General features: G+C 68.4%; 41 protein-coding genes and 2 pseudogenes. 15 read left to right on the forward strand and 28 right to left on the reverse strand.

Going from position 1 to position 44,978, the window contains the following annotated elements; genetic code table 11:
- Positions 1-393: 393 nt before the first annotated feature.
- From J8I35_RS31680 to J8I35_RS31690, 4 genes and pseudogenes are all read right to left on the reverse strand, one after another.
- Positions 394-948 carry a carboxymuconolactone decarboxylase family protein gene (locus J8I35_RS31680; RefSeq protein WP_209928917.1) on the reverse strand — a complete coding sequence of 185 codons (555 nt, stop codon included), beginning with the start codon at positions 946-948 and terminating at the stop codon, positions 394-396.
- 25 nt (positions 949-973) lie between these two features.
- Positions 974-2,308 carry an aspartate aminotransferase family protein gene (locus J8I35_RS31685; RefSeq protein ID WP_209928919.1) on the reverse strand — a complete coding sequence of 445 codons (1,335 nt, stop codon included), beginning with the start codon at positions 2,306-2,308 and terminating at the stop codon, positions 974-976.
- Positions 2,309-2,353: 45 nt separating this feature from the next.
- A pseudogene (locus J8I35_RS34750) lies at positions 2,354-2,569 on the reverse strand (hypothetical protein); the annotation flags it as partial.
- Between the two features lie 155 nt (positions 2,570-2,724).
- On the reverse strand, positions 2,725-6,264 hold the full coding sequence (locus J8I35_RS31690) for an ABC transporter ATP-binding protein (RefSeq protein ID WP_209928921.1): 3,540 nt from the start codon (positions 6,262-6,264) through the stop codon (positions 2,725-2,727).
- A gap of 119 nt (positions 6,265-6,383) precedes the next feature.
- On the opposite strand from J8I35_RS31690, the gene J8I35_RS31695 reads away from it, so the two are divergent.
- Positions 6,384-7,331, forward strand: coding sequence for a LysR family transcriptional regulator (locus J8I35_RS31695; RefSeq protein ID WP_209928927.1), 948 nt, complete (start codon positions 6,384-6,386; stop codon positions 7,329-7,331).
- A 48-nt stretch (positions 7,332-7,379) separates the two neighbouring features.
- Here the strand turns inward: J8I35_RS31695 and J8I35_RS31700 are convergent, their stop codons facing one another.
- Positions 7,380-7,751 carry an MAPEG family protein gene (locus tag J8I35_RS31700; protein ID WP_050013776.1) on the reverse strand — a complete coding sequence of 124 codons (372 nt, stop codon included), beginning with the start codon at positions 7,749-7,751 and terminating at the stop codon, positions 7,380-7,382.
- A 313-nt stretch (positions 7,752-8,064) separates the two neighbouring features.
- Here J8I35_RS31700 and alr point away from each other — a divergent pair, with 313 nt between their 5' ends.
- A complete protein-coding gene (alr, locus tag J8I35_RS31705; RefSeq protein ID WP_209928929.1) occupies positions 8,065-9,186 on the forward strand; it encodes an alanine racemase in 1,122 nt (373 codons plus the stop codon).
- 188 nt (positions 9,187-9,374) lie between these two features.
- On the opposite strand, the gene J8I35_RS31710 is transcribed toward alr, so the two are convergent.
- Together J8I35_RS31710 and J8I35_RS31715 are read right to left on the reverse strand one after the other, a co-directional pair.
- A complete protein-coding gene (locus J8I35_RS31710; protein WP_209928931.1) occupies positions 9,375-10,169 on the reverse strand; it encodes an enoyl-CoA hydratase in 795 nt (264 codons plus the stop codon).
- Positions 10,170-10,357: 188 nt separating this feature from the next.
- A complete protein-coding gene (locus tag J8I35_RS31715; RefSeq protein WP_209928933.1) occupies positions 10,358-11,785 on the reverse strand; it encodes an MFS transporter in 1,428 nt (475 codons plus the stop codon).
- Between the two features lie 137 nt (positions 11,786-11,922).
- Between J8I35_RS31715 and J8I35_RS31720 the strand changes: the two genes are divergently transcribed.
- Entirely contained in the window at positions 11,923-12,801 is an 879-nt protein-coding gene (locus tag J8I35_RS31720) for a LysR family transcriptional regulator (RefSeq protein WP_175974997.1), read from the forward strand.
- A 22-nt stretch (positions 12,802-12,823) separates the two neighbouring features.
- Here J8I35_RS31720 and J8I35_RS31725 read toward each other — a convergent pair whose 3' ends face one another.
- The 6 genes from J8I35_RS31725 to J8I35_RS31750 form a co-directional block, all read right to left on the reverse strand.
- Complete coding sequence (locus J8I35_RS31725; protein WP_209928935.1) at positions 12,824-13,282, reverse strand: DUF3592 domain-containing protein; 459 nt, start codon at positions 13,280-13,282, stop codon at positions 12,824-12,826.
- A 145-nt stretch (positions 13,283-13,427) separates the two neighbouring features.
- Complete coding sequence (locus J8I35_RS31730; RefSeq protein WP_006486240.1) at positions 13,428-13,793, reverse strand: response regulator; 366 nt, start codon at positions 13,791-13,793, stop codon at positions 13,428-13,430.
- A gap of 37 nt (positions 13,794-13,830) precedes the next feature.
- Positions 13,831-14,790: a chemotaxis protein CheX gene (locus J8I35_RS31735; protein WP_209928938.1), complete on the reverse strand. Its 960-nt coding sequence runs from the start codon at positions 14,788-14,790 to the stop codon at positions 13,831-13,833.
- Positions 14,791-14,812: 22 nt separating this feature from the next.
- Complete coding sequence (locus J8I35_RS31740; protein ID WP_050013768.1) at positions 14,813-15,394, reverse strand: hypothetical protein; 582 nt, start codon at positions 15,392-15,394, stop codon at positions 14,813-14,815.
- Positions 15,391-16,119 carry a methyl-accepting chemotaxis protein gene (locus J8I35_RS34895; protein WP_209928970.1) on the reverse strand — a complete coding sequence of 243 codons (729 nt, stop codon included), beginning with the start codon at positions 16,117-16,119 and terminating at the stop codon, positions 15,391-15,393. The genes J8I35_RS31740 and J8I35_RS34895 overlap by 4 nt, the downstream gene beginning before the upstream one ends.
- Positions 16,120-16,141: 22 nt before the next feature.
- Positions 16,142-18,529 (reverse strand): MCP four helix bundle domain-containing protein, encoded by a 2,388-nt coding sequence (locus J8I35_RS31750; protein ID WP_124554086.1) that lies wholly within the window; start codon positions 18,527-18,529, stop codon positions 16,142-16,144.
- Here J8I35_RS31750 and J8I35_RS31755 point away from each other — a divergent pair.
- A complete protein-coding gene (locus J8I35_RS31755) occupies positions 18,528-18,869 on the forward strand; it encodes a hypothetical protein (RefSeq protein ID WP_209928940.1) in 342 nt (113 codons plus the stop codon). The two genes, J8I35_RS31750 and J8I35_RS31755, sit on opposite strands and share 2 nt — an antisense overlap.
- Positions 18,870-18,925: 56 nt before the next feature.
- On the opposite strand, the pseudogene J8I35_RS31760 reads toward J8I35_RS31755, so the two are convergent.
- Positions 18,926-19,087 (reverse strand): annotated as a pseudogene (locus J8I35_RS31760) (type II toxin-antitoxin system VapC family toxin); the annotation flags it as partial.
- A 147-nt stretch (positions 19,088-19,234) separates the two neighbouring features.
- Between J8I35_RS31760 and J8I35_RS31765 the strand changes: the two are divergent.
- Complete coding sequence (locus tag J8I35_RS31765; RefSeq protein ID WP_124593776.1) at positions 19,235-19,918, forward strand: phospholipase; 684 nt, start codon at positions 19,235-19,237, stop codon at positions 19,916-19,918.
- 84 nt (positions 19,919-20,002) lie between these two features.
- Here J8I35_RS31765 and J8I35_RS31770 read toward each other — a convergent pair whose 3' ends face one another.
- Positions 20,003-21,508: an amino acid permease gene (locus tag J8I35_RS31770; RefSeq protein WP_050013765.1), complete on the reverse strand. Its 1,506-nt coding sequence runs from the start codon at positions 21,506-21,508 to the stop codon at positions 20,003-20,005.
- A gap of 77 nt (positions 21,509-21,585) precedes the next feature.
- Positions 21,586-22,992, reverse strand: a complete 1,407-nt coding sequence (aspA, locus tag J8I35_RS31775; protein ID WP_050013764.1) for an aspartate ammonia-lyase — start codon at positions 22,990-22,992, stop codon at positions 21,586-21,588.
- A 142-nt stretch (positions 22,993-23,134) separates the two neighbouring features.
- Here aspA and J8I35_RS31780 point away from each other — a divergent pair, with 142 nt between their 5' ends.
- Complete coding sequence (locus tag J8I35_RS31780; RefSeq protein WP_209928942.1) at positions 23,135-24,109, forward strand: LysR family transcriptional regulator; 975 nt, start codon at positions 23,135-23,137, stop codon at positions 24,107-24,109.
- Positions 24,110-24,169: 60 nt separating this feature from the next.
- On the opposite strand, the gene J8I35_RS31785 is transcribed toward J8I35_RS31780, so the two are convergent.
- The 5 genes from J8I35_RS31785 to J8I35_RS31805 all read right to left on the reverse strand — a co-directional run bounded on the left by J8I35_RS31785 (position 24,170) and on the right by J8I35_RS31805 (position 28,694).
- Positions 24,170-25,231, reverse strand: a complete 1,062-nt coding sequence (locus J8I35_RS31785; RefSeq protein WP_209928949.1) for an asparaginase — start codon at positions 25,229-25,231, stop codon at positions 24,170-24,172.
- Positions 25,232-25,545: 314 nt separating this feature from the next.
- Positions 25,546-25,995, reverse strand: a complete 450-nt coding sequence (locus J8I35_RS31790; protein ID WP_209928951.1) for a DUF4279 domain-containing protein — start codon at positions 25,993-25,995, stop codon at positions 25,546-25,548.
- Positions 25,996-26,015: 20 nt separating this feature from the next.
- Positions 26,016-27,038: a DUF2891 domain-containing protein gene (locus J8I35_RS31795; RefSeq protein ID WP_050013760.1), complete on the reverse strand. Its 1,023-nt coding sequence runs from the start codon at positions 27,036-27,038 to the stop codon at positions 26,016-26,018.
- 19 nt (positions 27,039-27,057) lie between these two features.
- The gene (locus J8I35_RS31800; RefSeq protein ID WP_209928953.1) at positions 27,058-28,008 is read right to left on the reverse strand and encodes a DUF979 domain-containing protein; all 951 of its coding nucleotides are present in this window, start codon (positions 28,006-28,008) and stop codon (positions 27,058-27,060) included.
- Positions 28,005-28,694: a DUF969 domain-containing protein gene (locus tag J8I35_RS31805; protein WP_209928955.1), complete on the reverse strand. Its 690-nt coding sequence runs from the start codon at positions 28,692-28,694 to the stop codon at positions 28,005-28,007. The genes J8I35_RS31800 and J8I35_RS31805 overlap by 4 nt, the downstream gene beginning before the upstream one ends.
- 271 nt (positions 28,695-28,965) lie before the next feature.
- Here J8I35_RS31805 and J8I35_RS31810 point away from each other — a divergent pair, with 271 nt between their 5' ends.
- Positions 28,966-29,190 carry a hypothetical protein gene (locus J8I35_RS31810; protein ID WP_034179850.1) on the forward strand — a complete coding sequence of 75 codons (225 nt, stop codon included), beginning with the start codon at positions 28,966-28,968 and terminating at the stop codon, positions 29,188-29,190.
- Between the two features lie 19 nt (positions 29,191-29,209).
- On the opposite strand, the gene J8I35_RS31815 is transcribed toward J8I35_RS31810, so the two are convergent.
- Positions 29,210-29,638: a hypothetical protein gene (locus J8I35_RS31815; protein ID WP_124651123.1), complete on the reverse strand. Its 429-nt coding sequence runs from the start codon at positions 29,636-29,638 to the stop codon at positions 29,210-29,212.
- A gap of 314 nt (positions 29,639-29,952) precedes the next feature.
- Between J8I35_RS31815 and J8I35_RS31820 the strand changes: the two genes are divergently transcribed.
- Positions 29,953-30,957 carry a chemotaxis response regulator protein-glutamate methylesterase gene (locus J8I35_RS31820; protein ID WP_050013755.1) on the forward strand — a complete coding sequence of 335 codons (1,005 nt, stop codon included), beginning with the start codon at positions 29,953-29,955 and terminating at the stop codon, positions 30,955-30,957.
- Positions 30,958-31,024: 67 nt separating this feature from the next.
- Positions 31,025-32,086 carry a diguanylate cyclase gene (locus tag J8I35_RS31825; RefSeq protein WP_050013754.1) on the forward strand — a complete coding sequence of 354 codons (1,062 nt, stop codon included), beginning with the start codon at positions 31,025-31,027 and terminating at the stop codon, positions 32,084-32,086.
- 5 nt (positions 32,087-32,091) lie between these two features.
- Here J8I35_RS31825 and J8I35_RS31830 read toward each other — a convergent pair whose 3' ends face one another.
- The gene (locus J8I35_RS31830; protein WP_124630461.1) at positions 32,092-34,341 is read right to left on the reverse strand and encodes an EAL domain-containing protein; all 2,250 of its coding nucleotides are present in this window, start codon (positions 34,339-34,341) and stop codon (positions 32,092-32,094) included.
- A 490-nt stretch (positions 34,342-34,831) separates the two neighbouring features.
- Between J8I35_RS31830 and J8I35_RS31835 the strand changes: the two genes are divergently transcribed.
- Positions 34,832-35,554 carry a haloacid dehalogenase type II gene (locus tag J8I35_RS31835; RefSeq protein WP_050013752.1) on the forward strand — a complete coding sequence of 241 codons (723 nt, stop codon included), beginning with the start codon at positions 34,832-34,834 and terminating at the stop codon, positions 35,552-35,554.
- A gap of 57 nt (positions 35,555-35,611) precedes the next feature.
- Here the strand turns inward: J8I35_RS31835 and J8I35_RS31840 are convergent, their stop codons facing one another.
- Together J8I35_RS31840 and J8I35_RS31845 are read right to left on the reverse strand one after the other, a co-directional pair.
- The gene (locus J8I35_RS31840; protein ID WP_089489250.1) at positions 35,612-36,403 is read right to left on the reverse strand and encodes a uracil permease; all 792 of its coding nucleotides are present in this window, start codon (positions 36,401-36,403) and stop codon (positions 35,612-35,614) included.
- Between the two features lie 93 nt (positions 36,404-36,496).
- On the reverse strand, positions 36,497-37,456 hold the full coding sequence (locus J8I35_RS31845) for a LysR family transcriptional regulator (protein ID WP_209928957.1): 960 nt from the start codon (positions 37,454-37,456) through the stop codon (positions 36,497-36,499).
- Between the two features lie 156 nt (positions 37,457-37,612).
- Here J8I35_RS31845 and J8I35_RS31850 point away from each other — a divergent pair, with 156 nt between their 5' ends.
- From J8I35_RS31850 to mmsB, 3 genes are all read left to right on the forward strand, one after another.
- Entirely contained in the window at positions 37,613-38,932 is a 1,320-nt protein-coding gene (locus tag J8I35_RS31850) for an MFS transporter (protein ID WP_209928959.1), read from the forward strand.
- A 116-nt stretch (positions 38,933-39,048) separates the two neighbouring features.
- Positions 39,049-40,575: a CoA-acylating methylmalonate-semialdehyde dehydrogenase gene (locus J8I35_RS31855; protein WP_209928964.1), complete on the forward strand. Its 1,527-nt coding sequence runs from the start codon at positions 39,049-39,051 to the stop codon at positions 40,573-40,575.
- 23 nt (positions 40,576-40,598) lie between these two features.
- A complete protein-coding gene (mmsB, locus tag J8I35_RS31860) occupies positions 40,599-41,489 on the forward strand; it encodes a 3-hydroxyisobutyrate dehydrogenase (RefSeq protein ID WP_209928966.1) in 891 nt (296 codons plus the stop codon).
- A 115-nt stretch (positions 41,490-41,604) separates the two neighbouring features.
- Here the strand turns inward: mmsB and J8I35_RS31865 are convergent, their stop codons facing one another.
- Positions 41,605-41,937: a hypothetical protein gene (locus tag J8I35_RS31865; protein ID WP_050013746.1), complete on the reverse strand. Its 333-nt coding sequence runs from the start codon at positions 41,935-41,937 to the stop codon at positions 41,605-41,607.
- Positions 41,938-42,446: 509 nt separating this feature from the next.
- On the opposite strand from J8I35_RS31865, the gene J8I35_RS31870 reads away from it, so the two are divergent.
- Positions 42,447-43,208, forward strand: a complete 762-nt coding sequence (locus tag J8I35_RS31870; RefSeq protein WP_050013745.1) for a DUF4397 domain-containing protein — start codon at positions 42,447-42,449, stop codon at positions 43,206-43,208.
- Positions 43,209-43,316: 108 nt separating this feature from the next.
- Here J8I35_RS31870 and J8I35_RS31875 read toward each other — a convergent pair whose 3' ends face one another.
- Both J8I35_RS31875 and J8I35_RS31880 read right to left on the reverse strand, forming a co-directional pair.
- Positions 43,317-43,871, reverse strand: coding sequence for a DUF3005 domain-containing protein (locus tag J8I35_RS31875; RefSeq protein ID WP_050013744.1), 555 nt, complete (start codon positions 43,869-43,871; stop codon positions 43,317-43,319).
- Between the two features lie 200 nt (positions 43,872-44,071).
- Positions 44,072-44,320, reverse strand: coding sequence for a hypothetical protein (locus J8I35_RS31880; protein WP_175974961.1), 249 nt, complete (start codon positions 44,318-44,320; stop codon positions 44,072-44,074).
- A gap of 252 nt (positions 44,321-44,572) precedes the next feature.
- Here J8I35_RS31880 and J8I35_RS31885 point away from each other — a divergent pair, with 252 nt between their 5' ends.
- Entirely contained in the window at positions 44,573-44,890 is a 318-nt protein-coding gene (locus J8I35_RS31885; RefSeq protein ID WP_348522294.1) for a cytosine permease, read from the forward strand.
- Positions 44,891-44,978 lie beyond the last annotated feature (88 nt).

Below are 44,978 nucleotides of genomic sequence, written 5' to 3' on the forward strand. Positions count from 1 at the left end.
AGTTCACCGCACGGCTCTGCTTGTTGAGCAGTCCGTTGAGCGACTTCACGCGGTAGCGGTAGACAAGGATCATGCCGATGATCCTAACCCGTGGAAGAAGCTGCCTGTCAACAGCACGCCCTTCCTTCCCACCATCAATGGCGGGGTTTCTCGGAGCAAATTCTGATGAACACGATCAACAGGACCCAGCGCATCGATATTTCCCCCGTAGCTCTTTCGAAGAAATTCTAGAGACGGGGAAAATTTCCTGCTCTGACGGTGCAGTCGTGCGGTGTACGTCTTACAACGCGGCGAGACAGCCGACCGATCCGTGCCGAAACGCCCGCGTATACGGGCTTTTCCGGCAATCTGCATGCATGCGCGGCGGGCTGCCGACGCACGCACCCGCGGCGATTATTCCGGAAACGGCAAATCAGTTTGTCCGTCTGCGCGCATACCGAACGTGTTGAGCGTCATCGCGACGAGCGCGTAATAGCCGAGCAGCGCGACGAGATTCACCACGGTCTCGTGGCCGAAGCGCGCCTGCGCACGCGCGAACGTCGCATCGCTCACGCGCTTCGTGTCGTACAGCTCGGTGGCAAACGCATGGATCAGCTCGTCGTCGTCCGATTCGAATGCGGGCGCGACGCCCAGCCGGATCGCGTCGGCCGTCGCGGCCGGCACGCCGGCCTCGAGCGCGATCGGATGATGGATGTGCCACTCGGCCTGCGAGCGCCAGCGCGCGGCCGTCACCAGAATCGCGAGCTCCGACAGCCGCAGCGGCAGCCCCGTGCGATAGCGGCAGAACGCGCCGAGCTTCTGCGCGTGCTGGGCCAGTTCGGGGCTCGCGATCCAGCCGAGGAACGGCCCGTTCAGGTTGCCGCGCGGGCCGCTGAGAATATCGGCGAGCACGGCCTTCTGTTCGTCGGTGGCCGACGCGGGATCGAAAGGAGGCAGTCTGTCTGTCATGGTGAGGAATCGGTGAGGTCGGGGTTCACGCGCCGGCCGACGCGAGCGCCGCGCCGATCGCGCCGGACAGCCGCTCGACGATCGTGTCGATCTGCTGCGCGGTACAGACGAACGGCGGCGCGATCAGGATGTGATCGCCGTGCACGCCGTCGATCGTGCCACCCATCGGATACACCATCAACCCGCGCTGCATCGCTTCGCGCTTGACCGCCGCATGCAGCTTCAGCGCGGGGTCGAACGTCGCCTTGGTGTCGCGATCGCGCACGAGTTCGACGCCGACGAACAACCCGCGGCCGCGCACGTCGCCGACATGCGGATGCGCGCCGTAGTGCTCGCGCAACGACGCACGCAACTGCTCGCCGCGCGCCTTCACGTTGTCGAGCAACTTCTCTTCCGTAATCACGCGCTGCACTTCGAGCGCGGCCGCGCAGGCGGTCGCGTGTCCGAGGTACGTGTGACCATGCTGGAAGAAGCCGGAGCCGTCGACGATCGTGCGATAGATGCGGTCGCTGACGAGCGTCGCCCCGATCGGCTGGTAGCCCGCGCCGAGCCCTTTTGCGATCGTCAGCAGATCGGGCGCGACACCGTCTTCGTCGCACGCATACAGGTAACCCGTGCGCCCCATCCCCGACATGATCTCGTCGAGGATCAGCAGCACGCCGTACTTGTCGCACACCGCGCGAATCTTCTTCAGGTACGTGCGCACCGGCGGCACCGCGCCGGCCGTCGCGCCGACCACCGTTTCCGCGACGAACGCCGCGACGTTTTCCGCGCCGAGTTCGACGATCTTCCGTTCGAGCTCGTCGGCGAGGCGCTGCGCGTACGCTTCGTCGGTTTCACCGGCCTGCTGGTCGCGGTACGCATAGCACGGGCTCACGTGGTGCGCTTCGATCAGCAGCGGCAGGAACGGCTCGCGCCGCCATGCGTTGCCGCCGATCGCGAGCGCACCGAGCGTATTGCCGTGATAGCTCTGGCGCCGGGCGATGAAATGACGGCGCTGCGGCTCGCCCTTCTCGACGAAATACTGGCGCGCGAGCTTCAGCGCGGCCTCGATCGCCTCGGAGCCGCCCGATACGAAATATACGTGGTCGAGCCCGGCCGGCGCGGCGTCGACGAGCCGGTCGGCCAGTTCCTCGGCCACTTCCGTCGTGAAGAACGACGTATGCGCGTAGGGCAATTGCTGCGCCTGCCGCTTGATCGCGTCGATCACGCGCTGGTTGCTGTGACCGAGACACGATACGGCCGCGCCGCCGCACGCGTCGATATAGCGTTTGCCGGTCGAATCGATGATCTCGATGCCGTCGCCTGCGACGGCAACGGGCAAGGTGGCGCGCGGGGCGCGATGGAAAACGGTCGTCATGCGTGGCCTCATGGATCAGGATGTGTGCGGCGCGTGCCCGGACGGCCATCCGACGCCAGCCGCGATCCCGTCCAGTTCCGCGACGAGACCGCGGTATGCGGCGAGCGCAGCCTGCCGCAGCGCATCGACGAACGGACGGCCGCGCCGGCGGCGCACGGCCTGCCATGCGTCGCTCTACTGCATGTACGCGTCGCATACCGGGCGGGCGAGCTCGCCCAGGCGCACGCGGATGTCGTGCAATAGGATCAATTCGGCCGCCATGCAGCGTGCGCCCGATTGGCCGGCCCCGTCAAACGATGTCGGGACGCACGCGGCCAGACGTTCGCAACGCACGATGACGAATTAGACAATGACGCAACATATGTTGTCAATAGCCCGCGATCGACAACACCGGATGCGGCCGGCACACCGCGCGGTCACGCCGCGACCCCGCTCGCCTGATGCGACACGAGCCGCGCATACGCGCCCTGCCGCGCCATCAGCTCCCCGTGGCGGCCGGCCTCGATCACCGCGCCCTGCTCGATCACGAGGATCAGGTCGGCATGGCGCACGGTCGACAGGCGGTGCGCGATGATGATCGACGTGCGTTGCGTCATCAGGTCCTCCAGCGCCGCGCGGATCTGCTGTTCGCTGATCGTGTCGAGGTGCGACGTCGCCTCGTCGAGGATCAGCACCGGCGCATCCTTCAGGAACGCGCGCGCGATCGCCACGCGCTGACGCTGGCCGCCCGACAACTGCACGCCGCGCTCGCCGACGCGCGTCGCGAGCCCGTCCGGCAGCCGCGCGACGAAGTCGCCGAGCGCCGCGTGGTCGATCGCGCGCCGCACGTCCGCGTCGGACGCGTCGCTCGCCGCGAGCCGGATGTTCGCTTCGAGCGTGTCGTTGAACAGGTAGGTATCCTGCGCAACGAGCGCGATGTGCTGCCGCAGATCGTCGAGCCGCAGGTCGCGCAGGTCGACGCCGCCGAGCGTCACGCGGCCCTGCTGCGGATCCCAGAAGCGCAGCAGCAGACTCGCGATCGTCGACTTGCCGGCGCCCGATGCGCCGACCAGCGCGACCGTGCTGCCGGCCGGCACCTCGAAGCTCACGCGGTCGATCGCGGGCACGCTGCGCCCCGGATACGTGAACGACGCCGCGTCGAACCGCACCGCCGAATTGCCCGGCATCGCGTGCGTGCCGTCCGTCACCGTCACGGGCTCCTTCTCCAGCGCGCGCAAGCGGCGCGTCGACGCGATCGTGTCGGCAAGCTGGCGCGCGACCTGGCCGATCTCGGCCACCGGCATGAACGCGGCCCCCGCGACCAGCACCAGCAGCGGCAACGACTCGCGCGGAAACCCGCCGCGAGCGCACCACCACGCACCGAGCGCCGCGACGGCCAGTCCGCCGAGCCCGCTCGCAACTTCCAGCGTGGCGCTTTGCATCGACAGATCGTCGAGCAGCTTCGCGCGCTGCCGGCGGTACGCATCGACTTCGGCGACGAACGCCGCGCGCCGGCGCGCAATCGCCTGGAACGCGGTGAGTTCCGCGAGCCCCTGGATCGTTTCGGTCAGATGCGCGCCAAGCTGGCCGAGCGCGTCGCGCGCGCCGGTGCCGAGCCGGTCGACGTCGCGCCGGGCCAGCACGGGCGCGAGCCCGGCCCACAGCAGGAACGGCAGCAGCACCAGCGCGAGCGGCCACGCGACCGACGCGAGCAACACCAGCACCCCGGCCGGCACGAGCACCGCGACGAACGCGGGTGCGAGCGTATGCGCGTAGAAATACTCGACGGTCTCGACGTCCTGCGTCGCGAGCGCCACGAGATCGCCGGAGCGGCGGCGCAGCAGCCCGGCCGGCGCGAGCCGTTCGAGCGTCGCGAACAGCGCGATGCGCATTTCCGCGAGCAGCCGGTACGCCATGTCGTGTGCGAGCCACGATTCGAGCCAGTGCAGCACGGCCGCGACCGGCGCGATCACGAGCAGCGCGGCCACCAGCCCGGTGCCGACATGGCCGGTCGGCACCGCGCCGACCACCCATGCGCCGATCACACCCACACCGATGAACGCGAGCACGCGGCCGATCCCGAACAGCACGGTGAGCACGACCTTGCCCTTCCACGGACGCACGAAGCGCAGCAGCGTCTGCAACGTCTCCGGCCAGCCGATCGTCGCCGCGTCGTCGTTCAGCGGCCGCACTTGCGGGGCCGACGACGCGCGCGCGGTCGCGCCGGCCACCGCCGCCGCGCCGACGGTTTCGGCGACCGCTTCCAGCTGCGGCCCCATCAGCCGTCGATACGGGCCGTCGCGCGCGATCAGCGCCGCATGCGTCCCTTCGTCGACGACCTGCCCCTGGTCGAGCACCAGGATGCGATCGGCGCCGATCACGCTGGACAGCCGGTGCGCGAGCACGAGCGTCGTCCGCCCGCGCGTGAGCCGGTCGAGCGCCTGCTGGATCAGTGCTTCGTTCTCCGCATCGACCGACGACAGCGCCTCGTCGAGCAACAGGATCGGCGCGTCGCGCAGCAGCGCGCGGGCAATCGCGATCCGCTGGCGCTGGCCGCCCGACAGCATCAGCCCGCGTTCGCCGATGCGCGTCGCATAGCCGTCGGGCAGCGACGAGATGAAATCGTGCGCGTTGGCCGCGCGCGCGGCGGCGATCATGTCCGCGTCGCTCGCGTCCGGGCGGCCGAGCCGCAGGTTGTCGGCGACGCTGCCGTCGAACAGCGTCGCATCCTGCGCGACGACCGCGATCATCTCGCGCACCTGGTCGGCATCGAGCGTGCGCACGTCGTGGCCGCCGATCCGGACCGCACCGCCCTGCGCGTCGTGCTGGCGCAGCAGCAGCCGCACGATGGTCGACTTGCCGGCCCCGCTCGGCCCGACGATCGCGACCGTCTCGCCCTCGCGCACCGTGAAGCTCAACGCCGCATGCGCGTCCGCGCGGCGCCCCGGATACGCGAAGCTGACGTCGTCGAACACGATCTCCGGCCGCAGGCCCGCTACGCGCGGCGCGTCGACGGAACGCGCATGACCGCCCGCGTCGAGCAGCGCATGGACCGCATTCGCCGCCGACTGGCCGATCATCCCCTGATGCAGCACCGCGCGCAGGTCGCGCAGCGGCCGGAAGATCTCGCTGCCGGCCATCAGCACGATCAGCAGCGCTTCGAGGCTCATGTCGCCGTGCTGCACGCGCCACGCGCCCACCGCGATCGCCGCGGCCGCGCCGAGGCCGGTGCCGAGATCCGTGAAGAGCCGCGTCAGCAGCCCGAGCGCGAGCACCCAGAACGTGCTGTCCGACAGCGCGCGCGCCTTCGCGGCCAGCTTCGCGCCGAACGCGGTGCTCTGCCCGAATGCCTTCAGCGTCGGCAGGCCCTGCACCGCGTCGAGAAACTCCTCGCCGAACGCCTTGAACGCGGTCGAACGCGCGAGCGCCGCGCGCTTGTCGGCGCGATGCACGAGTTGCGGCAGCGCGAGCGTGACGAGCGCCGCGACCAGCAGGATCGCGGCCGTCGGCACATCCCACCACGCGAGCACCGCGAAGATCATGACCGGCGCGCACGCGGCGATCGCGAGCTGCGGCAGGTAGACGCCGAAGAAGGTCTGCAACTGCTCGACGCCGTCGACGACGGCCAGCATCACGCCGCCCGTGCGTTCGCCGCTGAACCACGCGGGGCCGAGCGCGGCGATCCGGTCGAACAGCCGCGCGCGCAGCGTCGCCTGCACGCGGCCCGCCGTCTGCTGCGCGAGCACCGTGCGGCGATGGTCGAGCCATGCGCGCAGCAGCACGCAAGCCGCCGTTGCGGCGACGGCCTCGCCGATGCCGCGCGCCGGCGCGCCGGAAAACACCAGCGCCAGCACGCGGCCGAGAAACACGAAGCGCAGGATGCCGACACCCATCGCGAGCAGCCCGAGCGCGACGGCAGCCGCCACGCGCCAGCGCAGTCCCGCCATCATTGCCCATAGTCGTCGGTCGAAATACATGCAGCCCTCCGGTCGGTGTTTCGTTGCGTTTTTATGGACCGGATCGAGGCTACCCGCGCCGCCCGCGCGCGGCAAAAGATGATTTTTCAACGGGTGTTGAGTCAACTACAATACCCCGCATGTCGCACCTTCCTCCCCTCAGCGCGCTGCGTGCTTTCGAGGCGGCCGTCCGCCTCGGCGGGTTCGCGCGCGCGGCGGCCGAGCTGAACGTGTCGACCAGCGCGGTCAGCCACCAGATCCGTTCGCTGGAGGAATCGCTCGGCGCGCGACTGCTCGAACGCAGCACGGGGCTCGGCGGCATCAGCCTCACGCCGGCCGGTGCGCGGCTGCTGCCGGCGGTCGGCGATGCGCTGTCGCGTCTGACCGACGCGTGCGCCGAGATTCGCGGCACCGCGCAACGGCTCACCGTGTCCGCCAACGCGCCGTTTTCGTCGATGTGGCTCGCGCGCCGTCTCGCGGAATTCTCGTCGCTGCATCCCGACACCCCGCTGCATGCGGTCGTGCTCGACGACGAGCCGGATTTCGCGCGCAGCAGCGTCGATCTGGCGATCGTGCACGTGCCCGCGCATCGGCTGCGCGCAGACGACGACGTGCTGATCCGGGAAACCGTGTTTCCGGTCTGCAGCCCCGAACTGTTTCCGTACGCATCGGAGCACGTCTGCCGCTCGCGGCTGCTGCAGGAGATGCACGAGGACAGCCCCGAGATCGACTGGCGCAACTGGGCCGTGCACTTCGGCTTGCCGGACGACTTCGACACGAAGATCGTCCGCTACAGCAGCTTCAGCCAGGTGATCGGCGCGGCCGTCGGCGGCGCGGGCATCGCGCTCGGCCGCGTGCCGCTGATCGAGCCCGAACTGCGCAGCGGGCGCCTGGTGCCGCTGGTGCCGCGTCTCGCACGCGATGCGTCATGGCGCTTCGTGCTGCGCCGCCATCCGTCGACGCGGCACCGGCTGCTCGATCCGTTGATCGCGTTCCTGCGCAGCGAAGCGGACGCGCCGCCGTTCGTGTCGAAGATCGTTGCGCCCGCATCCAATGACAGTCACGCACGAGGCGCGGGCGGCGCCTGACGAGCGCCCGCACGCAATGCCGGCGGCGCGTTGCCCGTGGGCGGCCGCTTACGGCGTCGCGAAGAACAGCCCGACGACGCACGCCATGCCGCCGAACCATACGAGCGAACGCAGCGACGCCCAGTTCAGCAGGTACATCAGCGCATAGACGACGCGGATCGCGACGAACGCGATCGCGAGCTGGTCGACGCGATGCACGTTCGCGCCGTTGTGCCACGCCACCAGCAGCGCGACCGCGAACAGCGCGAGCGCTTCCCATGAATTCTGATGCGCGGCCTGCGCGCGGGCGCGCCAGCCTTCGAGCTTCGCCAGGTAGTCGCGCGGCGTACGGTTGTCGTAACCCTTGCGGGCCTTGGCGAGGAACGTCATCGGGAACGGCAACAGCGCCACGATGAACAGGCACAGCTGGGACGTCGTCATCAAAGTCTCCTCCGTTATGATTACATTGATCAATGACAAGATCGCCGAGAGCTTAGCATTGCGCCGTGCCGTTCGCGCACGGGTTTTCTAGACGGGAGACTCGGCCGCACACGCCGCGGATGACGGCGCCCGGCCCGCGCCGCCGCCAAAATTTCCACCAAATCGTCGATAAATACGTTAATTAAAACTGGTCGAACACCCATAACATAGCGCTCAACACTGGCTTGACGCGCCCCGCGCGCGGCCAGCCCCGGCCAGCCCCTTTTCCCCCGCGCTACCCTGCGCCGAACGACATCCGACCCGAGCCCTTGCCATGCCCCGTCCCATCGTCGCCCATATCCGCCCCGACGCCGTTCGCCACAACCTCGACTTCATCCGCCGCACCGTCGCGCCATCGCGCGTGTGGGCCGTGATCAAGGCCAACGCGTACGGCCACGGCATCGAACGGATCTACCCGGGCCTCGCGGCCGCCGACGGCATCGCGCTGCTCGATCTCGACGAAGCCGTGCGCGTGCGCGAGCTCGGCTGGGACAAGCCCGTGCTGCTGCTCGAAGGCGTCTTCGAACCGGCCGACGTCGAGCTGGCCGATCGCCACCGGCTGACGGTCGCCGTGCACTGCGACGAACAGCTCGACCTGCTGATCGCCGCGAAGCCGCGGCAGCCGCTCGACATCCAGTTGAAGATGAATTCCGGCATGAACCGGCTCGGCTACCGGCCGGCCGTGTTCCGCGCCGCGTGGGAACGCGCGGCGAGCGCGCCGTCGATCGGCAAGATCACGCTGATGATGCATTTTGCGAACGCCGACGAAGGCGAAGTCGACTGGCAGCTCGACCAGTTCGATGCGACCACGGCCGGGATTCCGGGCGAGCGCTCGGTGTCGAATTCGGCGGCCGTGCTGTGGCATCCGCGCGCGCACCGCGACTGGGTGCGGCCCGGCACGATCCTGTACGGTGCGTCGCCGACCGGCGCGGCGCGGGATATCGCGGACACGCCGCTGACGGCCGCGATGACGCTGACCAGCAAGATCATCGGCGTGCAGACGCTCGCGCCCGACGAAACGGTCGGCTACGGCCGCCGCTTCACGGCCGACCGCCCGATGCGGATCGGCGTCGTCGCGTGCGGCTACGCGGACGGCTATCCGCGCCACGCGCCGACCGGCACGCCGATCGCGGTGGACGGCGTGATGACGCGCGTCGTCGGCCGCGTGTCGATGGACATGCTGACCGTCGACCTGACGCCGTGCCCGAACGCGGGCATCGGCTCGAGCGTCGAGCTGTGGGGCGACCAGGTGAAGGTGGACGACGTCGCGGAAGCCAGCGGCACGATCGGCTACGAGCTGATGTGCGCGCTCGCGCGCCGCGTGCCGGTCGTGATCGTGCCGCCCGGCGCGTCGACCGTGCAGCCGGCGCTGCGGACGGGGAGCTACGGGCGCTGACCGGAGGCGCTGCGGCGGGGCGTCACCGTGTCGCCGCGCATGCCGTTCCACTTGCTTGCGGGCCGCGTTGGCGGCCCGTCTGCTTTGCGGCGAACCACCTCGCGCACCGGCGGCAACGCGCCACGTCGTAGCGCGTTGCACCCACCGTCGGGGAGACAACGCGGTCCCTGCCCACCTCCGTCACCGCATCACGAACGCCACGTCGGCTTGCGCTTCTCGAGGAATGCGTCGATCCCCTCGCCCGCATCCTCTTCCATCATGTTGCGCGCCATCGCGTCGCCCGCGTACGCATACGCTTCGTCGAGCGGCAACTCGCGCTGACGATAGAACATCTGCTTGCCGACCCGCACCGCGGCCGGACTCTTCGCGACGATCTCCGCGACCTTGCGCGCGACGGCCGCATCGAGCGCGTCCTCGGGCACGGCTTCGTTGACGAGCCCCCACGAGGCGGCCGTCGCCGCATCGACGAAACGGCCGGTCACCAGCATGTCGAACGCGCGCTTGGCCGCGACGTTGCGGCTCAACGCGACGGCCGGCGTCGAGCAGAACAGCCCGACATTGATGCCCGACACCGCGAAGCGCGCGGTATCGGCCGCGATCGCGAGGTCGCATGCCGCGACGAGCTGGCAGCCGGCCGCCGTCGCGATGCCATGCACGCGCGCGATCACCGGCACCGGCAATGCGCGCATCGCGAGCATCACGCGGCTGCAGTGCGCGAACAGCGTGCGGTAGTAGTCGAGTTCGGGCTTGCCGCGCATCTGCCGCAAGTCGTGGCCGGCACAGAACGCCTTGCCTTCGGCGGCCAGCACGACGCAGCGCACGTGCGGATCGGCGGCCAGCGTATCGAAGGCATCGTGCAGCGCCGAGAGCATCGCTTCGGACAACGCGTTGAACTGCTGCGGGCGATTCAGGCGCAGCGTGACGACGCCGTCGTGCGCGTCGCGCAGCAGGATCGGCTCGGCTGTCTCGTGAATGGGTTCCATGGTGTTCCGCTTGACGGGTTCGGCAGGTTTCGATGCAGCGCGACCGGACGAAACGCTTATCCGTCCGTTCGCGGCATCGTCACGAAATGGTCCTCCACATTCCGCACGGCGTCCAGCCGCGGTGCCGCACGCGCACGCGCATGCGTGGCGGTCAGCCGGCCATGCGCAACGCCCGTGCCCGTCTCGCGTCAACGGCGTCGTTGCGCGGCGTCCGCGCGGCCTGCCGTCCTCGCGGCCAGCGCGGCGATCGCATAGGCGACGCAGCCGAGCGCCGCGACCGCCCACAGCGCATCGGTCAGATCCGGCAACAGTATCGTCGCGGCGCCTGCCACGGCCACGCCGAGCAGGCTGCCGGCCTGACGTGCCGCGTTGAGGAACCCGGATGCCACGCCCGCCGCGTCGGCAGGCACCTGTTCGAGCACCGTCGCGATCATCGGCGCGACCGACAACGCGGTCCCGGTTCCGAAGGCGGCCATGGCGCTCCAGACCACCGGCCACCGCGCATGCAGCGCGAGCGCAAGCGCGATCGCCGGAATGGCCAGCGCGGCCATCGCAAGACCGTTCGCCATCAGCGTGACCGGACGAACGCGGCCATGCAGTTTTCCCGACAGCAGATTGCCGAGCGACAGACTCAGCGCGAACGGCAGCAGCGTCAGCCCGATTTGCCGCGCGCTCATGCCGAAGCGCCCGTGCAGGTACAGGCTCAACACGAACAGCAACCCGAAGTAGCCGACATAGACGAGACTGCCCATCAGGTTCATCGCGACGAACACGCGATTGCGAAACCACGCGAGCGGCACCATCGGATGGCGCGCCCGCCGCTCGACGACGACCAGTACCCCGGCGGCGAGCGCGGCGATCAGCAATGCGGCGCGGACCTCCGTGGCGCCGGCGCCGCGGGTCGGCAATTCGATCACCGCGAAACATAGCGCGCCGAGCGCCGCCGCACCGACGCACTGGCCGGCCCAGTCGAAGTGGCGCACATCCCGCGCGACCGATGCGCGAACGAGCGCCGCCGCGCCGGCAAACGCGACCGCGCCGGTCGGCACGTTGATCAGGAACGCGCTGCGCCAGCCCAAATCGTCGACGAGGATGCCGCCCAGCACCGGCCCCACCGCGACCGCGACCGACGCGATGCCGGCCCACACCGCGATTGCCCGCGCGCGCTCGGCCGGCACGTCGAACGTGCTGCGCACGATCGCGAGCGATGCGGGCAAAAAGAGCGCGGCACCCATGCCCTGCACGAAGCGCGCGGCCACGAGGATCGCCACCGACGACGCGACGCCGCACGCCGCCGATGCGCCGACGAACAGCGCCAATCCGGCAAGGTACACGCGCTTCGCGCCGAACCGGTCGGACAGCGCACCGCCCGCGAGGATCAGCGCGGCGAAGCTGAGCGTATAGTCGTCGACGATCCACGCGAGTTCCGCGACCGTCGCGCCGAGGCTCGTGCGCATCGCCGGCAGCGCGACGTTGACGATCGTCGAATCGAGCACCGCCATGAACATGCCGACCGCGACGAGCGCGAGCGTCAGGCGCTGCTCGCGCTTCGTCGCGCGGCTCGGGGCCGCCACAGCGAGGGGAACGGGGACGGAAACGGAACGGCAATCGGACATGACACCTCCATGCGGATGCCGGAAGTCTAGGACCGGGCGCGCGATGCGGAAAAGTGATAATTTCGCATTTCCCCGATGCAGATTTGCATCATCGTTTCCCGTCCGTCGCCGCCTGCCCGATGACACAATCAGTCCGTATGAACTGGGACAACGCCCGCTTCTTCCTTGCGCTGGCGCGCACCGGCACGCTGCGCGGCGCCGCGGCGCAGCTGAACGTCGACCAGGCGACGGTCGGGCGCCGGATCGCCGCGCTCGAGGACGAACTGTCGGCCCGGCTGTTTCTGCGCACGCCGTCCCTCTATGTACTGACGACCGCGGGCGAAGCGCTGCTTGAACCGGCCGAAACGATGGAGCGCGCGTCGCTCACGATCGAACGCCGGGTGATGGGGCTCGACGAGCAACTGGCCGGGTCCGTGCGGATCGCGACGACCGACACGCTCGGCAAGCGCTTCGTCGTGCCCGCGATCGCCCGCGTGCGGCGCCGGCATGCCGGCATCGACGTCGTGTGCGTGACGTCGGCGCAAATCACCAACCTCACGCGCCGCGAGGCGGATCTCGCGATCCGCACGTTGCGGCCGGAATCGCCGGACCTGATCGCCAGGCGGCTCGGGCATCTCGAAACGGGCATCTACGCATCGCGCGCCTACCTGGCCGAACGGGGCGAACCGGTCGCGGGCAGCGCGTTCGACGGGCACGATCTGGTGATGTATCAGCAGCCGGTGGTGCCGACGATGTGGGACGCGCTGTGCGGCGAGCCGACGTCGCGCGGCCGCGTGATGTTCCAGACCTCGTCGACGATGATGCTGGTGGAGGCGACGCTGGCGGGGCTCGGAATTTCGGAACTGCCGTGCTTCCGCGCCGACACCGAGCCGGAACTCGTGCGACTCATGCCGCAGCGGTGCAATCATTTCGACGTGTGGCTCGTCGCCCATGCCGATCTCTACAAGACCGCGCGCGTGCAGGCGGTGATCGAAGCCGTCGTCGAGGAGTTCGCGACGGCGGCGGCGAGCCGATAGCCAGCCTCCACGCTTCAGGGCGTCAGCGCGCGGTCGCGTTCCGCCCGCTGCGCCATGCACGCACACCCGACCACAACTGACCGACGCCGACGGCGAAAAACACCGCCCCCATCGCGCCGATCGCCAGCACGCCGCCCCAGATCGCGCCGAACGTATTCATCCGCGCGGTCATCTTCGGCGCGTCCGGCGCATAGCGCACTTCGACCGTCGCGCCGTCCTGCACGCTGACGTCGCCGCCCTGCGCATATTCGACCCGCTCGCCCGTGAGCGTCGTAAACGCGATCTCCGGATGATGCGTGCCCGCGTTCAGCTTGACGACACGCCCCGGCACGACGACCGACGTTCGCAGGAATTCGCGCGTCGACTGCGCGTACAGCGCGACGCCGATCAGGATGCACGTGCCCACGATGGTAAAAACGACGCCCTTCGCGATCTGCATTCCCGTGCGCCGCGCAGCGGGTCGCCCGTATTCGGATGCCATCGGTTTCGTTCCGTTCCTGATGTTCGTCAATGCCGGGCGTGCGGCGCACGATGCGCCGCCACGCCGCCCTCGGCATCCGGCAGGATACGGACATCCCGGCGCGCTGTAAATTGCGCGCGCAACCGTTCGACGGCCCGCGGGCGCGTCAGCCCGCGAGCTTCTTCAGCGCGTCGAGCACCGCGTCGCCCTTGAACGGCTTCACGATCCAGCCCTTCACGCCGGCGGCCTTGCCGCGCTCCTTCATCGCCGGGCTGCTCTCGGTCGTCAGCATCACGACGTTGACCGCCGTGTTCGCCAGTTCGCCGCGAATCTTCTCGACCATCGTCAGCCCGTCCATGTTCGGCATGTTCACATCGCTGATCACGAGGCGCACGCCGGGCGTCGCCTTCAGCTTCGCGAGCCCGTCCTTGCCGTCGACGGCCGTCGCGACGTCGAGCCCGTGATTGCGCAGGAAGCCCGCGACTTCGTCGCGCACCGTGCCCGAATCGTCGACCACCAGAATCTTTGCCATGTCGTATTCCCCTTTTCGTCGTTGCCGACTTCAACATTCAAAACAGTTCGAGTTCGCCGGACTCGACCATCGGCCCGACGTCCTGCACCGATTCGCGGAAATCCTCCGGCGACCAGCTGAGGCTGAACACGAAACGCTGGTCGAGACGGACCGAGCGCCCCGAGGCCGGATCGGTCATCCGGTACTTGAAGCAGAGCTGCGGACAGTCGCCGCCGAACGAGATGAACTTCTGCTTGTGATTGACGACGAGCGGCACCTGCACCGGATGGCGCGCCAGCGCCTCCGCGTCGCCGAGATAGCGGTTCTTGAACGCGCCCCACACGAGGTTGGTCAGCTCGCCCAGCACGCTGTTCACGTCGCGGAAATCCGGCGCGCGGCCGCCGTCGCGCGTGCCGCCGATCATGTCGAGCAGCGGCTGCTCGCTCGTCTGCAACAGCATGTAGCCGCGGCACCATGCGCTTTCGAGCGCGATCAGGCTGAACACTTCGCCGAAGATGATCTGGTCGCGCACGATGCACGGCGTGTCGTGCTCGATCGTCATGCCCGGAAACAGGCCGTCGAGGCGCGCCTCGGTGATCTCCGAGATGCCGCGCACCAGCGCGTTCGGGTAGTCGCGGCCGAACAGATATTCGTCGATCGCGCGCGCGAGCGGCGTCATGTCGTCGGCGACGTAGGCCGCGCACGCGACACGGGCGAGCGCATCGGGCAGCCCGTCGCGCGACGCGAGCGATTCGCGGCGCAGGATGATCGGCAGCTCGGGCCGCAGCGCGTCGATTTGCGTCGCGATGATCGCGCTCTCGGCCGGCGAGCCGCCGTAATCCTCGGCCAGCAGGATCGCGCCGAGATCGATGTTCGAGCGCAGCACCTTCAGCAGCCGGCTGCGCCGCACGGTCAGGCCGACCAGGTTGTGCGCGTCGCAGAAACGCTTGATCGCGTCGGCGTGCACGCGGCTGTCGTCGAGTACGAGCACCTTGCTGACGGGTTGGTCTTCGGTCATCTGATGGATTCCTGATGGTCGGTCAGAACAGTTCGAGCTCGCCGCCGGTATCGACCGTGGCCGTTTCCGGCACGTGGAAATCGACCGGCGCGTTCGCGCACACGCACAGCGTCGCGCCGACCCGCACGTCGCCGTCGAGCGTCAGGTCGTATGCGGCCACGTAATCGGGCGAGAGCGCGTGCATGAAGTCGAGGCTCGCGCCGCTCAGCAGGTAAGGCGTCGACATCCCGAGATCGGGAAACGGCGCGGTCAGCGCCTGGTTGATCGCGCCGCAACACAGGTTCGCGACTTCCATGAACGCGTCGGTCAGCGGCCGCTGGCTGTTCGCGCCCGCCGTCGCACCGGCGAAATGGCGACGCGTCGCGTCGTCGTCGCTGAAGCGCAGCGCGAGCAGCAGCCGGAAATGCAGCGCCGAGATCGTCAGCACGACGACATGTCCGGTCACTTTCGGCTTCGATCGCGACTTCGCTTGCACGCGATCCGGCGCATCGTGTTCATGCCCGGCGGCCGGCCGGATGTCGCACACGCCGCCGGCCGCGAGCCGCGTGCGCGCGGCATCGAAGAAGATCCGCTCGAAACCGGCCCTCGCCTGCGCGCTGATCACGCGGCCTCTCCTTCGATCCGTGCATGCAGTTGCCCGGCCAGCGTCTCGACGGTCGCGAGCGCGGCCGTGATCATCTTGCCGCCGGCCTGGATGTCCTGGAACGTCGCGGCCGTCACGAGATCGTTGCGGTTCAGGCTGTCGCGATAGCTGTTCGACAGCTCCTGCGAGCGCGCGGCCAGCCCGCGCACCTCGCTCGCGACGATCGAGAAGCCGCGCCCGGCCGTGCCTGCACGCGCGGCCTCGATCGACGCGTTCAGCGACACGATCGACACGTGCGCGACGATCGCCGACAGCTCCTGGTTCTTCGCGCGCATGTCCTGGTTCTGCGTGGTCAGCGAGATCATCTGCTCGTGCCAGCGCTCGAACGTGCCGGCGAGCCCGCGCAAACGCGCGGCTTCGTCGGCGATCTTCAGCGCATGCTGCGCGAGCGCGGCGCGCTCGGCCGACAGCGCCTGCACCGCGTCGCGCTGCGCGCCGTTCGCGGATGCCTCGCGCGTCAGCGCCTCCTCCAGCTGCGCCTCGCGTTGCGCCCATGCGTCGGCTGCCTGCGCATGCGCCGACGCCGCTTCATCGGCGCGTGCGGCGGCTGCGTCGAGCGCACCGCGTAACGCGTGCGTGTCGCGTTCCATCGACGCGACGAGCCGTTGGCGCATCACGCGAAACATGACCGCCGCCGCGACCGCGACACCCCCTCCGCCCGCCAGCGCGGCGGCCATCTGGATCATCCATGCCTGCACGATCACGCCGTCACTCCGCCGCGCCGATATCCGCGCTGCGCGCGCGCTGCGCGTGCCCCGCGCCGTGCGCGGCACCGTCCGCGGCGAAGCGCGCCGGCAGCGACACGATCGTCTCGAACGCGCGATACGGCGCGCCGACGCGATCGTCGGTGAAGCGCAGCGCGATATCGCCGCCGTCGCGCTTCAGGAAGTTGCGCACCGCGTCCATGCCGACGCCGCGCCCCGATACTTCGGTCACCATCTGAGCGGTCGAGAAGCCCGGCCGGAAGATCAGCTCGGCGACGTCCTCGTCGGACAGCGCCGCTTCGCTCGCGGCATCGATCCAGCCGCGCTCGCGCGCGATGCCGCGAATCCGGTCGAGCGCGAGGCCGCGGCCGTCGTCGGCGAGCACGAACCACAGTTCGCCGCCGCCCACGCCGACCGCGATGTCGATCGTGCCGGACGCCGGCTTGCCGGCCGCGCGCCGCGCGTCGGACGATTCGATCCCGTGGTCGATCGCATTGCGCAGCAGGTGCATGAACACGTTCTTCAGCGTCGCGACGATCTCGCTGCGCACGCGCTGGCCGTGGCTGTCGATATGCACGACGGGCGCCGGCTTGCCGAGCTCGGCCGCGAGCGACGGCAGCGATTCGATCACGCCGCCGAGCGCGTCGCCGATCCCTTGCGTGCCGAGCTGGCTCAGCATGCGGCGCACCGCATCGCGCGCCGCGTGCCAGTCGGACGCGTTCGCCGGATCCGCGCCGTCGAGCACGCGCAGGCTCTCGCTGATGTGCGCGCGCTCGACCATCAGGAAATCGGCGCCATTCGGTGCCGGCTCGCCGCTGCGGCCGAGCGTGACCGCGTTGATCGTCGCGTAGTGGTCGACGGCCTCGCGCACGCGCGCCAGGTCGTCCATCAGCGCGTCGCGGTTCCACTCGGGGCCGCCGTCCGCGCGGCGCAGCGATTCGTACGCCTGCTCCGCTTCGTGGACGATGTTCGTCAGGTGCTGCAGGCTGTACGTGCGTGCATTGCCCTTGATCGTGTGCATGTTGCGGAACAGCGCCGCGACGATCGAGTGATCGACGCGCTCGTGCTGGCGGATCATCCGTTCGTTCTCGCTGAGGAAGCCCTTCGCGCTGTGCACGAAGTCGTGGAACTTGTCCTGGCTGATCGACAGAATCTCGCCGATCATCTCGAGGCGCCGCTGCTGTTCGCCGGCCTGCGCGGTCAGCTCGCGGATCTCGGTTACGTCGCGCACGCACAACATCAGGCGCACCACGGTGTCGGTCTCGTCGGTGATCGCCGACCAGCTCAGGTCGAGCCACTTCTCTCGGCCGTCCGGCATCCGCTTCGCGACTTCGTTGACGAGCAGATGCTCGTTGAACTCGAAGTTCATGCTGTCCTCGCCGAGGCACGCATGCACGGCCGCGTCGACCTGCGAGCGCGCGTCGGCGCCGATCGCCGAATCGTCGAACACGAGCGCCATCAGGTCGCGCCCGGCGATGTCGTTCGTCTCGAAGATGGTTTCGAGGTACGCCGAATACTCCGCATGCACGACGCCGCCTTCGACGACGGTCAGGATGCCCTGCTGCATATTCTGCAGCATCGCCTGGATGTCGGCTGTCTTCTGCTTCAGTTGCGCGGCGTTCTCCTGGATCTTCTCGATCATCCCGTTGAACGCGACGATCGAATGGCCGATTTCGTCCATCCGGCCCACCGGCACGCGGCGCGTGAAATCCTGGCTCGTCGCGATCTCGCTCATCGCCGTCTGCATCCCGATCAGCGGGCGCGTGATCTGGCGATACAGCACGAAGCCGAGTGCGGTCAGCAGCACGATCACCGTGCCGGCGACGCCCGCGATCGCGGTCGCCGTGGTCGCGAGCATCCCGTTCAACGCGCCGATCGCGTCGTCCTTCTGGCGGTTCTTCTCGACGCGCAGCGTGTCGACGATGCTTTCGAGTTCGTCGCGATACTGCGCGACGTTCGCGAACAGGTACGCCTGCGCCATCTCGGCCTTGCCGTCCGTCTTCATCTTCACGGTGTCGTCGATCGCCGCGAAATAGTTCGCGGCGCTGTCCTTCGCCTGCGCGACGAGCCCTTCCTGCGCGCGGCCGACCGCCGATTTCGCCTGCCCGTCGAGCGCGGCGCGCAGTGCAGCCTGCTTCGCCTTCAGCTCGTCGCGCGCCTGCGCGGCGGTGTTCGCGTCGGGCGCGTAGACGAGCGTCATCGTCGCGATCTGGATGTTCTTCACGTCGGCGACGAGATCCGCCGACGCAAGCGCGCTCGGCACGATTCCCTGGGTGACCTGACGCACCTCGGACGCGCTCTTGCGCGTCTGGTACACGGCGTAGACGCCGATCGCGGACAGCGCGAAGAACGTCAGGACGACTAGCAGCGTAATGCGATGACGGATGGTCATGAGTACAGCTCCCCGCGGCGATCCGGGTTCGATCGCCCATTTGTCTATTGAAAGAATGAGCGCCGCATTATCGGGGATGGTGTATGACTGTCCGATGACCGAAAACCAATCGGTCATCGAGGAAATCGCAATGATTAATTGCGCGCGGAAATGCCTAAAGTTTTTTGCGGATTTGCCGTTAACTTTCCGCCGCCATGCCCCGTACGGCTGCGGTGCTCGACGAATCGCCGGAATAGCGGAAATTCATTGTTTTATTCATGCGCGCAACATCCGTCTTATTGAATTCCGACAAAACGTTTGCGCATTATCGACGGGCGGTTTGTTTTGGTATTTTTTATAATCGTCTCAGTATTCGCCCGGCTGGTTCGTTAGTGTCGACTCTGCATGATCGACCGTTCAGCCTTCGTCCGGCTCGGCGAGCCAGTCTTCGAACTGCAGCCGCGGAACGCGCTCGTATTCGCGGACGTTGTGCGTGACGAGCACCAGGTGCCGGGCACGCGCCTGCCCTGCGATCAATGCGTCGTAGGGGCCGATCGGCGTGCCGGCCGCGATCAGATGCGTGGCCGCGTGACGTCGTGACCGGCTCTCGAAACGACCCGTGCCCCGATTCATTCCCAACAGGAAACAATCAATCCCGTCCCGGCGATTCCCCTGCCGATCCGCTCGCTCTAGACTGTCGCATCGATCCTCTTCCGGACCCACGCAATGACCGACGTCCTGCCGCTGACCACCGAACCCGAATCCGGCCTTCAATACCGGCTGCGTCCGGCCACCGGCCGCGCCGCCGCCCGCCTGTTGCTGCTGCATGGCGTCGGCGGTAACGAAACCAACCTGCTGAACGTGGCCGATACGATCGATCCGCGCATCGAAATCGCGTTCCTGCGCGGCCCGCTCACGTTCGGGCCCAATCAGCATGCATGGTTTCCGGTGCGTTTCGGCCCGAACGGCCCTCAAATCGATGCGGCGCGTGCGGACGAGAGCCGCATGCAACTGATCACGCTGCTGCATGCGTTCCGCGCGCGAGATGGCGCGGCCCCCGCGTTGCCGACCGTGATCGCCGGCTTCAGCCAGGGCGGCATCATGAGCGCGAGCGTCGGCCTCACGTCGCCGGGCGACGTGAGCGCGTTCGCCGTGTTGTGCGGGCGCGTCCTGCCGGAAATCGATCCGCTGATCGCGCCGCGCGATGCATTGAGCACGCTGCACGCGCTGGTGATGCACGGCCGCTTCGACGACAAGCTGCCCATCGCGTGGGCCGACACGGCCGACGCGAAGCTGACGGCGCTCGGCGTCGCGCACGACACGCGGCTGTATGCGGCCGGCCACGAGCTGACCGCGGAGATGGCCGGCGATTTCGGCCGATGGGTCGGCGAGCGCGCCGGGCTGAACTGAATGTGAGTTGAACCGGAACCGAACGCACCGGGGGCGTCGGCCCGCGAACGGACCGACGCCCCGGTGCATGACGTCAAGCGTTCATCACGCGTTCTGCGCGGGATCCGCAACGGCGCGCACGGATGCCGGCATCGCCGCCGCCCGTTCGCGCTCGGCACCACGTTTCGCCAGCTTCCAGCCGATCACCAGCGCGAGCACGACGACCGGAATCATCGCGATGGTCCACGTGCCGCCGGGGTAGTCGAACGCCATCAGCACCAGCACGCCGACGAGGAACGCGAGCGTGAGCCACGACGTGAACGGCGCGCCGGGCATCCGGAACGACACGGCCTTCATCTCGCCACGATCGACCGCGCGGCGGAACAGGATCTGGCACATCACGATGAAGCCCCACGTCGTGATGATCCCGAGCGACGCCATGTTCAGCACGATCTCGAACGCCTGCGCCGGCACGATGTAGTTCAGCGGCACGCCGATCGCGTTGATCGCGACCGTGATCAGGATCCCGCCGTACGGCACGCCGCGCGCGTTCATCCGCGACACGAAGCGCGGCGCCGAGCCGCCCATCGCAAGCGAGCGCAGCACGCGGCCGGTCGAATAGAGACCGGAATTCAGGCTCGACAGCGCGGCGGTCAGCACCACGACGTTCATCACGGTCCCGACGTACGGCACGCCGAGCTTGCTGAAGAACGTGACGAACGGGCTTTCATGCGAGCTGTACGCGGTCCACGGCAGCAACAGCGTCAACAGCACGACCGAGCCGACGTAGAACAGCGCGATGCGCCACATCACGCTGTTGATCGCCTTCGGCAGCACCTTGCGCGCGTCGGCCGTCTCGCCCGCCGCGACGCCGACGAGTTCGATGCTCGCATACGCGAACACGACGCCCTGCACGATCAGCACGGCCGGCAGAATCCCGTGCGGGAAGATCCCGCCGTGATCCGCGACGAGATGCAGCCCCGTCATCTGCCCCGCCACCGGATGGCCGCTCGCGAGAAACACCGCGCCGACCGCGAGAAACACCGCGAGCGTGCCGACCTTGACGAGCGAAAACCAGAACTCCATCTCGCCGAACACCTTCACGCCGATCATGTTCATCACCGACACGATCCCGAGCGCGCCGAGCGCGAACACCCATTGCGGCACGTCGGTGAACACGGCCCAGTACTTCATGTAGATCGCGACCGCGGTGATGTCGACGATGCCGGTCGTCGCCCAGTTCAGGTAGTACATCCAGCCCGCGACGAACGACGCGCGTTCGCCCATGAACTCCCGTGCATACGACACGAAGCTGCCGCTGGTCGGCCGGTGCATCACGAGTTCGCCGAGCGCGCGCATGATCAGGAACGCGAACACGCCGCACACGAGATACACGAGCGCGAGCGCGGGCCCCGCGCTTTGCAGGCGGCCGCCCGCGCCGAGAAAGAGGCCGGTGCCGATCGCACCGCCCATCGCGATCATCTGCACGTGCCGCGGCTTCAACTGCTTCGCATAGCCGGCTTCGTGCGACGCGAACATCGCATCGGGATCGGCATGCGCGGCGTCCGCGCCGCCGGCCGGACCGGCCGGGCGCTCGCTGGGGTGTGTCATCGTGAGTCTCCGTTGTTTGTAGATGTGTCGCGCCCCGCTCCGGAGGCGCTTTCGGTACGACCGCGAACCGGCTCGCGTCAGAACGCGCGCGGCCGGATCAGCGCTTCGGGCTGCAGCGCTTCGTCGAGTTGCGCCTCGGTCATCAGTTCGCGCGCCAGCACGACCTCGCGGATCGACTTGCCGGTCGCATGCGCTTCGGCGGCGACGGCGGTCGCGCGCTTGTAGCCGATGTACGGATTCAGCGCGGTCGCGAGCGCGACCGAGCGCTCCATCGTTTCGCGCAGCCGCTCGGGATTCGCGGTGATGCCGCTCACGCATCGCTGCGCGAGCGTCGTGCACGCGGCCGTCAGGTGGCTGAAGCTGCGGAACAGCGCGCTCGCGATCACCGGTTCGAACGCGTTGAGCTGAAGCTGGCCCGCCTCGGCCGCGAAGGTGATGGTCACGTCGTTGCCGAACACCTCGAACGCGACCTGGTTCACGACTTCCGGAATCACCGGATTGACCTTGCCGGGCATGATCGACGAGCCGGCCTGCACGGGCGGCAGGTTGATTTCGCCGAAGCCTGCGCGCGGGCCGCTCGACAGCAGCCGCAGGTCGTTGCAGATCTTCGACAGCTTGACGGCGATCCGCTTGAGCACGCCCGACACCTGGACGAACGCGCCGCAATCCTGCGTCGCCTCGATCAGGTTCGGCGCGGTGCTCAGGTCGAGCCCGGTGATGCGGCGCAGCGCGGCCAGCGCCTTCTCCGCGTATTGCGGATGCGCGGTGATGCCCGTGCCGATCGCGGTCGCGCCGAGGTTGATCTCGCGAATCAGCCAGCCGGCTTCCTGCAGCCGCGCGATGTCTTCCGTCAGCATCACCGCGTAGGTCGAGAATTCCTGGCCGAGCGTCATCGGCACCGCGTCCTGCAACTGCGTGCGGCCGAGCTTCAGCAAGCCGGCGAACGCGTCGGCCCGCTCCGCGAATGCATCGCGCAGCCGCGCCATCGCCTCCAGCAGATGTTCGACCGCGAAGCACGTCGCGATCCGGATCGCGGTCGGATAGACGTCGTTGGTGCTCTGCGCGAGATTGACGTGCTCGTTCGGGTGCAGGTATTCGTACTGCCCGCGCGCGTGGCCCATGATTTCGAGCGCGCGGTTGCAGATCACCTCGTTCGCGTTCATGTTGGTCGACGTGCCGGCGCCGCCCTGGATGACGTCCACGACGAACTGGTCGTGCAGCCGCCCTTCGCGGATCTCGACGCACGCGGCGGCGATCGCATCGCGGAACGGCCGCGGCAGCAGCCCGAGTTCGCAATTGGCGTCGGCCGCCGCTTCCTTCACGGACGCGAGCGCCATCACGAGGTACGGCAGCGACGCGATGGTGCGGCCCGAAATGTCGAAATTCTCTTTCGCGCGCAGCGTGTGGACGCCGTAATAGGCGGTATCCGGAATGCTTCGTTTCCCTAAAAGATCCGCTTCGACGCGGAAGCCGTGTTCTGCCATCGTGCCCTCCTGAAATGTCTCGTGCCGCTCGCCGGCCGCCGCTTGCCGACGCGACGGGTTCGCATTCTATGCCTTTGCAAAAACATGCTCCCTTCTGTATTATCGAAAGCGGTTTTGCGTGGGACGCAACAGCGAGAATCGAATGAAAAAAGGCGCGAGAGAAACCGGCATCGATCACCTGGGCGCGATGCGCGCGTTCGTGCGGGTGGTCGAAACGGGGAGTTTTTCGGCGGTCGCGAAGGAGATGCACGTGTCGACGTCGACGGTCGCGCGCAAGGTGACCGCGATCGAGGAAGCGCTCGGCGTCGCGCTGCTGCACCGTTCGACGCACAGCGTGACGCTCACCGAGGCCGGCCATATCTATCTGGAGCGCGCGGTCACACTGATCGCCGATCTCGACGACACGCTGCGTGTCGTCGCCGAGCTGAATGCGCAGCCGAGCGGCCCGCTGAAGCTCACCGCGCCGGTCGCGTTCGGCCGCCGCCATCTCGCGCCGCTGATCGCGCCGTTTCTCGCGCGCTACCCGACGATCCAGCTCGACGTGCGGCTCACCGACAACCACAACGACCTCGTGGCCGGCGGCTTCGATCTCGACATCCACGAAGGCGAGAACTACCTGGACAACCTGGTCGTCCACCGGCTGTCGCGCAACGACAGCATCCTGTGCGCGACGCCCGGCTACCTCGACCGCTGTGGGCACCCGGCGACGCCGGACGACCTGAAGCATCACAACTGCCTGCGCTACGTGCACCCGGAAGGCGATCCGCGCTGGGAGCTCGTGCGCGGCGACACGCGGCACAGCGTGCTGCCGGCCGGCAATCTCGTCACCGACCATTCGGAGCTGTTGCTGGAGGCGACCTGCGCGGGGCTCGGCATCGCGGAATTCGAGATCTGGCTGGTGCGCGACCTGCTCGCGAGCGGCCAGCTCGAAGCCGTGCTGCCGCGCTACCGGCTGCAGAACCGGCTGACCGGCGAATTCATCTACATCGCGTATCTGGCGAACCGACGCAGCTCGGCGAAGCTGCGCGTGCTGAAGGATTTCCTCGCGGAACACCTCGCGCAGATCGGCGAGCTGTCGGAGCGGGAGCTGGCGAAGATTCGCGACGCACGCGCGTAGCGCGCGCCGATGCGCGGCCCGGATCGCGGGCCGGAGGCATCATCGGCGCGGCGACCGCGTTCAGGCCGCCTGCAATTCGAACGGGAACGTCGCATGCCCGAACTCGACGCCTTGCGTGTTGAGCATCGGCGGGCGGTGGAACGCGGCCAGTTGCGCGCGCTGCTCGGCCGTGCCGATCTGCAGCCGCTCGAGGATTTCGCTGACGACCATATACAGCACGTCGAGATTGCCGTCCTCGATCTTCACCGAGATGCCGAGCGCGCCGTCCGCGCCGAGCTGCCGCGTGCGTTCCGACGCGCGCACGCCGATCCCGTAGCACGCATCCGCGCCGAGCTTGCCGACCACCTGCCCGCCGAACGCGTTCATCAGCACCGTGCAATAGCGCCCTTCGCCGGCCACCAACTCCGGATGAGCGGTCATCGCACGGTGAATGCGCGCCAGTGCGCGAATGCGGTCCGTGAGCGCGCCGCCCGCTTCCACCGCGTCCGCGCCGTCGGCCAGCGACGCGTACAGGCGCGCCAGCCGATCCAGCGAGAACGCCGGGGTCGGCAGGTTGCAGCCGTCGATGCCCCAGTCGACCTCGTCGTCGCGCAGCCCGCATGCATCGGCCACCACCTGCTTCACGCGCACCTGCATCGGATGGTCGGGCAGATGGTAATCGGCGATCGCGGCGCCGATCGCCTGCGCGCCGGCCAGCATCCCGACGTGCTTGCCCGAACAGTTGCTGCATACGCCGGTCGGCGTGTAGTCGCGCTTGATCCACGCCCGGTACACCGCGTCGGACAACGGCGGATGGCCGCCGCAGCGCAGATCCGATTCGTGCGCGGCGACCTTCGCGAGCATCGCGCGCGTGCGTTCGATGTGACGATCCTCGCTGCTGTGCGACGCGCACATCAGCGCGATGTCCGCGTCGTCGAAGCCGAAGCGCTCCGGCGCGCCCGTCTCGATCACCGACAGCGCCTGGGCCGGCTTGGCCGCCGACCGCGCGAGCGTCATCCGGAACGGATCGCCGAACCGGGCCAGCAGCCGGCCGCGTGCATCGACGACCGCCACATGGGCGATGTGCGTGTTCTCGATCGCATTCCCGCGGTACGTGACGACCGCTGCGCGTGGGGTGTCCATCCTGTTCTGTCTCCTTGCTCGCGGGCCTGATGCCGGGGCCCGTCCAACCGGTACGGCAGTGTAGCGAGTCGCCGCCGCCGCGCGTCGGCCCTCGTCATGGAAAGCGGTGTTGCATGCGACGCAAAGGCGGTCGCCTTCCACGAAAGATTGACTGAATTAGTACAAAAACCCTTCCATCGGTTACCTATTTACCGCTCGGCGGCACACTGCAGTGGGAACCGCCCGCAAGCTCGCGCCCGTGTCGTAGCGGGGGGTGGATTGAGGTAGTACGGGCGTCGCGTCAGGCGTCTCGGAGACGCGAGCAGCCTTAGACGCTATCGATACTCGTCGATCTCGATCACTGCCCCGACTGATTCAATCAGCTGGCGGGTAGTGTCCGACACGTAGGGCACACGATCACCTTTCTCGTTGTCCCAGTAGCAGAAGAACCGCATATGCGCCCCTGCTTGTTCGATACGCTCGACGAGACCGTCACGCGGCAACGAGGGTCGTTCGATCAGGTAGCGCAGGTGCGGCTCCAACCGATCGCTTTGAACGGCAGCCCTGCTTTCCAGCGCCCACAGATTGAGCTTTCCGGGCCGGGAACTCAGCCGCCCGGACGGCAGCAGATAGGGCTTTCCTTTCGTGATCGTTCGACTCGGGAAGATGCCGAAGAAAGCGGTCCACGTGTCTGGGTGCGCGCCGTCCGATGAAATGATGAACGTCGCGTGCGCAAGAGCGCTATCGGTGGGCGTCGCCCTACTCGGTAGGAGTTTGTCGCTCACTAACGTGTCGGTTTCGCGCGCTACGCGTCCAGCGCGAGCAGCGCGAACGTCGCGAGCCAGTGCTCGCCCATGTAGTCGCCCGCCACGTGCGCGAGCGCGCTCGCGAGATGCCGGTCGGCCGCATCGAGCAGCTTCGCGCGCCGCGCATCGCCTTCCGGCAGCGCGCCGGCCAGCGAACGCTGGCACCACGCACGGCTCAGGTTCAGCCCGTCGAGGTGCGCGATCTTGCCGTCGCTGCGGTCGCTGACCGTCGCCGGCTCGAACAGCGTCGCCGGCTCGCCGCGCGCGAGGTCGGGCAAAAAGCGCGCGAACCAGCCGTCGAATTCGGCGGCCGGCAGCACGCGCCGCATCAGTTCGGCTTCCATCAGCGCGGGCGACAGGAATTCGTCGCCCGACGGCTCCCACGCCTGGCATGCGACGTCGTTCAGGTGCCAGCGCTTCGCGGTATCGACGATCAGCGCCGCGAGCCCGTCGCGCTGCGTATCGCGCGCGAAATCGAGCGTGAGCGCCAGCGCGAACGCGGTGTTGAAGTGCGTGCCGACGCGCAGCGGATAGGTCGCCTTCGGCAGGAAAGTCTCGAAGCGCGACACGAACAGGTCGGCCAGCGGCGCCATCGTCTTCGCCCAGCGCGCGGCCTGCGGCAGCACGCCCTTCAGCGCGAGCCGCTCGAGCTGCGCGACGAGCGCGAGCAGCCATGCCCAGCCGTACGGCCGCTCGAAGCCGCTGTTGTGCGGCAGCGCGAGATACGCGCGTTCGCCGGCAACGTTGGCGTCGGTAAAGTGCGCGTCGACGATCGCGACGATGCGCTCGGCCTCCGGCAATGCCGGGTAGCGTTCGAGCACGCGCAGCACGAGCCAGTAGCCGTGCACGCACGAGTGCCAGTCGTAGCTGCCGTAGAAGATCGGGTGCAGCGCGCGCGGCCCCTGCACGTCGTGCGGACCTTCGAGCGCATGCGTGAGCTTGTTCGGATATTCGCGGGTCAGGTGTGCGAGCGCGAGCGACGCGAATTTCGACGCGAGTTCGGGGGTCAGTCGGTCGGTCATGAGGATCTCGTCCATCGAATCAGAAGCGGAATACGAACGCGTACATCAGCAGCGTGTTCACGGCCAGCAGCAGCACGGCCGTCGGCCACTGCGCCTTGATCACGCCGTTCTTGTCCTTCAGTTCGAGCAGCGCCGCGGGCACGATGTTGAAGTTCGCGGCCATCGGCGTCATCAGCGTACCGCAGAAGCCGCTCAGCATCCCGATCGCGCCCATGATCGCCGGATTGCCGTGGAACTGGTGGACGATCAGCGGCAGGCCGATGCCGGCCGTCATCACCGGGAACGCGGCGAAGCCGTTGCCCATGATCATCGTGAACAGCGCCATGCCCACCGTGTAGGCCGCGACCACCGCGAACGGCGAATCGATCGGCACCCACTCCTTCACGAGCCCCGACACCACGCCGCCGACGCCCGCGACCGCGAACAGCGCGCCGAGCGCCGCGAGCATCTGCGGCAGGATCGCGGCCCAGCCGACCGCGTCCATCGTGTGGCGCGCTTCCTTCAGCGCATGCACAGGCGAATCGCGCAGCATCGCGAGCGCGACGACGAACGCGACGATCGTACCGAGCACGAGCGAGATCAGCGTCACGCTCTTCGGCTCGACGAACGGCACGAGCTTCAGCGCGAACGTGCCGATCAGCGTGACGACCGGAATCAGCAGCGCGGGCAGGAACAGCCGGTTGCCGAAGCGCTGCGCGAGCGTCTCGCGCCGCACGGCCGCCGCAACGCCTGCCTCGTCCGACTGGCCGCGGCCGAGCTTGCCGGAGCCGGCGATCAGCGCGAGCGCGATCGCCAGGCAGCCCATCACGACATGCGGCAGCAGCGCGCCGAACAGGAACGTGATCGCGTAGATGGCCCAGAACGCGAAATTGACGACGCGCCGCGGGTTCGTGCGGTCCGTCAGGTTGAAGTACGCGAACGCGGCGAACATCAGCCCGGCGAGCGTGTACAGCGATTCGAGGCCGATCATCGCGCGCCCTCCTGCTTCACCAGGCCGAAGCCGCGCGCGAGCCGGCGGTCGAGCAGCGCGAGGCGCGTGCAGTGGATCAGCAGCGCGGCGATCGCGGTCGGGATCGCCCACACCGACAGGTGCAGCGGCTCGATGGCGATGCCGTTTTGTTCGAGAAAGCCCTTGATCAGCAGGATCGACTGGATCGCGATGAAGATGTCCTCGCCGAAGAACACGGCGACGTTGTCGGCGCCCGACGCATGCGCGCGGATCTGCTGGCGCACCGCCTCGGGCAGCTCGCCGTGCCGGCCGACCGCGGCGGCCTCGGCCATCGGCGCGATCAGCGGCCGCACCATCTGCGCGTGGCCGCCGAGCGACGTGAGGCCGAGTGCGGCCGTCGCCTGGCGCAGCACGAAGTACAGCATCAGCACGCGGCCCGTGGTGGCCGCCTGGACCCGCGAGATCATCCGCTTCGCCTGCTCCTTGAGCCCGTTGCGCTCGAGCAGCGCGATCACCGGCAGCGTGAGCCAGATCAGCCCCATGTAGCGGTTCTCGGCGAACGCCTTGCCGAACGCGCTGACGATGTCGACGAAATTCAGCCCGCCCGCCAGCCCCGTCGCGAGCCCCGCGATCGTGACCACCAGCAGCGCATTGAAGCGCAGCGCGAAGCCGATCACGACGATCGGCACGCCAATCAGCACCAGCATTTCCGCTCCTTGTGTCTGGACGCGCGGCACGTCGGCCGCGCGCGGCCGGCCCGGTTTGCATCGGGCTCGGACGGCGAAATCTAACACGAGACTTTATCGATAAAAAGTCGATAATTCGCCGGTTCGGGTAAACGTTGAAGCCGACGGACACCGTGCCCACGCCGTGTGTCGGCCACATTTCATCGGACGAATCGGGCCGGCCCGCGCGCGTGGCGCGGGCCCGGGACGCCGACTACACTGAAAAGCATCGGCAACGTACGGGAGAGCCGCCATGATTGACGTATTCCAGACCATCGGCAGCCGCGCGTTCTCCGCCCATCTGGCGAAGGACGGGATGGTGACGCTGATGGAGCAACGCCATGAAGTCGACCGCGTGACGCTCGCGACCGCCTATGCCGCGCTCGTCGAGGAAGCCGAGCAGGAAAGCGACCTGCTCGACGCGACGGTCGAAGGGATGATGCGCGCGCTGATCCAGGGCTACGCGCGCAGCCACTGACGGCGCGGCGGCGGGGCCGCTATGCAGCCGGCGTGCCCGCGCCCACGCCGAACCACCGGCCGTCGCGCAGTTGTCGGTAATCGGCCTGCGTGAAGATCCTCAGCAAATTCGCCACCGCGCCGTTGCTGGCACGATCGCGTTCCGTCATGAAGGCTTCGACCGCGTCGCGGCCGGCGAACAGGATCGTGCTGAAATACCGCTCGCGCTCCGCGTCGCAGAGGTTCGTCTCGCTCAACTGGTACGGATGGTGAAGCGCCGCGAACAGGAAGTAATAGCGTTCGGCGTCGTCGCGCAGCACGCGCACCGCATCGGGTTCGACCGGAAAATCGCGGTAGAACGACGCGTGTCCGCTCTCGATGTGGATCCGGTACAGCAAACGGCCGTCCTGCTCGATCACGATCGGCGCATGCGGGTCGCGGCTGACGAGGACGGTATCGGGCACGGTCATCCGGTGCTCTCCTTTCTTTTTGTCGATGCCGGCACGGTAACATGCGGACTTTTGCGGCGTGTCCGGACGGGATCGACTGGCCCGCTTGCAGGCAATGCGGCATCGCCATAGAGGAAACGCACTGAAACGGCACCATGCGCAAATTTTTCGATTGCCGCCGCCCGCGCCGCATGACAGCATTCGGGCGTCGTCAACCCAAAAGAATGCCGCGCCGTCCGGCCGCCGATGCCGCCCGGACGCGCCGAACCGGCTGCACCTTCCATGAACCCGGCCCACCTCCAACAACACTACGAACCGACCGGAGAATTCCGCTTGTGAACATCGGCATCGTCAACGACCTCCCGCTTGCCGTCGAGGCGATGCGCCGCGCGATCGCGCGACGGCCCGAGCACCGCGTGCTGTGGGTCGCGACCGACGGCGCGCAGGCCGTCGAACTGTGCGCCGCGCAGCCGCCCGACATCGTGCTGATGGATCTGATCATGCCGAAATTCGACGGGATCGAAGCGACGCGGCGGATCATGCGCTCCGAACGACCGTGCGCGATCCTGATCGTGACGAGCTGCATCGGCGCGAACGCGTGGCGCGTGTTCGAGGCGATGGGCGCCGGTGCGCTCGACGCGGTCGATACGCCGCGGCTCGGCGACGGCTCGGCCGGCGACACGACGAAACTGCTGCTCGCGAAGATCGACCAGATCGGCCGTCTGCTCGACGCGCCGGGCGGCACGCGCGTCACGGGCGCGGCCGCGCGCGGCGGCGCCGGCCCGCTGGTCGCGATCGGCGCATCGGCCGGCGGCCCCGGCGCGCTCGCGTCGATCCTCGGCAGCCTGCCGGCCGATTTCAATGCGCCGATCGTGATCGTGCAGCACGTCGATCGCGCGTTCGCCGAAGGCATGGCGCAATGGCTCGACGGTCAGACCCGGCTCGCCGTGCGCGTCGCGCACGAAGGCGACCGCCCGCAGCCGGGCGTCGCGCTGCTCGCCGCGACCGACGATCACCTGCGCATCACGCGCGCCGGCACGCTCGAATACACGCGGGAACCCGCCGCCACGCCGTATCGTCCGTCGGTCGACGTATTCTTCAACAGCCTGACCGAGCACTGGCCCGGCCGCGTGATCGGCGTACTGCTCACCGGGATGGGGCGCGACGGCGCGATCGGCCTGAAGGCGCTGCGAATGAAGGGCTACCATACGATCGCGCAGGACGAGGCAACCAGCGCCGTGTACGGGATGCCGAAGGCAGCCGCGACGCTCGGCGCGGCGCGCGCGATCCTGCCGCTCGGGCGCATCGCGGGCGAGCTGGCGGCGCTCGCGCGGATCTGAGCCCGACGATGACCGCGCGCAACGCCCATGCCTGCCCTTGCAACAACCGCAACAACCCGCATCGACCATGACGATTGACCTGACTCGCCCGCCGGGCGGCCCGACCGGGTCGCCCGCCGACGCGCCGGCGATGGTGCTGCTGGTCGACGACCAGACGATCGTCGCGGAAGCCGTGCGCCGCGCGCTCGTCGACGAGGACGGCATCGACTTCCACTATTGCCCGCGCTCGGACGACGCGATGGCCGCCGCGATCGAGACGCGCCCGACCGTGATCCTGCAGGATCTCGTGATGCCCGGCACCGACGGGCTGAGCCTCGTGCGCGCGTACCGCGCGAATCCGGCGACGCGCGACGTGCCGATCATCGTGTTGTCGACGCAGGAAGAACCGGTGATCAAGAGCGCCGCGTTCGCGTGCGGCGCGAACGACTATCTGGTCAAGCTGCCCGATCGCATCGAGCTCGTCGCGCGCATCCGCTACCACTCGCGCTCATATATGAACCTGCTGCAGCGCGACGAAGCCTATCGCGCGCTGCGGCAGTCGCAACAGCAACTGCTCGAGGCCAATCTCGAGCTGCGGCGCCTCACGCACTCCGACGGCCTGACCGGCTTGTCGAACCGGCGCTATCTCGACGAATACCTGGCCGCCGAGTGGCGGCGCGGCACGCGCGAGCGCAGCGAGCTGTCGCTGCTGATGATCGACGTCGACAACTTCAAGCTGTACAACGACACGTACGGGCACGTGTCCGGCGACAGCGTGCTCAAGCAGATCGCGTCGACGATCGAGCGCTGTCTCGGGCAGTCGGGCGATCTCGCCGCGCGCTTCGGCGGCGAGGAATTCGCGGTCGTGATGCCGGCCACGTCGCCGGGCGCCGCGCGGCTGCTCGGCGAGAAGATCCGGCTCGCGGTCGAGGCGTTGCGCGTGCGGCACGCGCATGCGTCGACGGGCAACCAGATCGTGACGATCAGCATCGGCGGCGCGAGCATCGTGCCCGCACCCGGCCTGCCGACGACCGTGCTGATCGAGGCGGCCGACCGCGCGCTCTATCGCGCGAAGCACGAAGGCAAGAACCGGGTCGAGATCGATCCGTCGCCGACGCCGCCGGGCGCCGGCGGGTTCGGCGCGCGCTAGCGCACTCACGCGGCGCCGAGCCGGCGCGCGTAGTCGTGCGCATCCAGCGGGCGGCTGAACAGATAGCCCTGCTGCATGTCGCAGCCGATCTGCTGCAGGAACCACGACTGCGCCTGCGTCTCGACGCCTTCGGCCGTGACCTTCATGCCGAGCGAATGCGCCATCGCGACGACCGCCTGCGTGATCGCGACCGAGTCGTGATGATCGGGCACGCCCGACACGAACGAACGGTCGACCTTCAGGTTGTGCAGCGGAAAGCGCTTCAGGTACGCGAGCGACGAATAGCCGGTGCCGAAATCGTCGACCGAGATCCGCACGTTCATGTCCGTGAGCGCTTCGAGCATCGGCAGCACGGTGTCCGTGTCGTTCATCAGCACGCCTTCGGTGATCTCGAGTTCGAGCGCGGACGGGTCGAGCCGCGTTTGCGCCAGACAGCGGGCGACCGATTCGACGAGCCCTTCGTGAAACTGCCGCGGCGACAGGTTGACGGCCAGCATCAGGTCCGGCGCGATCGTGCGGCGCCACTCGGCCGCCTGCCGGCACGCGGTTTCGAGCACCCATTGGCCGATCGCGACGATCAGCCCCGTGTCTTCCGCGACCGGAATGAATTCCGCCGGCGACATCGGTCCGAGCTCGGGGCTCGTCCAGCGCAGCAGCGCTTCGGCGCCGACCGTGCGGCCGGTGCGCGCGTCGACCACGGGCTGATACGCGAGCCGCAGCATGTCCGACGCCAGCGCGCGCCGCAGCGACTGTTCGATCGCGAAGCGGCGCTGCAGCCGCAGGTTGAGCTGCGCGGTGAAGAACGTGAAATGGTTGCGGCCGTGCTGCTTCGCGTCGTACATCGCCGAATCGGCGTTGCGCATCAGCGTCACGGCGTCGTCGCCGTCGCGCGGCGCGACGCTGATGCCGATCGATACGCCGAGCCAGTATTCGTTGTTCGCGATCGCGAACGGCTTCGCGATCGCGTCGATGACCTCGCGCGCGAGCCCCGCGAGACGCTCGGGATCGTCGCAGTCGTCGACGAGGATCACGAACTCGTCGCCGCCGACGCGCGTGAGCGCGTAGCGGCCGTCCGCGCAGCCCGCGAGCCGCGCCGCGACGCTGCGCAGCAGCGCGTCGCCCGCGTCGTGGCCGGCCGTGTCGTTGACCTTCTTGAAGCCGACCAGATCGATGAACAGGATCGCGACGCGCGCAGACCCGGCCGCCGCATCGCGCACGCCGAACAGCTCGCGCATGCGGTCGCCGAGCCAGCGGCGATTGTAGAGGCCCGTCAGCGCGTCGCGGGTCGCCATGTAGCGCAACTGCTGTTGCGCTTCACGCACCGGGCCGATGTCGTTGAACGACACGAGCACCGAGTCGGCCTGCGTCTCGCCCGGCCGCACGATCGGCACCGCGTTGCCGCGCACCCAGATGATGTCGCCGTCCGCGAGACCGAAGCCGACCGTGTAGTCGAGCATCGGCGTGGCCGTCTCGAGCGCGCGCCGGCTCGGCCAGTCGTGCGGGTCGATCGGCGTGCCGTCCTCGTACAGCTTGCGCAGGATCACCGTGGACAGCCGACGGCCGACGAGTTCGCCCTTCGCGCGGATCATCCGGTTCGCGCTCGGATTGCTCGCGATCACGACGCCCTCGCGCGACACGACGAGGATGCCCTCGCTCAGGCTGTTGACGACGAGCCGGTGATGTTCCTCGCTGCGCGCGAGCTGCCGTGCGATCCGGTCCTGGTGCACCGCGAGGCCGACGCTGTTGCCGATATCGCGCAACAGCCCGGTTTCCTCGTCGCTCGGGCGGCACGGCCGGTGATGATAGACGGCGAACGCGCCGAGCACGACGCCCGCGTCGTCGAGGAACGGCACCGACCAGCACGCGCGCAAGCCGAGCGGCAACGCGATGGCGCGATAGTCGGCCCACAGCGGATCGGTTTCGATGTCCTCGACGGTGACCATCCGGCGCTCGTACATCGCGGTGCCGCACGAGCCGGCCGCGGGGCCGATCGTCGCGCCGTCGATCGCCGCGCTGTACTGCGCGGGCAGCGACGGCGCCGCGCCGACGCGCACGTGCACGCCGTCCGTATCGAGCAGCAGGATCGTGCACGACGCACCGTCGCCGAGCAAAGCCTCGGCACGCCGGCAAACTTCGACCAACAGTTCCGGCAGCGGCGTGTTGCGTGTGATCAGCCTCAGCACGCTCTGCTCGGATGCGAGCACTTCCGCGGCGAGCCCGAGGCTGTAGCGAGAACTTTGCGGTTCGGTATTCAAGTGAATCCTGCCGTCTGTCCGACCGGGTCTGGTGCGCCCGGTTCGTTATCGATATTTCGTGCCCTGTTCCGCTCCGGGTTTACGCCGATCCCCGGTGCGCCCCGTTTGCGCGCCGAGCGAGGGCGCGCCGAAATGTATTTAACACCAATCCGTGACGATCGACATACCTGCTTCCATCAGGGGATACGCTCGGTTGCCGCGCGGCGGGCGGCGGCGGCCGGTGCGATGCAAGGTTGCTGCGCCGCACGACGGCGCGGGCGCGCTGCCCGTCAATCCTTCCGGATCTGCTGACCGGCCGGGCGCGCGCGACGGCAGGCGCTGTCCGGCCGGCACCGCGCGCTTGTCCTGCTTCCGGCTCCGGCGGGGGCCCGCATCGCGGCCTCCCCCGCCGCGTTTCCGTATCCGTGATTCAATGTCGATCGAACCGGCGCCGTGCAAGCGGGCGGCACGGCGATTCGTACCCTCATCGATCGACCTTCACTGGATCCCCATGACGAACCCTGCCGAAATCAAGGCGCTCGTTTTCGATGTCTTCGGAACGATCGTCGACTGGAGAAGCGGTGTCGCACGCGGCGCCGCCGCATTCCTGGACCGCCACGCGCCGACGCTCGACCCGTTCGCGTTCGCCGATGCGTGGCGCGACGAATATTCGCCGTCGATGGAAGAAATCCGCAGCGGACGCCGCCGCTACGTGCGGCTCGACGTGCTGCATCGCGAGAACCTCGTCCGCACGCTCGATCGTTTCGGGATCGTCGACGTGCCCGATGCCGACATCGACGCACTCAATCTCGCGTGGCACCGGCTCGATCCGTGGCCCGACGCCGTCGCCGGGCTGCACCGGCTGAAGCGCCGTTACATCATCGCGCCGCTGTCGAACGGCAACATCCGGCTGATGGTCGACGTCGCGAAGCACGGCGGGCTGCCGTGGGACGCGATTCTCGGCGCCGAGGTCGCCCGCGCGTACAAGCCGTCGCCGGCCGTCTATACCGAAGCGGTCGAGATTCTCGGCCTCGCGCCGGCCGAGCTGTGCCTGGTGGCCGCGCACAACGGCGATCTGGCGGCCGCGCGCCGGCTCGGGCTGTCGACCGCGTTCGTGCTGCGGCCGACCGAGCACGGGCCCGGCCAGACGACCGACCTGCAAGCCGACGATGCGTGGGATTTCGACGTCAGGGACCTGAACGAACTCGCGGATCGGCTGGGTTGCCCGGGCTGAGTGTGCCGGGCGGCGCGGCCCGCCCCGGCGCCGCGATCGCGAGGCGGCGCACCTCCGCTACTTCACCACCGCCCGCCATGCGGTTCGCGCGTAGATGAGCAGCAACGGCAGCAGCGCCAGCGCGAACAGCAGGCACAGCGCGAGCACCCACACCGGCCATTGCTGCGGATTCCCGTGCGCCCAGTAACGGTACGGCACGCTCAGGAAGGCAAGTTCCATCAACAGCGCGCCAAGCGGCACGAGTCCGTTCAGCACCGCCGCCACGCCGAAGCGCGCCGCGCCGTCGATCTTCTTCCCGGCCCCGTACGCCGCGATCAGGTACACGAAATACCCGACGATCGCGACCATCACCGTGCCGCCGGCCAGCAACCCGATACTCCGCACGCTGCGTTCGTGCCACTGATGCGCCCCTTGCGGCAACACGACATCGATCTTCTCGCCGATTTCGGGCACGGCGCCCGAGCGAATGTTGCCGGGTAGCGTGATACGTTCGCCATCCGGCATCACGGCTTCCAGGATCGACGTGTACTTGATGCACCGGTACGACGAGGTTCGCCCCGAACTGTCGCGGCGCTCGCAGGTATCCCACTCGGACTGGTAGGACACGACGGTCGCTTCGTATTTCGGCGATACCGCCAGTGCGTAAAGCTCGTCGCCGATCCAGTACGCGAACGGGAACAACAGCGACACGAGGCAAAAACACACGAGCCACCAGAACGCGACCGCGCCGCCGGAGCCGCGCTTGCCGCCCGTCTGTCGGCGCACCATGCGCGACGCGAGCCAGTAGGCGGTCACGCCGAATACCACCACACACACCACGAACACCTTGCCCGCATGCGTCAAAGCCATTTGCCCTCTCCCCGCTAGCCGGTCGAATCGCCGCCGGCCGTGTTGTCATCCAGATCGATCATCGCATCGCCGTCGCGCCCCGCCCGTCGACCGCTACGCCGGCTCGCCGACGAACCTCAGCGTGCCCGACTCCCCCGACAACAGCGCGCGATTCGCGTCCGCCGCCGCGCGCAGGTAATCCCACAGCGCGGTCACGCGCCGCAGCTTGCGCAGATCCTCGCGGCACGTCAGCCAGAAACACCGCGTGACGACCACGTCGTTCGGCAGCACGGGCACCAGCGCCGGCTGCGTGGCCGCGATGAAGCACGGCAGGATCGCGAGGCCGCCGCCCTGTAGCGCCGCGAAAACCTGCGCGATCACGCTCGTCGTGCGCAACCCGGCCGTAGCACCCGGCACCGCGCGGTCCAGGTACAGCAGTTCGTTGCTGAACGCGAGATCGTCGACGTAGCTGATGAATGCGTGCTGCGCGAGATCGTCCGTACAGGTAATCGGCGCGTGATTCGCCAGATAGTCGCGCGTCGCATAGAGCCGCAACTGGTAGTCGCACAGCTTCGTGACCACGTAAGGCCCGCGCTCGGGCCGCTCGAGCGTGATCGCGAGATCTGCCTCGCGCTTCGGCAGGTTGACGAAATGCGGCACCGGCAGCAGGTCGACCGTCACGTGCGGATGCGCGGCGCGAAACTGCGCGAGCTGCGGCGCGAGGAAAAAACAGCCGAACCCTTCGGTCGACCCGATCCGCACGTGGCCCGACAGCGCCTCCCCCGTGTTCGCGACCTGGTCGCACGCGGACTGCACGGTCGTCTCCATCGCATCCGCATACGCGACGAGCCGCTGCCCTTCGGCCGTCAGCGTGAAGCCGCCGGAGCGCGACTTGTCGAACAGCAGCGTGCCCATCGCGGCTTCGAGCGCGCGGATGCGCCGCGCGACGGTCGTGTAGTCGACGCCGAGCCGCTTCGCCGCGCCGCTCGCGCGCTGCGTGCGCGCGACTTCGAGGAAAAAGCGCAGGTCGTCCCAGTTCAGGTTGCCGGAAACCGGCTCGGTGGCGTGTCGCATCGGCGAGGAAAAAAGAGGGGGTCTCCGGGCCGGCCGTCGATATGCATAAATACACATCCAACCGGTTTCTTTATCGGTACATCATGAATCTGCGCATAACTATACTCGACCGTGACCTGCGGACCATGAGCCGCGGGCAATAAAACCGGAGACACCATGCAGACCCGATCCACCCTCGATGAGCATGCGACCATCGCGACGCCGGCGCCCGAGCGCACCGCGAAGCATTACCTGCTGGCCGGCTGGGCCAGCATGGCCGGCACCACGATCGAGTGGTACGACTTCTTCCTGTACGGCACGGCCGCCGCGCTCGTGTTCAACCGCATCTTCTTCCCGTCGCTGGACCCGGTCGTCGGCACGCTCGCCGCGTTCGGCACGTTCGCGGTCGGCTTCATCGGGCGGCCGATGGGCGGCATCGTGTTCGGCCACTTCGGCGATCGCATCGGCCGCAAGTCGATGCTGATGATCACGCTGCTGCTGATGGGCGTGCCGAGCATGATCATCGGGCTGATCCCGTCGTACGACAGCATCGGCTACTGGGCCGCCGCGCTGTTGATCGCGATGCGCTTCCTGCAGGGGATGGCGGTGGGCGGCGAATGGGGCGGCGCGGTGCTGATGGCCGTCGAGCACGCGCCGAAAGGCCGCAAGGGGCTGTTCGGCAGCCTGCCGCAGACGGGTGTCGGGCTCGGCCTGATCCTGTCGTCGGTCGCGATGGCCGCGGTGGCCGCGCTGCCGGAAGCCGACATGCTGTCGTGGGGCTGGCGCGTGCCGTTCCTCGCGAGCATCGCGCTCGTCGGCCTCGGCTGGTTCATCCGCGCGAAGGTGCCGGAATCGCCCGACTTCGAGAAGGTCCGCAAGCAGGGCAAGGCCGAGAAATCGCCGGTGACGGCCGCGCTGCGCCGCCATCCGCGCGAAGTGCTGACGATCGTCGGCGCACGCGCCGCCGAGAACACCTGGTTCTACATAGTCGTCACGTTCGCGCTCGCTTACGCGACGCAGCAGCTGCATCTGCCGAAGGCCGAGATGCTGCACGCGATCACGGCCGGCGCCGCGCTGTCGCTCGTCACGATGCCGCTGTGCGGGCATCTGAGCGACCGCATCGGCCAGCGCCGGATGTTCGCGATCGGCCTCGTGCTGATGTGCGCGTTCGCCGCGCCGTTCTTCACGATGCTCGGCACGCAGCAGACGTCGTACGCATGGTGGGCGATCGTGCTCGGCCTCGGCGTCGTGTTCCCGATCCTCTATGCGCCGGAATCGCTGCTGTTCGCGCAGCAATTCCCGGCGGAAATCCGCTACAGCGGCATCTCGCTGTCGGTGCAGCTGGCCGGCGTGATCGGCGGCGGCTTCGCACCGATGATCGCGACGTCGCTGCTGAAGGCCGGCGGCGGCCAGCCGCACTACGTGATCGCGTACCTCGTCGGCTTCGGCGTGTTCGCGCTCGCGTGTACCGCGTTGATGCGTCCGGCGCGCGCCTGAGCACGCCGGCCGGCATTCGATCGAATCCAGTTCGTCCTGCCGCCCGCCGCGCCTGCACGCGCGGCGGACGCAGGCCCCCTTTGTCCTCGCCACACCGTTTCCCCGGAGAGAGTTCCATGAACGCCGCAGTTCCCCAGACCACCCTCGCCCTGCCCACCGCCAAGCTGCTGATCGACGGCGCGTTCGTCGACTCGCAAAGCGCCGAATGGGGCGACATCGTCAACCCCGCGACGCAGGAAGTCATTGGCCGCGTGCCGTACGCGACGCTCGACGAGGTCGATGCCGCGATCGCGTCCGCGCAGCGCGCGTTCCAGACCTGGAAGACGACGCCGATCGGCGCGCGGCTGCGCATCATGCTGAAGTTCCAGGATCTCGTGCGCCGCAATCTCGAACGGATCGCGCACACGCTGACGGCCGAGCAAGGCAAGACGCTGCCCGACGCGCAGGGCGACATCTTCCGCGGCCTCGAAGTGGTCGAGCACGCGTGCTCGATCGGCACGCTGCAACAAGGCGAATTCGCGGAGAACGTCGCGGGCGGCGTCGACACCTACACGCTGCGCCAGCCGATCGGCGTGTGCGCGGGCATCACGCCGTTCAACTTCCCCGGGATGATTCCGCTGTGGATGTTCCCGATGGCGATCGTCTGCGGCAACACGTTCGTGCTGAAGCCGTCGGAGCAGGACCCGCTGTCGACGATGCAGCTCGTCGAACTCGCGATCGAGGCCGGCGTGCCGCAAGGCGTGCTGAACGTCGTGCACGGCGGCAAGACGGTGGTCGACCGCCTGTGCACGCACCCGGACATCAAGGCGATCTCGTTCGTCGGTTCGACGCGCGTCGGCACGCACGTGTACAACCTCGGCAGCCAGCACGGCAAGCGCGTGCAGTCGATGATGGGCGCGAAGAACCACGCGGTCGTGCTGCCCGATGCGCACCGCGAGCAGTCGATCAACGCGCTCGTCGGCGCGGGCTTCGGCGCGGCCGGCCAGCGCTGCATGGCGACCTCCGTCGTCGTGCTGGTCGGCAGCGCGCGCGACTGGCTGCCCGATCTCGTCGAAAAGGCGAAGGCGCTGAAGGTCAACGCCGGCGCCGAAGCCGGCGCCGACGTCGGCCCGGTCGTGTCGAAGGCGGCGAAGGAACGCATCCTGTCGCTGATCGACGCCGGCGTGAAGGAAGGCGCGACGCTGCTGCTCGACGGCCGCGACGTAAAGGTGCCCGGCTACGAGCACGGCAACTTCGTCGGCCCGACGATCTTCTCGGGCGTGACGACCGACATGTCGATCTACACGGAAGAAATCTTCGGGCCGGTGGTGGTCGTGATGGAAGCCGACACGCTCGACGACGCGATCGCGCTCGTCAACCGCAATCCGATGGGCAACGGCGTGGGCCTGTTCACGCAGAGCGGCGCGGCCGCGCGCAAGTTCCAGAGCGAGATCGACGTCGGGCAGGTCGGCATCAACATTCCGATTCCGGTGCCGGTGCCGTACTTCAGCTTCACCGGTTCGCGCGGCTCGAAGCTCGGCGATCTCGGCCCGTACGGCAAGCAGGTCGTGCAGTTCTACACGCAGACGAAGACGGTCACCGCGCGCTGGTTCGACGACGACGCGACGGCCGGCGGCGTGAACACGACGATCGCGTTGCGCTGATGCCCGGCACGAGGAGCCTGCACATGGAAATCGCCTTCATCGGACTCGGCAACATGGGCGGCCCGATGGCCGCCAACCTGCTCAAGGCCGGCCACGCGCTGACGGTGTTCGACCTCGACGCGCACGCGGTCGACGCCGCGGTGCGCGCCGGCGCGACCGCGGCGGCGTCGCCGCGTGACACCGCCGCGCGCGGCTCGTTGATCATCACGATGCTGCCGGCCGCGCAGCACGTGCGCGCCGTCTACCTCGGCGACGACGGCGTGCTGGCCGGCGCACGCGCCGGCGCGACGCTGATCGACTGCAGCACGATCGATCCCGGCACCGTGCGCGCGGTGGCCGACGCCGCCGCGCAGCGCGACTTTCCGCTCGCCGACGCGCCCGTGTCGGGCGGCACCGGCGGCGCGCAGGCCGGCACGCTGACCTTCATGGTCGGCGCGGACGCCGCGCTGTTCGAGCGCATCCGCCCCGTGCTGCTCGACATGGGCAAGAACGTCGTGCACTGCGGCGGCACCGGCACCGGGCAGATCGCGAAGATCTGCAACAACCTGCTGCTCGGCATCTCGATGATGGGCGTATCGGAAGCGATGGCGCTCGGCGCCGCGCTCGGCATCGATCCGGCCGTGCTGGCCGGCATCATCAACACGTCGACGGGCCGCTGCTGGAGTTCGGACGCGTACAACCCGTATCCGGGCGTGAGCGACACGGCGCCGGCCGCGCGCGGCTATGCGGGCGGCTTCGCGGCGAACCTGATGCTGAAGGATCTCGGGCTCGCGACCGAAGCCGCGCGCGGCGCCCATCAGCCGGTCTGGATGGGCGCGCTCGCGCAGCAGCTGTATCAGTCGATGAGCCAGCAGGGGCTCGGCACGCTCGACTTCTCCGCGTGCGTGAAGCTGTACGAGGCGCAGCCGGCCTGACCCGCCCGGCCGACGCCGGACGTGCGCCGACCCGCGATGTGCCCGTAGGGCATCGCGGGTCGGTTTGCATGCGGGGGAAGGAAAACGCGGGCGGCGCGATCATGCCGCCGATCGATCAACCGCGCGGGTTCGACGCCGTCTCGAAGGTCGGATGGCACTCGAACGCGAGTTCCGAGCGCGCGTCGACACGGCGGCCGGCGGTCAGCGATTCCTGCTTCATGCTCGCGCGCATCCCGCGCTGCGAGCAGTAGTTGGTGGCTTCGCTGACGGCCTTCTGATGGGCGTCGGCCCACGTCGTCGACACGCCGACCGTGCGCGTCGTCACGGTGAATACGTTCGGGTTCGACGTCGCGGTCACGTCGGAAGCAGTCGAGCACGCGGCGAGCAAGCATGCAGTCGCCGCAATGGTCAACCATCGCAGGGTTCGAAAAGAGACTGGAATGGACATGGAGGGCAAGCGCACGCCGGTCGGCGTGCATTAAGCAACATAGGCGACAGTATGCCTGCTCGATCGCCGGAGATCATGCCCCTTTCGGTGAACACATTGTTTCGAATGGTTAAACGATGGTCGAACCTGGCAAGATTTACAGCCGTCGCCGGCCATCATTTTCTTCCGACAGGTCATTTCGTCCGGCGCGACGGTCGACGCACGCCCGCCTGCCGGATTCTCGCGCACGCTCCCGCGAGCGTTCGGCACGCCGGCTGACCCCGGCGCGTGGCGCGCGGATGTGCTTTTTACAACCGCGTCGATCGCGCAGCCCGCTCCCCCCACGCCCCGCGTCGGGCACCCCGCCGTCGTTCGCCGGCTTTTTCTCCGCACAGGCACATCGCTTGCATCATCTCCGCGCCCGCCATCCGGCGGACAGCCATCTTCCTTCCAACCGGCGCTGCGCCCCGCGCGATCCTTTGCGCGGCGGTCCCGCATCGCAAGGCAGGTTTCCTGAACGAGAGGACGACATGAAATCAATACGAACGATAGTGGCCCTGTGCTCGGTCATTTCCGTGCTCACAGCGTGCGGCGGCGGCGACGACGCCGGGACCGTACTCGGCATCTCGAAGCCGCAGGCGCGCTTCATCAACGCGGTGCCGGCCGGCCCGAACCTCGACTACTACCTGAACGCGAAGGTCGACCAGTCGGGCGTCGCATACAAGGGCGTGACGCGCTATCACGACATCGACTCGGGCACGCAGACCGCGAGCTACGACGTGTCGGGCACGACCGCGACCGTCGCATCCCAATCGTTCAGCGCCGCGAACGGGCACCACTACACGACGATCGCGTTGCCGAGCACGACGTCGCTGATCTCCGTCATCGACGATCCATACGCGAAGGGCCTGCTGTCGGACAAGGCGCGCGTGCGCGGCTTCAACGCATCGCCGAACGCGCAGAACGTGGACGTGTACGTCGTGCCGCCCGGCACCGACATCACGACGCAGAGCCCGACGCTGGCAGGCGCGGCCTACCAGAATGCCGTGCCGGCCTCGACGCAGGATTCGGTCTACCTGAACGGCGGCACCTACCAGGTGATCGTCACGACGGCCGGCAGCAAGTCGCCGATCCTCAAGACCGCGCCGGTCAGCATCGCCAACAACGCGGACTGGCTGCTCCTGACGATTCCGTCCGGCGGCATCGGCGACGTGACGCCTAACGACATTCACGTGCTCGTCGCGCAGGGCAACGACGCCGATACGTCCGCGCAGGAACTGGGGCCGCAATAACGCAGCCACTCACGCGGCAACGGGCCGAAAACGACACACGGCGGCCGGTGCGATTGCATCGGCCGCCGTGTGTCGCATACCGGTATCGAGCGTCGATATCGCTGCCCGCTATCGGTCGTCGGTCCGTTCGAGGCAGATCACGTGCTCGGCGCGCGTCCCGTCGCCGTGCTCGACATCGACGTCGCCGACATGGCGCACGCGCCAGCCCGGGCGCGTCGCGATCTGCGGCATGTTGCCGGACGGCCGGCTCTCGATTCCGCCGAGCCCTTCGTCGGGCGTATCGACCGCTTCGTCGAGCGACGCGTTCGAATAGATCACGTTGTCCTGCAGTTCCGACGCGCCGGTGCGCGCCTCCATGCCTTTGCCGTCGACGTCGACCGTGTTGTCGGTCATCGCCATGTTCGCGTTGTCGAGCGTGACGATCCGGCCGGCGGCCCGGCGCACCGGATCGCCGCTGTCGACCGCGTGCGCGTCGACGTCGATCTCCGGCAGGCCGGTCGGCATTTTCCCGGCAACGGCCTCCGGCGTCAGCGGACGCTGCGCCGTCTGGGCGGCCTGGGTCGCCGCGTCCGGCATGTCGCCGGCCGCCGGCGTCTTCACCGGGCTCTTCGCAATCTGTTCCCGCTGCTTTTCCGGGGTAGGGTTCGATTCCGCGTTCTGCATCGCACCTCCTTGCCCGGCCGGCGGACGTCGGCGTCACGCCGTCGTCGCCGCGCCGGAATTCGCTACAACGGTCCTTGCAAATCTTTCATGCGCACCGCTCCGCACGTACGCCGTTCGGCGCACGCGCCGACGGACACGGCGCTCGGTGGGCGAACCGGCGGCACGCTGGCGCGCCGCCCGCCCGATCCCCCGAATGCCGGTCAACCGCCGCCGCTCGCGCCGGCCGGGGCGGAAGCCGCGCCCGGCAGGGTCGTGCCGGCCGCGCCGCTGCTCGGCATGCCCGACGGTGCGGTGGAAGGCGCGGCCGACATGCCGCTCGCTGCGCTCGAATCCGAACTGGCTGCGCCGTTGTCGCCCTTCTTCTGGCAACCCGCGCCTGCCGCCAGGCCCGCGATCAGGATGCCGGCGAAGACGGCTCGCGATACGTGACGAATGGAATATCGCTGCATGACACCTCCGCTGATGTCGATGTGGATGGAACCCGTTGACTCGCAATATGCGTGCCGTCGCCCGTCTCCGCGGCCGTGCGCCATTGCATTCATTTTTCAAATGACGCCCAGCCGAATATTTAATTTCCCATCGCGGTAGCCGCCGCCCATACTCGCGAACAAATCCGAGACATAACGTCCACCGGGGCCCGGCCCGCGCTGCGTACGACATGCGGCCGGTGTCGCGCCCCGCACATGGAAGGAGACAACGGCGTGCAACTGGAAGCCATCCACCGCGCGGGCATCGGGCCCGGCGCGGACGACGCATCGCATCGAACCGACACGGCCGCGCGCGATCCCGCGCCGAGCCCGCGGCTGCACAACGCCGACCTCGCGCCGACCCAGGCCGAAGGCCGCACGTGGGGCCGCTACAGCATCTTCGCGCTATGGACCAACGACGTGCACAACATCGCGAACTACTCGTTCGCGATCGGGCTGTTCGCGCTCGGCCTGTCGGGGTGGCAGATGCTTGCGTCGCTCGCGATCGGCGCGGTGCTCGTGTACTGCTTCTTGACGTCCTCGTCCGCCTAAAAGCGAAGGACTCCCACACCTGGCGATGCACGTCCGCATCGGAGAATGTTCAGCGCAGCGTTGATATCACGATCATGCACGACACCAC

The organism is Burkholderia sp. CpTa8-5, assembly GCF_017815045.1.
Lineage (GTDB): Bacteria > Pseudomonadota > Gammaproteobacteria > Burkholderiales > Burkholderiaceae > Burkholderia > Burkholderia sola.

What these genes read in the sequence shown, in the direction of transcription:
- J8I35_RS31680 (WP_209928917.1), bottom strand. Translation starts at nt 948, where the DNA reads ATGACAGACAGACTGCCTCCTTTCGATCCCGCGTCGGCCACCGACGAA.
- J8I35_RS31685 (WP_209928919.1), bottom strand. Translation starts at nt 2,308, where the DNA reads ATGACGACCGTTTTCCATCGCGCCCCGCGCGCCACCTTGCCCGTTGCC.
- J8I35_RS31690 (WP_209928921.1), bottom strand. Translation starts at nt 6,264, where the DNA reads ATGTATTTCGACCGACGACTATGGGCAATGATGGCGGGACTGCGCTGG.
- J8I35_RS31695 (WP_209928927.1), top strand. Translation starts at nt 6,384, where the DNA reads ATGTCGCACCTTCCTCCCCTCAGCGCGCTGCGTGCTTTCGAGGCGGCC.
- J8I35_RS31700 (WP_050013776.1), bottom strand. Translation starts at nt 7,751, where the DNA reads ATGACGACGTCCCAGCTGTGCCTGTTCATCGTGGCGCTGTTGCCGTTC.
- alr (WP_209928929.1), top strand. Translation starts at nt 8,065, where the DNA reads ATGCCCCGTCCCATCGTCGCCCATATCCGCCCCGACGCCGTTCGCCAC.
- J8I35_RS31710 (WP_209928931.1), bottom strand. Translation starts at nt 10,169, where the DNA reads ATGGAACCCATTCACGAGACAGCCGAGCCGATCCTGCTGCGCGACGCG.
- J8I35_RS31715 (WP_209928933.1), bottom strand. Translation starts at nt 11,785, where the DNA reads ATGTCCGATTGCCGTTCCGTTTCCGTCCCCGTTCCCCTCGCTGTGGCG.
- J8I35_RS31720 (WP_175974997.1), top strand. Translation starts at nt 11,923, where the DNA reads ATGAACTGGGACAACGCCCGCTTCTTCCTTGCGCTGGCGCGCACCGGC.
- J8I35_RS31725 (WP_209928935.1), bottom strand. Translation starts at nt 13,282, where the DNA reads ATGGCATCCGAATACGGGCGACCCGCTGCGCGGCGCACGGGAATGCAG.
- J8I35_RS31730 (WP_006486240.1), bottom strand. Translation starts at nt 13,793, where the DNA reads ATGGCAAAGATTCTGGTGGTCGACGATTCGGGCACGGTGCGCGACGAA.
- J8I35_RS31735 (WP_209928938.1), bottom strand. Translation starts at nt 14,790, where the DNA reads ATGACCGAAGACCAACCCGTCAGCAAGGTGCTCGTACTCGACGACAGC.
- J8I35_RS34895 (WP_209928970.1), bottom strand. Translation starts at nt 16,119, where the DNA reads ATGATCCAGATGGCCGCCGCGCTGGCGGGCGGAGGGGGTGTCGCGGTC.
- J8I35_RS31755 (WP_209928940.1), top strand. Translation starts at nt 18,528, where the DNA reads ATGAGTACAGCTCCCCGCGGCGATCCGGGTTCGATCGCCCATTTGTCT.
- J8I35_RS31750 (WP_124554086.1), bottom strand. Translation starts at nt 18,529, where the DNA reads ATGACCATCCGTCATCGCATTACGCTGCTAGTCGTCCTGACGTTCTTC.
- J8I35_RS31765 (WP_124593776.1), top strand. Translation starts at nt 19,235, where the DNA reads ATGACCGACGTCCTGCCGCTGACCACCGAACCCGAATCCGGCCTTCAA.
- J8I35_RS31770 (WP_050013765.1), bottom strand. Translation starts at nt 21,508, where the DNA reads ATGACACACCCCAGCGAGCGCCCGGCCGGTCCGGCCGGCGGCGCGGAC.
- aspA (WP_050013764.1), bottom strand. Translation starts at nt 22,992, where the DNA reads ATGGCAGAACACGGCTTCCGCGTCGAAGCGGATCTTTTAGGGAAACGA.
- J8I35_RS31780 (WP_209928942.1), top strand. Translation starts at nt 23,135, where the DNA reads ATGAAAAAAGGCGCGAGAGAAACCGGCATCGATCACCTGGGCGCGATG.
- J8I35_RS31785 (WP_209928949.1), bottom strand. Translation starts at nt 25,231, where the DNA reads ATGGACACCCCACGCGCAGCGGTCGTCACGTACCGCGGGAATGCGATC.
- J8I35_RS31795 (WP_050013760.1), bottom strand. Translation starts at nt 27,038, where the DNA reads ATGACCGACCGACTGACCCCCGAACTCGCGTCGAAATTCGCGTCGCTC.
- J8I35_RS31800 (WP_209928953.1), bottom strand. Translation starts at nt 28,008, where the DNA reads ATGATCGGCCTCGAATCGCTGTACACGCTCGCCGGGCTGATGTTCGCC.
- J8I35_RS31805 (WP_209928955.1), bottom strand. Translation starts at nt 28,694, where the DNA reads ATGCTGGTGCTGATTGGCGTGCCGATCGTCGTGATCGGCTTCGCGCTG.
- J8I35_RS31810 (WP_034179850.1), top strand. Translation starts at nt 28,966, where the DNA reads ATGATTGACGTATTCCAGACCATCGGCAGCCGCGCGTTCTCCGCCCAT.
- J8I35_RS31815 (WP_124651123.1), bottom strand. Translation starts at nt 29,638, where the DNA reads ATGACCGTGCCCGATACCGTCCTCGTCAGCCGCGACCCGCATGCGCCG.
- J8I35_RS31825 (WP_050013754.1), top strand. Translation starts at nt 31,025, where the DNA reads ATGACGATTGACCTGACTCGCCCGCCGGGCGGCCCGACCGGGTCGCCC.
- J8I35_RS31835 (WP_050013752.1), top strand. Translation starts at nt 34,832, where the DNA reads ATGACGAACCCTGCCGAAATCAAGGCGCTCGTTTTCGATGTCTTCGGA.
- J8I35_RS31840 (WP_089489250.1), bottom strand. Translation starts at nt 36,403, where the DNA reads ATGGCTTTGACGCATGCGGGCAAGGTGTTCGTGGTGTGTGTGGTGGTA.
- J8I35_RS31845 (WP_209928957.1), bottom strand. Translation starts at nt 37,456, where the DNA reads ATGCGACACGCCACCGAGCCGGTTTCCGGCAACCTGAACTGGGACGAC.
- J8I35_RS31850 (WP_209928959.1), top strand. Translation starts at nt 37,613, where the DNA reads ATGCAGACCCGATCCACCCTCGATGAGCATGCGACCATCGCGACGCCG.
- J8I35_RS31855 (WP_209928964.1), top strand. Translation starts at nt 39,049, where the DNA reads ATGAACGCCGCAGTTCCCCAGACCACCCTCGCCCTGCCCACCGCCAAG.
- mmsB (WP_209928966.1), top strand. Translation starts at nt 40,599, where the DNA reads ATGGAAATCGCCTTCATCGGACTCGGCAACATGGGCGGCCCGATGGCC.
- J8I35_RS31865 (WP_050013746.1), bottom strand. Translation starts at nt 41,937, where the DNA reads ATGTCCATTCCAGTCTCTTTTCGAACCCTGCGATGGTTGACCATTGCG.
- J8I35_RS31870 (WP_050013745.1), top strand. Translation starts at nt 42,447, where the DNA reads ATGAAATCAATACGAACGATAGTGGCCCTGTGCTCGGTCATTTCCGTG.
- J8I35_RS31875 (WP_050013744.1), bottom strand. Translation starts at nt 43,871, where the DNA reads ATGCAGAACGCGGAATCGAACCCTACCCCGGAAAAGCAGCGGGAACAG.
- J8I35_RS31880 (WP_175974961.1), bottom strand. Translation starts at nt 44,320, where the DNA reads ATGCAGCGATATTCCATTCGTCACGTATCGCGAGCCGTCTTCGCCGGC.